The sequence below is a fragment of the Desulfobaculum sp. SPO524 genome, assembly GCF_044987625.1.
Lineage (GTDB): Bacteria > Desulfobacterota > Desulfovibrionia > Desulfovibrionales > Desulfovibrionaceae > Desulfobaculum.
Map to the genome: position 1 here is coordinate 1,081,357 of NZ_JBJDSB010000002.1, position 57,671 is coordinate 1,139,027.

A 57,671-nucleotide genomic window follows, 5' to 3' on the forward strand; every position below is an offset into this window, starting at 1 on the left:
GTCGTCCTCGGCAAGGGCCTGGGCCAGCGCGTCGTAATGCGCGTAGGCCTCGCCAAGCCCGGTGCGGAACGCCTGCGGCGCGGTAAGGTCCTGCTCCGCGGAGCCAACGCCAAAGGCCGCCCGCACAGCGGCATAATGCCCCTGCATCTCCGCAAAGATGTGCACCAAGCGCTCCTCGGTGGCGGCTTCCGCGCCAAGGATGGCGTCGTTGCCAAGGCGCATGGAATACTCGCGCCAAATGCGCGCGGCGTCGCCCTCAAGGTCGCTGCCGTCGATGAGGCGCAGCTCCTTGTTAAAGCGCCCAAAGGCTAGGTGGGTCTGGCTGAGGTCCTTGGACGCAACGGCCTGCTTCAGGTCCGTAAAAGTCTTGTCCAGCAGAAGGAGCTTTGAGGCGAACAACGGCGGAACCTCACCTGCCGCAGTTGCCGGGTTTTCAGGATTCATCATGCTGGGGCGGGCGATAATCTGCACCGCGCTGTCAATTTTGAAATTGCCCTTGGTGACGACCTGCTCACCGGCCTTGAGGCCGCTTTTGACGATGTAATATTCGCCGGCGCGCGGCCCGAGGACCACCTCGCGCCCTTCAAACACGCCCTCGCGCGCGGGGTCGGCCACGTACACCACGGCGCGCTTGCCCGTGATGAGCGGCGCGGATGCCGGGATGACCAGCGGCGCCTTGGCGCCACCCTTGTCCGTGCCGGGTTTCTTCTGCGTGGCGTGCACCAGCATGCCGGGTTTCAGGCTGCCGTCCGGGTTCGGGACGGACAGACGCACGCGCACGGTGCGGGTCTTTTCGTTGACCAAGGGGTCAATGTAGACCACCTCGCCGCGGAAGACCTTGCCGGGGTAGGCCTTGGTCTGAAACTCCACCATGCGGCCGATATCCACCCACGGCAGGTCCGTCTCGTAGGCCTCCAGCACCACCCACACCTGCGAGAGGTCGGCAATGGAGTAGATGCTGGCGCCGGTTTTTACGTACTGGCCCTCGTTTACATCCTTGCCAATGACCACGCCGCCCTGCGGCGCGTACAGGGTGATGTGGTCGCGGGCTTCGCCGCGCTGTGCGACCCTGTCTATCTGCGCCCGCGTCAGTCCCAGCAGGCGGAGCTTTTCCCGCGCGGCCTTTTCCGTGCGCGCGGCGCTCTCCTTCACGAGGTCAAGGGAACTGCCCTGCAATTCCCGCACGGCCTTGATGGCCTGAATCAGCTCGGCCTGCGCCGTCAGCAATTCCGGGCTGTAGATGGACACCATGGGCTGGCCCTTTTTGACAACGCTGCCGGTGTAGTCCACATACATTCTGTCAATGCGGCCCCCGGTCCACGCGGTGATGTTGCCAACGCGCGTTTCGTCGTATTCCACCTTACCGACCATGCGGGTCTGCACGGCAACATCCATGCGCCGCGCCTCGTCCACGGTTATCCCGGCCAGCTTTCGCGCCTCCGGCGAGAGGGCAATCTCGCGCAGGCTGGCGCGGTCGCCGTCTCCGGAGCGCTCCAGCGGGATAAGGTCCATAAAGCAAATGGGGCATTTGCCCGGCTCCGGAAGCTGAATCTGCGGATGCATGGAACAGGTCCAAACGACCTCCCCCTCTTCCGTTACGCTGACGTCCACGCCGTGGCCTTCGTGGCTCTGGGTGGCGTTTTGTGCGTCCTGAGGCCCCGCTTCGGGGCCGGACACGTCTGCGCCGCGCAAGCCGTAGCCAGCGGCAAAAGCCGCCAGCACCAGCGCCACTACGGCGATACGTCGTTTTGAACCCACTACAGACATACTCTCTATCCTTTCTCACCCTCTCCAGCGCTTAAGCCGGAGCACAGTGGTTATCCGTCCTGCGGGAGCAGAGAGCCGTGGAACTCGCACGGCAACTCACTGCCCACCAATGTTTCCATCTCCGCCATGCGCTGGGCTTGGTCCGTCACCGCGCGGTAGTAGGCAAGCTGCAGTTCCAATATGGTCTGCTCCGCATCGATTAGGTCCAGCGCGGAGCCGTTCCCGGTCATGAAGGCCTCCACCACCACACCCAGCGCCTGCTTGGCCTTGGGGATGAGGGTCTTCTTGTACAGGTCAATCTTGCGGCCTGCGTCCTCGTAGTTGTACAGCGCCAATTCCAGGTCCGCCCGAAGCTGACGCTCCAGCCCGGCGCGGCTGCGGCGCGCGGCGCGCAGCTTGGCGCTTTGCTCATCTACGGCGGCCTTTCGCGCATCCAGCCACAGCGGCACATTCACGGACATGGACACCATCACCGGGTTCTGGCCGTCACCAGTCATGCCGGGACTGCGCGAGTCGTCCACCTCCGTGGATTCCAGCCCAAAAGTGAAGTCCGGCAGGTAATTGCGCTCCGCAAGGCGCTTTCCGGCTTCCGTCTTGGCCGTCACCGTGTCCCAGTAGGCAAGCTCGGGATTCTGCGAGGCCAGCTGGGCCACAAGCCCCTCTTTGTCTTCGGTGATGCGCATCACAGGAACCGACGGCGGCAAAGGAATCTCCTCCCCGGCGGGGCGGTCCAGCAACGCGTTCAGGGTTGCGGCCTGCGGCCTGCTCAGGGCGCGCAGCGACCGAAGGCGGTCCTCCAGTTTGCCAAGCTCCACCTGCGTGCGAATAACCTCGCCATGCCCGGCGGCGCCCGCCGTGTAGCGGACCGTGGCAATCTTCTCCATGTACTTGATAAGCTCGATGGCCTCACGCGTGGTTTCAATGGCGCGGGCAAGGTAGGCATACTCGTAGTAGGCCTTTTTCACCTTGGCGAAGGTTGCAAGCTTAAGCGCGTCGAACTTCGCCTTCAGGCCATCGGCCTCACGCAGCGCCACCTGCCCCTTCAGGCTCAGTTTGCCAAAGAATGGCAGCGACTGAGACAGCCCGTACTTGTAGCGGGCGGGGCCACCGCGCGTTTCCAGCGGTGTGGTGTAGTAGGCAAAGCTCAGGCGCGGGTCCGGCAAGCTCTCGGCCTGCGTTACCCGCTCCACCGCCGCACGCCACGACGAAAACGCCGCGCGCAGCTCATTATTGCGCTCCGCGGCTTCCATCAGATACGCGCGCAGCTCGCGCAATTCCCCGCGCGCGGCCATGTTCTGGCCCACCGCAGCGGCGTCAGCCGGGGTGGCATTCTCCCCCTGCGCGGATGCCAGCACAGGAAGCAAAACGGCGCACAGGGCAAGGACAACCCCTCCCCGCGCCGCCGGATTCGACAGTGTTTTCAATACGTTCATAATCTCTCCCTTTGCCGCCCCAAGTCCAATATCCATGCCAGCGGCAGAAAACGTCCGCATTCCCGACTATTATAGTCAGAATTAAAACACAAGCACTCCGCACAAATGTGCACCATGTGCGAACAACTGCACACATTGTGCAAAGGCACTTGTGCACAGGGTACCACATCATGCACGCAGATGAAGGAGAATCGGGACAAAGAAAGGGGCAAGAGGAAGTAGCACGGAGAAGCAGAGCAGACGCGACATTTGCCCATGGGGCGGACACGCACAAAAAAAAGGGGACGCACTGCGCGTCCCCTTTGCTCTCGTCTTCCGGGCGTGGATTATTCAGCCGCTTTGGGCTGCTGCACCGCGCCTTGGTCGATGATTTTGTCGGATTGGTCCTTCATGTGCCGAGCGTGGTACTTGCCAACCGGCAACGCCGAGTAGGCCCGGTAGTTGGCGAGCTTGGCATAGGGAACATAGTCCGCCGCCGCGCAGTTCACGGCCGTCACAACGGCCTTGAACACCAACGAGATGGGGTCCGCGCCGCCGCCACCAGACAGGTCCACCACCACGGTGCCGTTGTACTTCCACAGCACGCGGTTGGTCGTGGTGGAGCGGATTTCACTATCAAAGGACACCGTCAGGTTCCCCGCGATGACCATGTAGACAAGGTCCCACTTCCGGATGGTGGTAAACAGCACGGCGTCCGCGCCGAAGTATTCCTTGAATTTATTCACAGGCAGGTTGTACAGCATCTCGGTGTCGTACACGCCTTCCTGCTTCAAAATCTCATCGGTAATCGGCATGGGGAACGTGTAGTACCCACTCTGGGACAGCGGCTCCTGAATGGTGGTGGAGTAATACTGCTTGGCGTCCGCCGCGGTGCTTTGGTTCATGGGCGGCAGCAGAAGGATGGACGTCGGCTCCTCCTCATACATACCGGGAAAGCGGTCCTGCTTGGTCACCGTCTTGGCGCAGCCGCCAAGGAGCACGGCGCACAGGACCACAGCCATAAGCCGAACAGACATATGCATTTTCATTCTTCCTCACTCCCCTACTTATCGCCGGCAGGTGCTTCTGCCGTGGTTTTCGCGGGAGTGGTCTGCGCAACCGTTCCAGCTTCGCTCTGCTCTTCGCCTGCGGGGGCAGTCGCCTGCTCTTCGGCGTCGCCCTCGTGGATCTGCGTCTTGGCGATAAGGCGCTCCATGAAGATGCGGGACTCCGGATATAGTTCCTTCTCCAGCGTAAAGTACTTCACGGCTTCGTCGGTCTGCCCGGCCTTGAGCTTATAGTAGCCATATTCCGCATAAATGCCCGGCGGAACGGCCTTGTTCAGCCTTTTGGACTGCTCGATAACGGATTCAATGCTCTGCACATGCGTCGCCAGCGTTTCCTCGGTAGGAGACTGCATATACTGATAATATGTTTCCGAATAATCGCCCCAGTAGTAGATTCCGGTCTTTTGGCAGCCTGCCAGCATAAGGATGCCCAGTGCAGCGGCGAGAACAGTAATCGTGGTCGCTTTCATTACGGAACCTCAATCTCCCGGGTGGTGTGATTGCCAAGCAACAGCACACGTTCCAAAATCGTCTGGCCGTCACGGACCAAGCGGATTGTGTGCTTGCCGGGGTCGATTTCGTAATGGACTTCGGAGCTTTTTGCCCGCTTATTGCCCATGGAATCCGTATAGTAATGCGGGCCAAGTTCCACAGGGCCCTGCCCGTCGATGTATGCCTGCACGCCTTCCGTCTCGCCCGTGAACCACAAATACGCCTTCGGATCCGGGGAGACCGTGCCTTCCTTATAGCCGCAGCCGCCAAGGCACAGGGCCGAGAACGCCACCGCGCAAGCGATGAGTACGAGTGTCTTTTTCATAATCAAACGCATCCTTACTTGGATTCCTGAACAAGCAGGGTCGAAAAGTCCACGCCCTTGGCGATGGAGCCGCTGGCAATCTCGCAGAACGACACTTCATTCTTGGGCGTATCGCCCGTCGTCGTCACCACACGAATCGTTGCGATTTCCTTCCCGGGCAGCGTCACCGGCATATTGGTCTGCGGGTTCGTGATGGTCTTGCCCTTGCGCATCACGCGGAACATATCGCCCGCCTTAATGCCCTGCGTCGCGCCGCCGCCGATCACGTAGTATCCATCGGCCTTGGTCAGAATGTAGGTCTGCCACGGCTTGTCCATCAGGTTCTCAATAACGTTGGAGGACAGGTTCACAATGGCGGCCTCAAGGGCCTTATCATTCAGGGTGGAGTCGTACCCGGCACGCGCGCCAACGCCAAAGACCGAGCCAGCCTCGGACGAGGACAGTCCTTCGCCTTCCTCCGCATACAGGACTTCGCCAGTGCGCACGTCCACCAAGCGGATGTGGACCTTGGCGAAGGCGACCTGCTCCTTGGTCCGGCTAAAGATGCCGACCTTGCCGACTTCCTTTCTGCCAAACTCCGTCACAGAGCCAACAATCAGGTAGTCGGCCATGTTCTTCAGGGGCGAAGCGTCGCCCAGCTCAAGCTCCTTGGAAATCTTGGACAGGTCCGCACGCTCCAGAAGGATGAACTTCTCCGTGGAAAGCAGCACAGCGGACAAAATGTCCACGGCTTGCTTACCGATGGGGTCGTTGTCCTTGTCGATAAAGAAGCTCTGGCCGTACTTGGTTTCGTTGGAGAAGCGCCCGATGGCGACCTTGCGCTTCAGTCCCTTGTACGGCGAGGCCTTTTCCGCCTGAATGGTCTTGCTCACCACCGGCTTCGACTTTGGCACCTTCTGGACATCCGGCTTGGACACCGTAGCGCAGCCAGAGGCCAACACAACGGTAACCAGGCAGCACGCCAGCAGAAAATAACGCTGCATACTCACTCCTTACGATTGAAAATTTACGACGCGGCAACCTATATCAACACCCTCAACGCATCAAGCCTGAAATCATTGCGGTATTGATTATTACACCGCAAAATGCCGCCCCAATCCCCCAAATGCTTTCATGAGCACATTTTCATACATATCCGCCCCAAAACGCGGCGCAATCCCCTCACCCTCTGCCCTGTATCACCTGCTTGCGGAGCTGTCGCAAAAGACGCTATATGCCCCTACACAGGCCCCGGACATTCACCCTAACCATCACACGAACACCGCCATGACTCCCGCAATCAAAGCAGCCAAGAAGGCCAAGATTTCCTTCCAGATTCACGAGTATCACCACGATCCCTCGGCCACGTCCTATGGCGCGGAAGCCGCTGAAAAGCTGGGCGTTGCCCCAGAACGTGTCTACAAGACGCTCGTCACCGCGCACGGCACCAAGGACCTCGTCGTCGCCATCGTTCCCGTGCTGCAGCATCTGAACCTCAAGGCGCTGGCGAAGCACCTCGGCGTCAAAAAAATCGCCATGGCGGAGACGCAAGTCGTCCAAAACACCACCGGTTACATCCTCGGCGGCGTCAGCCCCCTCGGGCAGAAAAAACGCCTGCCCACCGTCATTGATGCCTCCGCAGAGCAGCACGACACCATTTTCGTCAGCGCCGGACGCCGAGGCATGGATATCGAACTCGCCCCCAAAGACCTCCTCGCCCTCACCTCCGCCACCTACGCCGACATCGCCAAAGCCTCCCGCTAAGGCCCAGCGCGGAGCGGCGCGGCGTCAGGTGACGCCGGCTGTGGCCTACCGAGTGCTGGTGCCGCGCTTTTGTTACCTCCGGTGGCTTAAGGACGACTGTCCTTAAGAATCCTGCGTGCGCACGGGCCGGGTGCGCGTAGCGGGGACTGCCGTCACCCCTGACAACTCCCGCCCTATGGGAAAGCCTTTTTTTGGGGGCGGCTTCCGCACCCAAAAATCTGGGGATTGTAAAGGGAATCATTCCCTTTACCCGCCGGAGGCATGCCCACCTCGTATGAAGTCTGACATTAAAGACATCACAACTCCATAAACTCGGCATTCTGGATGACAACAGGCGTAGCTGGCACGCTGTGAGGAGTGGCGTGAAATATGTCAATCCGTACTCTATGCCCTACAACGCAACGGGGTGTTTTCTCTGGCTATGTAACGGTATACATAACCAATACACGAAAGGCGAAGGCTCAATTGTTGTGTGTAGATGCGGCGTGATGCGAAGGATCGAGTGCGGGCGGGGAATGGACACGGGGGAATATGGGTCTTTTTATAGGGATAACGTCATACTTTGATGATGGGAATGTATAACGCTACTGCGTCTACGGTGCGTCCCCACTTTTTAAAAAGAACAAAAAATACGGGAACAGGCAGAGCCTGCTCCCGTATTCCCTTCCATATACGAAACTCAAATTACGAGAAATGCACGTCGCGGTACAGATGCTCCTGCGAAGTAAGAGCATTCTTCATGCTGGAGACGTGCACAAACATGCGTTCAAAGGCAAGATGCGGGTCGCGTCGCATCATGGCTTGGAATATTTCCTTATGTGCCTTGTCGTTATGTACATACGGCTCGGTAAATTCCACCATCTCTGAAAACATGCGGGTAAAGTTCATAAAGCTCCTTATGGAGACTTCATAAAACGGATTTCCGCTGAGTTTACCAAGGTAAACATGAAATGCGATGTTGTTGTCTGTCTTTTCCGCGAGGTCGTCGCCTGTTGCCACCTTTTCATTAAGGTCTGACAGATGCTGCAAATCCGTCGTTGTTGCATTCATCGTGGCAAGGCGCGCCACTTCCGGTTCAATAAGCAAGCGCGCGCTGAGCAGATGTTCTATCTTCATGCGCCCCATGAGGATGAGATCCTCAAACACACTGCCCATTTCCTTGGATTCCACGACATTCTGAACGAACGTTCCGCCATTCTTTCCGCGTTTTGAAATCAGATACCCTTTGGTCTTAAGAATACTGAGGGCCTCTCGAACCATCGGGCGACTTACCCCGAAGCTGTGCGCCAGCTCTTCCTCTTTGGGAAGCAAGTCTCCTGGGACATACTTTTGAAGCAGAATATCCTGCTTCAAAGAGGCCACAATATCATCGCAACGTGTCGCGCTGCGCACCTTCACCTCCACCGTGCTTTTCTCTGACATGTCAATCTCCTTCCAGTGTAAACTGATACATCATAGGCATTATGTCAAACAATTAATTTAATGCCGCACTCGCCTTCTCCACCTCCCGCCTTTCTCTTTTAAGTTACCGGCATTAAAGACTTTTTATTAATTCTATACCAAACAAGTTCGAATATTGAATGGAGAAAATAGCATATTAATCACAAAAAATCTGTCAGCCCGTTGACAAAAAGTCATACTTTAAATAGTCCTGAACTCAACACAAGCTGATCACGGGCTCACGCTACGATTTCTTAACGCGCCACTTCTCAAGGAGAATGAGTCATGAATCCCATTAAAGAGTTCTGTACCAGACCAGCTGGCGACGCTGTGGTCATGCAGGGCAACATCGCCTTCGCCGTTGGTTGCGTACGGGCTGGCATCCACTCCGTGGACGGCTACCCCGGAACGCCAAGTACTGAAGTCATCGACAAGGGCCTACGCCATGTTCAGGATATGATTTCCACGCATTGGTCCGTCAGTGAAGCCACGGCAACGTCCGTGGGATTCGGACACAGCCTCGCCGGTGAGGACAGTGTTGTCACCATGAAGATTCCCGGCCTGTATCAAGCAGGCGACACCTTCAGCAGTGCAGCGTTTTTTGACAAGCAGCGCGGCGCGCTCGTGTACTATGTGGCCTCGGACTTTACGCCCAGCTCCACCCAGCACCTTGTGGACCCACGCCCCTTCATCAAAAGCTGTTTCACCCCCATCATCGAACCCAGAGACCATCAGGAAATGCACGAGGTTGCGGAAATTGCGGCGGACATCAGCCGCGAGTTCAAAACCCCCGTGGTGGTCATGCCCAGCGGCACCCTGTGCCACAGCGAAGGTCTTGTCAGACTTAAAGAGCAGCAAACCCGCGAACGTCTCGTACCGGACGTTCCCCTCAAGGCCTTCAACACCCTGCCCGTCACCGCCCGCAGGCATTATGATTCCGTCCTGACGGGGCGCATGCCCGGCCTTATCGAAATGGTGGAAAACAGCCCCCTGAACCGCTGGGAGAAGGGAAACGGCAAGCTCGGCGTCATCACCTACGGCGCAACGGAACTCATGGTCCGCGAGACCAAGCTCGCCCTTGGCGTGGACATGGACATTCTGTCCCTCGGCTTCACCAATCCCCTGCCCATGAACCGTATCGCCGAATTCTGCAAGGCCATCGACGGCCCGGTGTACGTCATTGAAGACGGCTACCGCTACGTGCAGGAAGAGCTGCAGCGCGCGGGACTCTCCGTCCTTGGCAAGGCGCCGACGGACACCCGCACGGAGTGGACGCCAGAAGCCGTGGCCCAGACGCTGGGACTGGAGCTTCCCAAGCAGAAGTCTCTGTCCGTCGCGCCGTTGAACCGGCCGCCCATGATTTGCGCGGGCTGTCCCTACCGCCTGTTTGGCGAAACCGTGAAGAGCCTGCGCAAGAAGGGGAAACTTGAGGCCTGCTTCGGCGACATTGGCTGCAACACGCTGCTGTACTTCATGGATACCGTCGATACTTGCGTCGCCATGGGCGCAAGCGAAAGTAACCGCGCCGGGTATGTTCTCTCCAATCCGGATAAGGCCTCGAAATGCATCAGCCTTCTCGGCGACGGCACGGAGTGCCACAGCGGTCTTGACAGTACCCGAAATTCCCTTTTTCACCAAGTTCCGGGCGTAAAGGTCATACTTGATAATGAGTGGACCGCCATGACCGGTGGTCAGCCCGGCCCCACCTCGCCCGAAAACCTCGCAGGCACGCCCAATACCTTCAATTTGCAGGACACCCTCAAGGCCCACGGCGCACGGGTTGTGGAAGTGAGCGGCTACGACCGCAAGAGCATCCGCAAAGCCCTAACCGCCGCCCTGCAGGACGCTGAAGACGGCCACCTGACCACCCTTGTGGTCAAGGGCACATGCATCCGCAAGGTCCCCAAATCCGCCTACGGCACCAAGATGACCGTGGACGCAGAGCTGTGTAAGCGCTGCGGCATGTGCCAGATTTGCCCCGGCATTCAGGCCGACGACGAGGGTCTGCCCTCCTTCAACAACCTGTGTACAGGCTGCGTCAGCCAGACGGCCGCCTGCTCGCAGATGTGTCCCGTTGGGGCCATTTCGCCCCTCAAGAAGTCTGACAAATCACAATCCGCCAAGCCACAGTTGCCCGCCGCCCCCGAATCGGTAGAGACGCCCGACCTCTCGTCCCTTACCCTTCCGGAAAAAATCGCCGTCGCAATCCGCGGCGTGGGCGGTCAGGGCAATCTGTTCTTTGGCCGCGTTCTCACCCAGCTTGCCTTCCTTGCCGGATACGACGACACCAACGTCGTCAAGGGCGAGACCCACGGCATGGCCCAGATGGGCGGCCCGGTCATCTCCACATTCAGTTGCGGCAAGGTCTGCTCGCCCATCCTTCTGCCGGGCACGGCGGATTGTCTGGTGAGCATGGAGCAAAGCGAAGTGCTCCGCCCCGGTTTCCTCGACATGCTGCGCCCGGACGGCACCATCCTGCTGGCAGGCACGCAGGTGCTCCCCTACGGTGCGGGGCGCGAGGACTACCCCTCTGCCGAGGCACTCAGCGCCGCCCTTGACGGCTACAACGTTGTGCATCTGGATGTGCTGGGCAAGGCCATGGACCTTGGCGACACCGCAGGCCGCAGCGCCAACGTGGTGATGATAGGCGCCATGAGCACCCTTGGACCGTGGAAGGAATTCCCGGCCGACTTGTGGCTTGCCGCCTTGCAGAAGGTCAGCCCCACGCCCGCCATCTGGGCCGCCAACTACGCGGCCTTCAACGCCGGAAGAGACATGCTCTAGAGGCCGCCGGGCAGGGGGGCTTGATCCTCCGGCCACCTGCCCGCACCTCCCACGCAGAATCAGGAGAACCGACATGAAGATGAATATGGGCACCTCCATCGACTTCGACGCCATCACGGACCTGCTCACAGGCGTGCACCGTGAAGGGCGCTCCACCCTCTTCGAGTACGAGGTGTATAACCTGCTCGGCAATTCCGGAGCGGAAACCCCGCCCAAGTGCGTGCTGCTTCCCACCGGCGCGCGCACCTCGGACGACGAACTGCTCGCCCTGCCCGGTGACAAGGTCGTCCTCAAAATCGTCTCGGAGCACATCGTCCACAAGACCGAAGTCGGCGGCGTCCGCGTTGTGGACAAGGACGCCAACGCCATCCGTTCCGCCGTGCGCCGCATGCTCTACGACGTGCCGCGCAAGTTCGCGCAGGACATCACGGCCAATCCCGCCCACGCCCCAAAAGCCTACGAGGGCCTCTCCGGCGAGGAGCTGGAAAGCGCCATCCATAGCGACATCAAGGGCGTGCTGATGGTCCAATTCATGCCCCCGGACTCCAGCGCCTTTGGCAACGAGCTTATCGTCGGCCTGCGCAACACGCGCGAATTCGGCATGGTTATCAGCGCCGGACTGGGTGGCACGGATACCGAACTCTACGCCAAGCGCTTCCGCAAGGGCCAAGCCATTGTCGCGGCCTCGTGCGAGCTTATGACCGGCGAGGAATTCTTTGAGCAGTTCAAGCGCACCATCTCGTACCGCAAGCTGGCGGGCCTTACCCGCGGCCAGCGCCGGGTGGTCACGGACGAACAGCTTATGGAATGCTTCTCGTCCATGATTGAAATGGGGCGTCACTACTCCGCCGCCAACCAGGACGCGCCCTTCATCATTGAAGAAATGGAGATCAATCCCTACGCCTTTACGGATTTCCTCATGGTGCCGCTGGACGGAATGTGCCGCTTCTCGCACCCCGATACGCCGGAAAACTCCCGCCCCGTGGCGAAAATCCACAACCTCCTGCATCCCGAGAGCATCGGCATTGTCGGCGTCTCGACCAAGCGGCGCAACTTTGGGCGCATCATCCTCGACAACATCCTTGCCGAGGGCTTCCCAAAGGACAAGGTCTGCGTCCTCAAGGACGGCGCGGACGAAGTGGGGGGCGTCCCCTGCTACCCGGACATCGCCTCCTTGCCGCACAAGCTGGACCTGCTGGTGGTGGCCATTGCCGCCGCCCATGTGCCGGACCTTGTGGATGAAGTGATCCAGCGCGACGCCGCCAACAGCGTCATGCTTATCCCCGGCGGCATTGGCGAAACCGAAGAAAGCCGCGAGCGCGCGGAAAAAATCATCGAGGCCATCAACGACGCCCACGCCACCGAAGGCGGCGGCCCGGTCTTCATCGGCGCCAACTGCATGGGCGTGGTCTCGCACCCCGGCAAGTACGACACATGGTTCATCCCCGACGAAAAGCTCCCCAAGGACCGCGAGCGCTCCTACCACCGCTCCGCCTTCATCAGCCAAAGCGGCGCTTTTATGCTCCACCGCATCAGCCAGTGCCCGGAGCTGAACCCCGCCTACATGCTGTCCATCGGCAACCAGACGGACCTGACCCTTGGCGATCTGATGAAATACTTCATGGATTCCGACGAGGTGGACGTCATCGCCGTGTACGCCGAGGGCTTCAACGACCTTGACGGGCTGGAATTCTGCGCCGCCGTGCGCGAGGCCGTGCTCGCGGGCAAGGAAGTCATCTTCTACAAGGCCGGACGCACTCCGGAAGGAAAAAACGCCACCAGCGGACACACGGCCTCCCTCGCCGGGGATTACATGGTCTGCGAATCCTGCGTGCGCGCCGCCGGCGCTACTGTAGCCCGCACCTTCTCGGAATTTCAGGACATATTCCTGCTGGCCGAGAACCTCTCCGGCAAAGCCGTCACCGGCAACCGCCTTGCCGCCGTCAGTAGCGCGGGCTTTGAGGTGGTCGGCATGGCCGACTCCATCCACTCCGACGACTACGCCATGCGCCTTGCCTCCTACGCCCCGGAGACGAAGGAGAAAATCAGCGCAATTCTGGAATCCAAGCGCCTCCAGAGCCTTGTTTCCATTGCCAACCCTCTGGACATCACCCCTTCCAGCGACGACGAGGCCCACGCCACCTTGGCCGAAGCCCTTGTGGAAGACCCCAACGTGGACGCCTTGGTCATTGGCCTTGGCCCCATGGGTCCGTCCATGCACACGCTGAAAGATACAGACAACCCCATGTTCGACATGGCCGACCCCGGGAGCATTGTCTCCATCATCGGCGAAAAGGCCCGCACATGGACGAAACCGGTCATCGGCATCATTGACGGCGGCCGCCTGTTCGACCCCATGCGCGATGCCATCAAATCGTACGGCATCCCCGTCTTTTCCACCTGCGACCACGGCGTAGCCGCGCTGGCCCTGTATCTGGAGGCCCGCCTTGCCGCAGAGCGCATGAGAAAAGCGGAGACTGACGACTGACCCCAGGGAGAGGCTTCAGGACGAACGTCTCGGACGCCCGCCCGGAATTATCAAGTTCCCTGCTGTCACTGCTGTTAAGTTTGCCTCTTGGTGAAAGATCTCAAACACTTCTAATTCTACGGAGAAGCCAGATGAGCAACGTAAAAGAACTCCTGACCCAGTTTGAACAGCACACTCCTAACATCGTCTTTGAATGGAACGATTCCGAAACCGACGCCCAAGGTTGGGTGGTCATCAACTCCCTGCGCGGCAACGCCGCTGGCGGTGGTACCCGCATGAGAAAGGGACTGGACAAGCATGAGGTTGTCTCCCTTGCCAAGACCATGGAAATCAAGTTCGCCGTGTCCGGCCCGCAGATTGGCGGCGCCAAGTCCGGCATCAACTTCGACCCCACAGACCCCAGGAAGGAAGACGTCCTGAGGCGCTGGTACAAGGCTGTTTCGCCCCTGCTGAAATCCTACTACGGCACCGGCGGCGACCTGAACGTGGACGAGCTGAAGGAAGTCAGCCCTCTCACTGAAATGTGCGGCCTGTGGCATCCGCTGGAAGGCGTGGTTAACGGCCACTTTGCCGACGACCACGACCTGCGCATCCAGAAAATCGGCCAGCTGCGCGGCGGCGTGTCCCTGCCCGTGTACTCTCCGCAGTACTCCCCGGACACCTCGCGCCGCTACTGCGTGGCCGACCTCATTACCGGATGGGGCGTGGCCGAGTCCGCCCGCATCTTCTACGAGCTGTACGGCTCGTCCATAAAGGGCAAGCGCGTCATCGTGCAGGGCTTTGGCAACGTGGGCGCCACCGCCGCCTACTACGCCGCCCAAAACGGCGCAAAGATCGTGGGCATTATCGACCGCGGCTGCGGCCTTGTGGAAAAGGACGGCCTCACCTTCGAGCAGGTGCGCGAGCTGTTCCTGAACCGCGACGGCAACACCCTGAACGCCGAGCACCCCCTCTCCTGCGAGGAGACCCAGAAGCTCGTATGGAACGTGGGCGCGGACGTCTTCATGCCTTGCGCCGCCTCCCGTCTGGTGACCATGGATAACCTGAAGGCCCTGAAGGCCAGTGGACTGGAGCTCATCACCTGTGGCGCGAACGTGCCCTTTGATGACAATGAAATCTTCTACGGTCCCACCGCCGAGTTTGCGGACCAGAACTTCAGTGTGATTCCGGACTTCATCGCCAACAGCGGCATGGCCAGAGCCTTCAACTACTTCATGAGCGCCAAGGTGGACCTCAACACCGAAGCCATCTTTGAAGACACCACCAACACCATCTACAACGCCCTCAAGGCCGTCCATGAGCACGCTACCGGCAAGACCGGCCGCACCGCCACCGCCCTTGAGCTCTTTATCAAGAAGATCATGAACTAACATTCAGCCACGGGACCTGCGCCGCCACGTTGCGGCGCAGGTCCCGCTCCACAGACCCAGACCGGAAACGTATCGCTTGCGCGCAAAGCACCATTGAGCAGCTCAGACCCCACTGGCCCATCGGCCTGTTGCCTCGGGCCACGATAAGGCACCGTCAGCTTTCCAACCCACTACTACCACCCCAAGAGCTGTACAAAAGAGGACATCATGAAATCCCAATACCTCGGCGCCACGTGCATCGTGGCGGGGACCTCCATTGGCGCGGGCATGCTCGGACTCCCCATGAGCATTGGCTGTCTCGGCTTTACCATGGGCAGTTTGGCGCTCTTTCTGGTCTGGATTATTGCCACGTATGCCGGACTGCTCCTGCTGGAGATCAACCTCGACTTTGGCAAAGGCGTGCACCTGAATTACATGTCCTACGCCGTGCTCGGCAGGCCCGGTCAGATTATCACCACCATCAGCGTGCTGTTTTTGCTCTACTGTCTGCTGGTGGCGTACATCACCGGCATGGGCAGCCTTATCTCCGGCAATACCAGCCTCAGTCAGCCTGTGGCGTCCATCCTCTTCACGGTCATAAGCGCCATTGTCTTTTACGCCGGAACAAAGGCTATCCTTTCCATCAACAACGTGCTGTTCATTTCCATGATTATTTCCATGCTGCTCAGCTTCACCTGCCTGGGCACCACGCTTGATTTTTCCAACCTCAGGCTTGGCAATGCGGACCAACGGATCTTTCTCCTTGCCATTCCTGTGCTGTTCACCTCCTTTGGATTCCAGACGTCCATCCCCAGCGTGGTGAACATTGTGGGAGCCAAGAAGAAGCCCCTTGTCATCATCATTACCCTTGGCAGCACCCTGCCGCTGGTGTGCTACTTGGCGTGGCTTATGGTCTCCCTCGGCGGCGTCACCCCGGATGCGCTGGCCGGCCTGAGCAACGTGGACCAACTTATCGGCATTCTCGGTCAAGGTACGCCGTGGATACAGAATGTCCTCTCCCTCTTCGCCCTTGTTGCCCTGCTGACCTCGTTCATCGGTGTATCCCTCAGCCTCTTTGACTTTGTGGCCGAGACCTTCCACCGCAAGAACGACCGCGTCGGCCGCGCCGGAACCAGCGCGATGATTTTCATCCCCACGCTCTGCGCGTCCCTGCTCGCTCCGGATGGATTCATCGGCGCGCTGGCACACGCAGGAACCGCACTCAGCGTCATCGCCATTCTTCTTCCCTGTGTCATGGCTTGGAAGATGCGCGTCAACGCCGAAGACAAAGTCTTCCAAGTCGCCGGCGGCCGCCCCGCTCTCGTCCTGAGCTTCCTGTGTGGCATCCTGATCATTACTGCCAACTACCTGTAGCACACAGACCATAGCGGCCACCGGCAAAAGGGCCCCCTCCCACCGTGACGGGAGGGGGCCCTTTTCATTGCGGGGCGCATGGGGTGCTGGCGCGGGCCTTTGTGGCGTCAGCATGTGACGCAACACATCTGAAAGGTGTTCAAAAGCAGCCCCCGCACCCTGCTTAAGGCGTGCTCTTCCCTTCCTCGGCCTTACGGCTCAAAGGACCGCACACGGCCCACAAAGCGCCCAAGAAAGGCGTCATGGTCAGCACTGGTGACAGCGTGCACAGCCGGGCCGTTGTCCAAGTCTGTAAGGAAGGTTGCGTCAGGGCGCAGAAGGCGGGCTTCGTCGATATGCATGGTGCGCGTGGTGAACAGGTCGGGCCAGAGGACAACGGCGAGGGCGAGGGGGTCGTGCATGTGCATACCGCTCAGGCCGCGCACATCGTGGCTCCAGCGCATCCACGGCTCGGCGGCGCGTCGCAAAAAGCGCACAAGGGGGTCCACGCCGTCCCGCCATGGCTCCAAAGCGCTGGGGGGCATGACGCACTGCATGGTGACATTGCCGGGCACAATGGTCACAGGAATGCCGGAGGCAAAGACCAACTGCGACGCCTCGGGATCGTACAGCGGATTAAAGCGCAACACATCGCGCCAGACCCCGGCGGGGATGTCGGGTGTGGAGTCTTCCCAGCCCGCCTCGCCTTCCGGGCTAGGCCACGCACCACCCATATGCACAACTCCCGCCACCTGCGAAACGAGTTCCGGCTCCTGCTCAATGGCAAGGGCAAGATTCGTCAGCGATCCGGTGGCGACGATAACGAGCGTTCCGGGGTGCCGCCGCGCGGCTTCAATAATGCAGGCGGTGGCGGAATCCTCGGGCGGAACAACTGACGGGGCGGGAATGGGCGGCACGTTTTCCCACAGGAGCGAGGCCGCCGCATCGCGCTTGCTGTCCAGATACTGAAAATGCCGCGTCCTGTCGCGGCGAAGCGGCGCATCCGTGCCAAGGCCCTGCGGTACGGCCTCGCGCCGGGCTAGATGCAGCATGTAGCGCGTTGCGGCGTAGGACTCGGCTGCGCGGCAGTTTCCGGCGCACGCCGTACAGGCCACAAGCTCAAGCTCCGGCGAAGCAAGCGCCAGCCCAAGGGCCAGCGCATCATCCACATCCGCGGCTGGGATGCCGCACGCATTGTCCATATCGAGCAGTAGAGGGATAGGCATGGGTCCTTGTACCATGGACCCCGCCCGCTGAAAACATTGAACAACCCCAGCAAAGCGCGCGGCAAGCGAACAGCGCGGAAAAAGACGCCGCCCTCACAATAGCGCGCCCAAGACACCCCCCGGGAAGGACACGCAGGTTTCGTGGGACTCTGGCCCCGCGCCGGGGGAAAGCCGCCATACACGGGAAAAACAGAGGAAGGAAGCAGGGAAAGGCACGCTCGCGGCGGATTACACGTCGCTCGTCTCCTGCATGAGGTACATTTCGATGGATGACAGGACGGTCTGGAGCGCCTGCCGGAAGGCTTCCACTTTCTCGGTCATCTCTGCCGTGCGCTGCTCGCGGAAGCACATCTCGGTCTGGTAGGACGCATCCTGCAAGCCATGCGCGCCAATGTTTCCGGCCACACTTTTAAGGCTGTGGGCAAGGGCGGCTGCGCCCTCATAGTCGCCCTCGGCATGCTTGGCGGCAATGTCGTCCGCCATACCTGCGTACTGCTCACAGAAGGACCCGAGCATGTCTTGGTACAGCGTATTATTCCCCATGAAATGGATAAGCCCGCTCGGGACATCAAGGTCCGGAAGCGTCTCCATGGCGGGGGTGGAGAGGATGGCTTCCTCCTGGTCGCCTTCGCCAAGGGTGGAGTCGATAGTCATGGCTTGGCGAAGCTCTTGGTCTTCAAACGTATTGCTGCCATTACTCATTTCCGTAGGCATTTCGCGGCTCCCCCACCCTGCCCAATAGGCAATGAGGTCATACAACTCCTGCGGAATAACCGGCTTGGAGATATGCGCCACCATCCCGGCGGCAAGGCTCTTTTCCCTGTCGCCACGCATGGCGTGCGCCGTCATGGCTATGATGGGCACGTCTCCCCGCTTGTCCGGCAAGGCAGAAATGCGCCGTGTGGCCTCGTAGCCATCCATCTCCGGCATCTGAATATCCATAAGGATGATGTCGAATTCCCGCGTTGAGGCGTACTCCACGGCCTGTACGCCGTTGCCCGCCTCCTCCACGACAATGCCGACGGATGTCAGCAATTCACGCGCGAGGTCGCGGTTGAACTCGTTGTCCTCCACCAGCAGAACCCGCACGCCCTTGAGGGTCTCCACTTCGCTCGGTGCATGCGTCTGATGCGCTTGTGGCTCCTCTCCTTCGCGGAGTTCCTTGCCAAAAGCCTGCAGGGTTACGTCATACAACAGTGAAGGCGTCGCGGGTTTGAGCAACAATCCGCCAAGGTCCATGTCCTCAATCTGTCGGGCAACCTCTTCCCGGCCATACGCGGTCATAATGATGATGACCGGGATTTTGGGCAATTTTAAATCGTTCCGGATATGCACCGCGACTTCCAATCCATCCATCTCCGGCATTTGCCAATCGACAATGGCAAGGTCAAAGGGATGGTCTACCGATGCACGCAGAAGCTCCAGCGCCTCCGGGCCGGACGTCGCGGTCTTTACCTGAAACGACAGGGACTCAAGGCAATTTTTGATGTAGGCGCAGCTGGTGAGGCTGTCGTCCACCACAAGCACATGCAGGTTGCGCAGGTCCTTGGGCATTGCAAGGTCATCAACGATGCTCCTCTTGCCGCTATGGAATGCCGCACTAAAGGCAAAAGTACTCCCATGGCCGGGTGTGCTGTTGACGGTGATTTCGCCGCCCATCATATCAACGAGCGCCCGCGAGATGGACAGCCCCAGGCCGCTGCCGCCATAGCGGCGCGTGGTGGAGATATCCGACTGCAAAAACGGTTCAAACACTTGCTGAATCTGCGCCTTATCCATGCCGATGCCCGTATCGCGCACGGTAAAACGAATCCATACCCGGTCGCCCTCGCGCCTTTCCGTGTCCACCTGAATGCAAATCTCGCCACGCTTGGTGAACTTCACCGCGTTGCCGACAAGATTTTGGAGCACCTGCCCAAGGCGGAGCGGGTCGCCCTGCAAGTTATCCGGCACATCCGGCGAGATGGCCATGACGAACTCCAGCCCCTTGCGCTGGGCGGAAAAAGCCGTCACGTCCGCAAGCTGGTCCATAACGCTTTGCAGGCTGAACGGGATGTCCTCCAATTCCAGACTGCCGGACTCAATACGCGAAAAGTCCAAAATGTCGCCAATGACGCCAAGCAGCGTGCGTGAGGCCGACTCGGCTTTTTCCAGATACTGCTTTTGACGCGGGGTGAGCTTGGTTTTGCGGCACAGATGAATCATGCCGACAATGGCGTTCATGGGCGTGCGGATTTCGTGACTCATGTTAGCGAGGAAGGCACTCTTGGCCTGGTTTGCGCTTTCGGCCGCGTCGCAGGTTTCCTGCAGGGAGAGTTCGGTATTCTTGCGGTCCGTGATGTCTATGGCCATGCCGAGCATCCGGTCCGGTTCGCCGTCATCATCGCGATACACAGTCCCGGTCACGGCTATCCACCGCACGTCGCCATCGGGACGCACGATGCGGTAATCGAGGTTATACTTGCTTTCACCCCGCAGGGCGGCGTCCAAAGCCTCCCGCACCCGCTCCTTATCCGCGGGGTGGATGGCGTCCAGAAAAACCTGAAACGGCAGCGACTCGCCCTCTGGCCCCATACCAAAAATCTTATAGACAACATCGCACCATTCCAGCCGCTCTTCTTTGATGTGCCACTCCCAGCCGCCAACGCCCGCAAGCATCTGCACCTTGCTCAGGCGCGATGTCAGGCCCTGCTCTTCGCACTGCTCGACCTCTGCATGCGCTTCGGCCTGTTCGTTGACGACAACGGTCATCCCGGCGAACTTCCCGGAAACATCGGCCATGGCACTCATGGAGAGGAGCAGCGTCCGAGGGGAATCATGAACGACAGCCTCGCGGCGCGAGACGGAATACTGCTTCCCCTCTTTCAGGAACTCTTGCACATCGGGCGCTATCCACGGCAGCACATCGGCGCAGGGTTGCCCCAGCACCTCCGCACCGGGCCCAACACTCTGCCCATTGCCGTTCGCGGCGTCCGACAGCAGGTAATACAAACCTCCGCTTGCAGCGGGAAATCCCAAAAAACTCAGCCCCGCCCTGTTCACGTTGCGAACGCAGCATGCATCGTCCAACACGAACACCGGCAGGGCGACGCTTTCAAACAAGGTAAGGTACAGGTTCTTTTCGTTGGTCATCTGCCGCATGCGCTCCTGCAGGGCGCGCATGCGTTCCTCGTCGCCCGTTTTGGCCCATTCAACGGCAAGGGCCAGCTCAAACCGGTCGAACGTGCGCAGGATGTAGCTGGACCATGGCTGGACCTTGTTCTCATCCCCCTTTTCCATCACCAAATCGAGGTAACTTTGGCGGTAATACTTAAGAAGCCCCAAGAACATGCCAAGGTCTATCCCGCGTTCACGATGACGGCGGGCCTCCAGAATACCGAAAGCCGCAACGGGGTCCTCCTCGTAATTTTCGGACGAATCAAATTCAAACAGTGAAGGATCCTTGGCGTAGGCTTCGGTTATAGACGACGTCAGCCCCGAAATAGAAAGCCGCCATGCCTCCGGCAGTGTGGAGGTATAGCGGGTATAGTCGTGTTCTTTGGCGTAATGGAGTATCCGGTCCATCAGCCAGTCTTCGTTGGATACGAGGAGGGTGTCGAGTCCCGTCATCCTGTGCGTCCCTTAGGGCAATCGAACTTGCCCGTGCGTGTTGCGAGCAATTGCAAACGGGGCGGAGACCAGTATCTGCCGCGCCAAGAATTGCGTCACCCCGAAATGCAAACATTACAGGGAGGGCAATGTTGCGAGTGTAATATAAATGAAACGATTATGCCAATGCGATATCCACAGAACGAAGCAGTGGATAAAATGCGAAAATGACAACAAATTTATACTGTTGCAGCGAAATGAAAGACAGGAAGAAAAGGGAAAGGAAGAAATATATAAAACGCTCCGACCCGGGGAATGCGTTGCAGTATCGCACAGAGGGGTTAAGGGGATCGGGCCGGAGCGGTTTTATCGAGAAAAGATTGCGTCGGGACAGGTGTTAGCCGATGGCGACTCCCATGCCTTCAGCGACCAAAAGCGTCAGCGCAAAGGCCGGAACATACAGGAGCATGGACACCAAAACCGTGGCGGAAGTCTCCATCTCGCACGTCTCATACACCTGAGACAAAATGCAGGCCACAGCCGCCGTCGGCATGCCTGCCAGCAGGACGCCCATGACGAGCAACTCGCCGCTCACGTCGAAGAGGAGCAAAAAGCCAAGGGCCAGCAATGGCTGGACAATGATTTTCACCACATTCACGGACAGCACGCTGCCAAGGCGCAGGTTGCGCTCCAGCCGCGCCATCAGCATGCCCACGGCAAACAGCGCGCACGGCACGGACGCCATGCCGAAGCTCTTCAGCCCCTGCGCGGCATAGTCCGGCATGCCAAGGTCAAAGTATGACGCCGCCACACCGCAAAACGATGCGAGAATGATAGGCGTTTTGACCATGGTACACACCACCTGCCCTGCAATGGACAGTGTGTTCCTGCGGCCACCAGCACGGTGGAACTCAAACTCCGCCACAACAATCATGACAATGAGCGTTGGCAGCAAAACACCAAGCGTGCTGGTAACAAACGCCGTCCTGCTGCCATGAAAGAGCGACAGCATGATGGGAAAGCCAAGGTACCCGCAGTTGGGGAAGCTGGCAGACGTGGAGCGCAGGCAACTGATGGTGCGGTGCGTTTTGAAAAAGAGCGACGAAACAAAAAACATCAGCACATAGGAGGCAAACATCGCCAGCGTGAATCCGGCAATAAACCGGAACTGGAATATTTCCTCAATGGGCGTGGTGGCCAATGAAACAAACATCAGCGCAGGCAAGGAAAAATAATAGACAAAATCGTTCAGCGCCGTGGCGCTGCCCTCGCCCAGAATGCCCCTACGCTGTGCGTACCACCCGGCAATAATCATTGCGAACAGCGGCAACAGTGAAGCGACAACAATATGAAACATGCTAAAATACCTCTCGGAGGCGCTCTGCGCCCCATCTCATGAAACGTTATTCTTCCCGGCTTGGACAAACCAAACACCGGGGGTGTGGCGATACTCTCGCGCGTCGTGCTTCATGGTGGCTCGGAGGCATGCCTGCGAGTCGTCTCCCGGACTCTCCCGCCCGCGCCTGTGCAGGCGCTGTGGAGGGCGTATTCCGGGCAACTTCACGTGTGGGGGCGGTGGATGCTGTCACATTCTTGCCCTCATCGCGCTCTGTGTCCTGCGGACGCGCTTTGAGGTCCACGCGGACTGTTTGGTCAACCAAACAGTCCGCGTGACGGAGAGCGTTAATAGACCTCTCACAAGTGAGAGTCCAGCACTTTCTCCACATTTTTTTACATTTGCCGCATCGTGAATTTTTCCACGAATCCCTTGCGGGAAACACCACAGGAAACGGCGCAACCATGCGCCTTCAGGCGTCATTCATGTGCAAAGTGGCACATGGAGATGAGGCCGCTCTTCCCGGCTTTTCTCAGCCCTATTTTCGCCCTCGCCCATGGGATTTAGTCTTCCTTCTCCGCCACTTCACGAAGCGCAGTGAGGACAAGGCCATAAAAGCCACCACCGCCGCTGCCTGTATACGCCCACCCGAGGTGGCTCCCACAACTGGCGCAGCCGACATTCTGCCACGTATAACCGGGAAACCATGTAAACTCCGCACTTGCCATTCCGCCGGTAACCAGCCCCTGCGCAAAGGAAAAGCACCCTACCTCGAACACCTGTCCAAACGGATTAAAGAACACATGCTCGTGCTTGCCCTGCACCTGAATGCGCGCGCCTGCAGAGGTAATCCGCTGCCCGCACGCGCGGCACACAATCTTGTTGCCGCCACCACCCAAGGACTCCTCCGGCCGCTCCAAAACAGCCGCGTCGTCGCCCTGCACAGGCTCATCCTCATGCAGCACCCGCCACGCACCAGCGCCGCACCCTTTTCCACATCCACGCTGTGTCATACCCGCTTCCAAACCTCCTGAACTTTCTCCACCTATACCACAAGATGGCGCCCCACGCTGGGCTTTTTCTCCCGTCGGGCTTCAAGTGCGCCAACCGTGTGCTGGTGCCACACTGTTGTTACCTCCGGTGGCTTAAGGACTTCGTCCTTAAGAATCCTATGTGCGCACAGGCCGGGTGCATGCGCAATGGGCTGTCGTCACCCCTGACAACTCCCGCCCGAGCCTCGGGAGTTAACCGTGCGCCGGTGCCGCACTGTTGTTACCTCCGGTGGCTTAAGGACTTCGTCCTTAAGAATCCTGTGTGCGCACAGGCCGGGTGCTCACGGAATGGACTGTCGTCACCCCTGACAACTCCCGCCCGAGTTCGCCATGCACAATAGAAAACGCCGCAAGCGTCGCGGTTGCGCGCTTGCGGCGTTGAGGGGCTGTTGAAGGGGCGTTGCTATGGAGTCAGCTTTTTGAGCATCTTCTCTTCCACGAAGACGACAAGCTCCGCGCCTTTGGTGAGCACAGTGTCGGCGCGGGGCAGGAATTCAAAGGCGGCGTCGTCCTCTGAGCGGACGGCCACCACCTGCACGCGGTAGCGGTTGGTGAGGTCCAGTTCACGCAGGGTCTTGCCTGCCCACTTGTCCACAATAAGGCGCTGAATAAGCACGCCCATGCCAAAGGGCAAATAGTCGATGAGACCAGGATGCGTCATGCGCAGCGCAAGCTGCTGCGCGCCGTAGCGCTCGGGGAAGAACACTTCGTCCGCGCCGATTTTGGTGAGCACCTTTTCGTGCTCCCAGCTAATGGCCTTCACCCACACATGCTCCACCTCAAGCTCCTTGAGATGCAGGCAGATGAGAATGCTGGCCTCCATGGCGGAACCAACACTGACCACCACGTGCGATAAATCCTGAAAACCGAGCTGTTCCAGAACCGTCCTGTCCGTGCCGTCGGCCTGAAAGACCCGTGTCAGTTCATCCTGCGCGCGGCGGACAAAGTCCGGATTGGAGTCCACACCGATAACGTCGTGCCCAAGCTCCATAAGGCGCTGGGCCAGAAAAAAGCCGAATTTGCCAAGGCCGATGACGCCGACTTCCAGCTTATCCATTCTTCACTCCATATCCACGGCGCAACACAAGGGGTGCACCTGCGCTAACCGATGGGCAAACGTTTTTCCGCCCAGCGGAATTTCTCCTGAGTATACAGTTCCTGCAGCACCTGCAAAAACACGATGGGCCCAAGGCGGCCCACAAACATCAAAGCCGTAAGCGTCAGCTTGCCCGTTGTGGACAGCTCGGGCGTGATGCCCGTGGACAGCCCAACGGTACCAAATGCCGAGACCACTTCGAAAAGGATTTCCAAAAACTGCCCACGCGTGGCCGCATGCGGCACCGCGCCCGTCTCGCTGACGCAAAGGATAAGCGTAGCCAGCGCGATAACGCCCGTGGCCAGCATCATCAGTGTCAGTGCGCCGTTCATGGTGGATTCGTCAAGGGCGAAGTTGCCGACCACAGCCTGATGCCGCCCCTTCAGGCGCGCCACGCAAAACGCCGTCATGGCCCGCAGGGTGGTGACTTTCACACCGCCCGCGCAGGACCCCGGCGCGCCGCCCACAAACATCAAAAACATCATAACCAGCAGCGAAACATTGCTCAGCGTGCCGATGTCCATGGTGTTGAACCCCGCCGTGCGGCAGGTCACGGACTGAAACAGCGAGCCTAGAAGCTCCTCGCCGGGAGCGTACTGGCCCGAGTGAAGCAAAAACTCCACCACGAGTATCGCCAGCGCGCCGCCGATGATGAGCCATACACTCATGCTCAACACCACCCGCGCATGCCAAGACAAACGCCCCACAGGCTGAAAACTGCTCCCGCCCGCGCGGATGTGCTTGCCGGTGGCGTGCTCGGCAAGCTCCAGCAGCACCACAAAGCCCAACCCGCCAAGAACGATAAGTCCCATGAACACGGCGTTGACGCCGATGTTGCCGCGCCAGTGCATCAAACTGTCCGACTGCAGGGCAAACCCGGCGTTACAGAAGGCGGACACAGCGTGAAACAGCGCAGAAAACGGCGCAAAGCCCTGCGGGTCCAGCAGAAAGAGCGCCAGCGCGCCAAAGGCTTCGATAAGCAGGCACCCCAGCACAACGTGCTTGAGAAAGTGCCCCAGGCTGAATTTGGGGTCGTGCAGGAGGGTCTGGCTTACCGCCTCGCGGTCGGTGAGGGAAATGCGGTTGCGCCAGAGGTAAAAGATAAGGCTGGTGTAGGTCATAATGCCCAGCCCGCCAAGCTGAATAAGCGCCAGCAGAACACTCTGCCCTGCGGTGGAAAAGGCGGTGCCGGTGTCCACCACGGCAAGGCCGGTCACACACGTGGCGGACGTAGCCGTAAACAGCGCGTCAACCCAGCCCAGCGGCTCGCCCGTCAGGCTAAACCGCTGGTGCAGGAGTATGGTCCCCGCAAGGATGGTCAACGCAAAACCCGCAATGGGGAACAGAAACGTTGGTGTCTTTTTTCGGAGCATGAGTTCTCCTCCACGAAAGCGCCGCAGCTACTTTCGCCAGAACTCCGGGACGAAGAGGATAATGACGGTGTAGATTTCAAGACGCCCGAGCAGCATGCAGAAGACGAGCAGCCATTTGCCCAGCTGCGGAATCTCCGCATAGTTGTCCGTGGGGCCCACGCCGCCAAGACCGGGGCCAATGTTGCCAATACAGGCGACCACGGACGAAAACGCCGTCACAATGTCCACGCCCATGGCCGCCAGATAAAACGACGACAGGATGAACAGGCCAAGGAACAGCAAAAAGAATCCGGTGATGGAGTTCATCACTTCCGGGGGCACGTTCTTGCCGCCCAGCTTCACGCGCGTCACCGCGCGGGGATGGATAAGGCGGTACAGTTCGTTATAGGCGTGCTTGAACAGCAGCAGGACGCGCATGCACTTGATGCCGCCGCCCGTAGAACCGGCGCAGCCGCCAAGAAACATCAGCGTAAACAACAGGGCCTGTGGGAGCGGCGTCCAGATTTCATAGTCCGCCGTGGCGTAGCCCGTGGTGGTGACGATGGACGCCACCTGAAAGGACGTATACCGCAGGGACTCCCAAAACGATTCATAATTCACGCCCCACACGGAGAACGTGGACACCAGCGTAAAAATGCCAAAGATGCCCATGAAGAAACGGAATTCCGGGTCGCGCCACATAAGCAGCGGACGCCCACGCAGCAGCTGGTAATGCAGGGAAAAATTGACGCCGGCCAGCAGCATGAACACCGTGATGACCACATCAAAGTACACGCTGTCGTATGCGGCAATGGACGTGTTGCGCGTGGAGAAACCACCCGTCGCCATGGTGCCGAAGGTATGGCACAGCGACTCGAACATATCCATGCCGCCCAGCAGCAGGAGCACGGCTTCCACCACGGTGAACAGCACGTACACCTTCCACAGCAGCGATGCGGTATCCTTAATGCGCGGCTTCAGCTTGTCCGGGACGGGTCCCGGCACTTCGGCCTTGTATAGCTGCATGCCGCCAACGCCGAGGAACGGCAAAATGGCAAGCGACAGCACAATAATGCCCATGCCGCCCAGCCAATGCGTCAGGCTGCGCCACATGAGCAGGCCGCGCGGGACGGCCTCGATGTTCGACAGCACCGACGCGCCCGTCGTCGTAAAGCCCGAAATGGACTCGAACAGGCAATCCGTGAAGGTCGGCAGCATATCGCCAAACCAAAACGGCAACGCGCCGACAAATCCTGCCGCCAGCCAGCCCAATGCCACGATGGCCATGCCCTCGCGGTGGTTCATGGGTGCGGCCTCGGTATCGCGGAACAGATAGAACAGCCCCGCACCACAGGTTGCCGCCACGCTGATGGCCTTCATCAGCGGCAGAGTCCCCGCATCGTCGTAGTAGAGGGAAAAGCCCAGTGCAAAGAGCATGGAAACGCCCACACTGAGCAAAATGGCCCCCACGATGTGCAGGGTGTAGCGCCAGCGCATTTAGAACGTCTCCAGCTTCACCGTCAGGCGTTTTTCAACACGGGAAATATTCTTGGCCGTACTCAGCAGGATGATTCTGTCGCCCGGATGGATAACGGTATCGCCCGTGGGGAAGATAACCTTCTCGCCACGCACCAGCGCCAGAATCAGCGCGCCCTTGGGCAGGTGCAGGTCCTTCACGGACTTGCCGACAATGTCGGAGTGCTCCTGCGCAACGGCCTCCAGCGCTTCGGCGGCTTCGCCCTTGATGGACGCCGCAGACAGCACCTTGCCCTGCCGCATATACTGGAGGATGGAATTCACGGCGGACAGCCGCGGACTCACGGTATTCTCAATGCCGATGGCGCGCACCAGCGGAAAGTACGCAAACTTGTCAATACGCGTCACCGCGCGCGCCGCGCCAAGGTTCTTCGCCAACAGCGACGTCAGGATATTCGTTTCCTCATCGCCGGTCAGCGAGATAACCATATCCATGTCCGGCACGTTTTCTTCCAGCAGCAATTCCTGGTCCGTTCCATCGCCGCGCAGGACAAGCGTCCGGTCCAGAATCTGCGCCAGCTCCTGACAGGAATCCGCGCCCTGATCCACCAGCTTCACATGCATATTCTTCATGCGCTCCAGCCGCTGGGCCAGCCGCAGACCAATGTCGCCGCCGCCGATGATAAGCACATCGCGCACCGGGCGGAAAAGGCTGCCAAAATGCTTCATAATGGCCGGCAGGTCTTCATCGCGGCACACAAAATAGACAAGGTCGCCCTTGTGGATGAAATCCTCACCCGACGGGATAATCAGCTTCTCGCCGCGCACAATGGCCGCGATGATGATATCCACCCCGCCCATCTCGTCGCGGATGCCAGCCAGCCCACTGCCCACCACGGGGCTGTTCTCGGAGACGTTCAGGCCAATGAGCTTCACGTGGCCATCAGCAAACTCGTTCACCTCCTCGGCGTCCGGCAGGCTGATGATGCGCTCAATGGTCTTCACCACCTCAACATCAGGATTGATGATTTTATCAATGGGCAGCACCACCGTGCCGCGCGTCTCCTGAAAGTCGATGTACTCGTCCTTACGGATGCGAGCCAGCTTCACGATGTCCGGAGCCAGCGCCTTGGCAAAGGTGCACGCTATGATGTTGATTTCGTCGCTGTCCGTGACGGCAAGCAGTACATCCGCCTCCGCAACGCCAGCAGCGTCAAGGATGGCCGGATCACTGCCAGAACCCGCAACGGTCTGGACGTCCAAGTATTCCGTAATGCGCTTGAGCGCATTCGCGTCCTTGTCGATAACGACAACTTCCTTGGACTCTGTGGAAAGCCGCCGGGCAATGTGAAATCCCACTTCGCCCGCGCCGATGATGATGACTTTCAAGGGTTCGCTCGCTTTTTTCCAAAAGATAAGAGGAAACTGTGTCGTGGCACCCTTACTGGAAAACCCTACTCAAATCCAGTGCCGACTGCACCCCCAAAAATCATACCCAAGGGCACCACTAGGCCCGCCGGGCATAACGCCACAGGGGCGCTGTGGCGGGCCGGGTCGTTGCGCCACATGCAAGCCCCAGCCTCCGGCGGCTTAAGGGCGTTGCCCTTAAGAATCCCAACATTGGGGTGGGTACGGGGCATAGGGCAACAACATGGGCAAACCCAGCCCTCTGCCCTAACCAGCCACCCGCCGCGCCCCAACATACCTTCCCCCAATATCGGATTCTTAAGGATGGAATCCTTAAGTCCCCGAAGGGAATACATGTATGGCGTCAGGCCAACGTCTGCCACGGGCGCACGCTATGCGTCACGGCGCTGGCGGCGCTGTAGCGGGCCGGGTCGTTGCGCCGCATGCAAGCCCCAGCCTCCGGCGGCTTAAGGGCGTTGCCCTTAAGAATCCCAACATTGGGGTGGGTACGGGGCCTAGAGGCAACAACATGGGCAACCCCAGCCCTCTGCCCTAACCAACCACCCGCCGCGCCCCAACACTCCTTCCCCCAATATCGGATTCTTAAGGATGGAATCCTTAAGTCCCCGAAGGGAATACATGTATGGCGTCAGACCAACGTCTGCCACGGGCGCACGCTATGCGTCACGCCACAGGGGCGCTGTAGCGGGCCGGGTCGCTGCGCCGCATGCAAGACCCAGCCTCCGGCGGCTTAAGGGCGTTGCCCTTAAGAATCCCAACATTGGGGTGGGTACGGGGCCTAGAGTCAACAACATGGGCAACCCCAGCCCTCTGCCCTAACCAGCCACCCGCCGCGCCCCAACATACCTTCCCCCAATATCGGATTCTTAAGGATGGAATCCTTAAGTCCCCGAAGGGAATACATGTATAGCGTCAGACCAACGTCTGCCACGGGCGCACGCTATGCGTCACCACAAAAAAGCACTGCGCCACGGCACACCAATCGCCCTAACAGGCTAGTCCGCCTGACGAAACATGTTTTGTCAAGAGCGGGGAGATGAATTTGGGGGGGAAGGATAGAAGGAAGGAGCTAGGGAAACGACAAAAACCCGCCGCGCAGGGCGCGGCGGGTATCGGGTCGTATTTCTGACTCGTCAGTAGGCTCTAGGCGAGCTTGTTGACGGCCAGGGAGAGGCGGGAGATCTTGCGGGCGGCGGTGCGCGCGTGCAGGACCTTCTTGGAAGCGGCCTTGTCCAGCAGGACGACGGCGGACTTCAGAGCGGACTGAGCCTGCTCTTTGTCGTTGGCTTCCACAGCCTGGCGAACGGACTTGACCACGTTCTTGATACGGGTCTTGACGGTGCGGTTGCGAGCGTTGCGCTTCAGGCTCTGACGGTGCCTCTTAATGGCGGATTTGTGATTAGCCAAGGTTCTTCCTCCTGAGAAAACTTATATTTCTACATTATCTTGCGGTTCTTGCGTTCAAGGAGATTGGTGCAATAAACGGTAGCGTACCCTTTGTCAAGGGATTTCGCAACGCCTACATCCAATCCCGTCTCCTCTGCGGAGCGAAAATCCGGTGCTTGTGTCGCCTTTGCCCTGCCCCTAGCCTGCCGTCTTTGCTCATAACGGCGGGGAAATTGGGAGAACTCAGGCGCGCCAGCCCGGGGCGCTCCGGCATTCCAACTGTCAACTAGACTTGCAGTGCGGAAAAGTCCGCCAGCAGTCCAAGGCGCGAAACGAGCGCGGTCAGCAGGTTGAGCCTGTTCGTGCGCAGGTCGTCTTCCTTGCACATGACCATGACGTTGTCGAAGAAGGCGTCCACGTCGGGGCGCAGGTCGCGCAGCAGACCCATGAGGCTGGCAAAGTCGTCCTTGCCCCACAGCTCTTCCCACTTGGGCGCAATTTCCTTGAGGCGTGCTGCCAGTGCCTTTTCGGCGTCCTCGATAAGCAGGTCTTCGGTGTAGTCACCGGTGAGGGCGATGTCGCCCTTGCTGCCCTGCTTGACGATGATGTTGGCGGCACGCTTAAAGGTCAGCACGGCCTGTTCGAAGTCGTCGGCCTTGCTGAAGGTGGACAGGGCGTCCACACGGGCAGCAGCAGCCCACAGGTCCGAGAAGCCAGCGCCAAGCGCGGATTCCACAACGAGGGTCTCATAGCCCTTGCCCTGGAAGTATGCCTTCAGTCGATTGGCGAAAAACGCCTTCATCTTGTCGAAAGCCTCGTCGTGCGAGAGCTTCCAATTGATGTCGCCATAGCCTTCCTGCGCCTGACGCAGGAACGCGTCGAGGTCAATGCGCAGGTTGTGCTCCAGCGCGATTCGGCAGATGCCGAGGGCCGCGCGACGGAGAGCGTACGTATCGTTCGCACCGGTGGGCACCTTGTTCAGGCCAAAACAGCCTGCCAGGGTGTCCGCCTTGTCAGCCATGGACAGGAGCGCACCGCTCAGTGAGGATGGGACGGGGCTGTCGGGACCGGCAGGAAGGTACTGTTCGTACAGGGCCTTGGCCACGGCTTCCGATTCGCCGTGCTTTGCGGCATAAATGCCGCCCATAATGCCCTGCAGTTCGTCGAACTCACCAACCATGTCGGAAACGAGGTCCGCCTTTGACAGACGTCCTGCGCGTGCAATGTCCTTTTCCATGGAGGGATCGGTCTGTTTCGCCAGCCATCCACACAGACGCTCCAAACGGCGCGTCTTGTCGCCCATGCTCCCAAGGGGACCGAGGAAGATGACATTGTCGAGCTTGCCAAGCCAGGTGTCGGCTTCGGTCTCGAGGTCAGCCTTCCAGAAGAAGCGTGCGTCTTCAAGGCGGGCACGCAGAACGCGCTCCCAGCCCTTTTTGACCAGCGCAGGGTCCTTGGGTTCAATGTTCAGTACGGGGATGAAGTGCGGCAGCAGCGAGCCGTCCGAGGCCTCCACGCCAAAGCTTTTCTGATGACCTTCCATGCTGGAGAGCAAAACCTCGCGGGGAACGTCGAGGAACGAGGCATCGAAATCACCCAGTATGACAACCGGATGTTCGACAAGGCCGCAGACCTCGTCCAGCAGATCATCATTCCAAACCACAGAGCCACCAACACTGGTAGCAAGGCGGTCGCCTTCGGCGCGAATGAGAGCCTTCCGTTCATCCGCGTCCAGCACCACTTGGCACTTGTCGCGGATGACGTCGAAATATTGTGATGCGTCGGCAATCTCGAAGGGGCCGTGACCCATAACGCGGTGACCGCGGGTGGACCGGCCGGAGGTGACGTCCGCGATGGTGAAGGGAATCACCTGATCGTCAAGGAGCGCCACAAACCAGTGGATGGGGCGGCCAAAGCCGAACTCACGGGCGCCCCAGCGCATCTTCTTCGGGAACTGCAAGGACGCGACGGCCTTTTCGCAGATGGCGGGCAGCAGGTCCGCAGTGCGGTTGCCACCGGTCATTTTACGAACGGCCAGATATTCGCCCTTCTCGGTTTCGAGGATGTAGCAATCCTCAATGCTCACGCCCTGCGTCTTGGCAAAGCCGAGTCCGGCCTTGGTGGGCTCTCCGTCCTCGCCGTAGGCAATGCGCTTCGGCGGTCCGGTAACAAGCTCCTCTTCCCTGCGCTGCTGGGCGCAGACGTCCTCGATGCAGAGGACGATACGGCGGGGCGTGGCGAAGGTCTTCACTTCCCCATGGTCCACTTTGGCTTCGGCAAGGGCGGTGTGCACCAGCTCGCCGAGCTCTTCGTGAAGCCGGGGGAAAAAACGTGCGGGAATTTCTTCCGTTCCTATCTCAAGGACAAATCGGGACATGGGAACCTTCCTCTTTCCGACTTACTTGGCGAGCATGGGATAACCCAGCTCTTCACGCTGGGCGGCATACAGATGGGCAACCCGGGAGGCAACGTTGCGCACGCGGCCGATGTAGGACGTCCGCTCCGTGATGGAGATGGCGCCCCGCGCGTCCAGCATGTTGAACGTATGCGAGCACTTCATGCAGTAGTCGTAGGCGGGCCAAGGCTGACCGGCCTCGCACAGGCGCAGACACTCGGCCTCGTACATGCCGAACAGTTTCAGCAGCATATCGGGGTCGGAAAGGTCGAAGTTGTAGCGGGAGTGCTCCACTTCGCCCTGATGGTGAACATCGCCGTAGGTGATATGGTCATTCCAGGAGAGTTCGTACACGGACTCTTTTTCCTGCAGGTACATGCAGATGCGCTCAAGGCCGTAGGTCAGCTCCACGCTGACGGGGTCCATGTCGATGCCGCCAACCTGCTGGAAGTAGGTAAACTGGGAAATTTCCATGCCGTTCAGCCAGACTTCCCAGCCAAGGCCCCACGCGCCAAGCGTCGGGGACTCCCAGTTATCCTCCACAAAGCGGATGTCATGCTCTGCCGGGTCGATGCCAAGGGCGCGCAGACTGTCGAGATACATCTCCTGCACGTCGTCGGGGGACGGCTTCAGCAGCACCTGAAACTGGTAGAACAGCTGAAGGCGGTTGGGGTTCTCGCCGTAGCGGCCGTCCGTGGGTCGACGCGATGGCTCTACATAGGCAACGCGCCAAGGCTCGGGACCAATGGCCCGCAGAAAGGTCGCCGGGTTAAACGTTCCGGCGCCGGTCTCAACGTCGCACGGCTGCTGGATGGCGCAGCCACGTTCGGACCAGAATTGCTGCAGGGTCAAGATAACATCCTGGAAATGCATATCTTCTCCTTCTTTACATAAACCGGACATAAGGCCCGGAGAAATCGTCTGTTCTCATATTCTGAGGAAACGGCCGTCTTCCCACTTCAGCCCCAGGTGCCAGCGGACAAAGCTGTCCGCCGCATCATACAGGCTTCTGCGGTCCGCGCCCTGCGGCGACAGGGAGCCCCACGTCAGCGGCGCTTCGGTGCGGACCTGTTCCAGAACGGCCACAGCCCCCCGGCTCATGGCAATGCGGCGGCCCGATCCGGGAGAGCAGTCCTCGCAGATCATGCAGCCAGCTTCCACCAAAAGCGAAGGGGCAACCGAAGTCTTTAAGTCTTTTCCGCACTGAGAGCAAGTGCCGAGACAGGGACCGTACCCCTGCTCAAAGGCCACGCGCAACCGGAAAAGTATGGGAAAGATGGGGGAAAGCGTTTCGCAGTGCTCAATGGCGTCGAGCGTATCGCGAAGCAGAGAAAAGCCTGCGGCGGACGTTTCCGGTTCCACATGCACGGCCTCGAAGAACTTCATGCAGTTGGCTGCGGGGCCAAGGCGGGCCGGAGCATTGCGCAACCCGCGGTGGCCGTCAAGCAATGTGCCTTCCGTCAGGGAAAGATACGTCCCACTGCGGCTGCGGGAAAATCCAAAATGAACCAGATTAAACGGATCGAGGCAGCCAAGAAACCGTTTCCGGCTCCGGCTGCCTCCAAATGCGAACGCGGTCAGCAGACCATGCTGGGGGGTAAACATCCGCAGCCACAGGTCCGCCTCGCGAAAGCGCCCTACCCGCAGGATGATGGCTTTGTCCGAAAAATCCTGCATTGGCAGGGAGACCCGCTGTTATTCCGCCGTAAAGCGAAGGGTGCGAACCTGTCCGGGTTCGCCCTTAAAGTCGTAGGGAGCGCCGTTGAGCGTCACGGTAACGCCACCGGCGTTGCCCAGCTTCACGGTCATGTTCTCGGCAAAACGGAGCAGCTTCTGCTGGCCGGGGCGCAGGGTCACGTCCACGGTCACGCCGCCGTTTTCCTCGCCGCCGTCCACTTTGGCCAGCAGCCAGCACACGTCCTTCGCCACAATCTCCACACGCTGGCGCGCCTCGGCGACCTGCGCGGGCTGTTCGGAAGCAACGGGAGCGGCCTCAGTCTGCTCGGGGGCGGACTGCGCCGGAGCGGCAGGCGCGGCCGGAGTCGCTGCGGCGTCCTGCGCCGGGGCTTCTTCGGCCTGCGCGGGGGCGGCGTCTTCAGCCTCGGGCTCGGCCGTGGCGGCCTCCTCTGCTGCAGGCTCGGCGACAGCTTCGGGCTGGGCTTCCTTGACGGACTCCTCAGCCAACTGGTCCAGCGGCGTGGGTTGCTCCACCTCGGCGGGGGCGGCCTCTTCCTGCTGTACAGGCTCGGCCGGAGCCTTTTTGGCGACAAGTTTGTCGTAGGCCATGTAGCCGCCAAAACCGGCAAGGATGACCACGATGGCGGCGATAAAGACCATCAGGTTCGTCTTGCGGCGGTTTTCGTTGTCGAGGGCTTCGGACGCGGCGCGCATAGCGGGTTCGGAGTCAAGCTCCTCGCCGGGGGCGTCGCTCTCCACGGGGTACTCAACAGCCATAACCCCGGCCAGCCGCTCGACATCAAGGCCAAGCAGACGGGCATAGTTGCGCACAAAGCCCTTGGCATAGACCGGATGCGGCAACAGGTCCGGATTGGCCGTTTCAATGGCTTCGATGTTGATTTTGCTGATTTTGGTCTTTTCCACCACTTCGTCGATGGTCAGACCCTGACGTTCCCGCTCCTGTCTAAACAGGTCGCCCAGTTCCTGCAGATTCATTCAGATACTCCGTATTCGATTCCGGGAAGTCGGTCGCTTTGCCCCGTGCGGGGAGCCGCACAGGGATACGCAGTCCGCCCGGATTCCCCGGTGCGGACTGCGGTAGTGGCTTCAATCGGTACTGGTTACAGCTTAATGTCGATAAGCGCGTTTTCCTTCAGCTTGGACATGTACTCTGCAAAGCGCTCTTCCAAGCGCTGCTGGTAGATGGCGTCATAGATGGCGTCGTGGACTTCTTCAATGGGCTGGGTACCTTCGGACTCCACCTGGTTCACGTAAAGCAACGCTTCGTGCCCCTGAATGAAGAACGGCTGCGACATTTCATCTTTGCCCAGACCATCCAGAGCGGACTGCCATTCCGGAGCAAGGTCGCCCCAGCTCATTTCACCAATGCGCCCGCCCTGCCCCATTCCGGGACCCTGCGAATACAGGTCGGCGGCGTCGGCAAAGCTGATTTCTTTCTTTGCGATGCGGTCGCGGAGATTGTCCACATCCACACCCTCGGCGCAGACGATGAGGCTCAGGTCCACGGTGCGGTCGCCGCGGAACTGGTAGCTGTGCTCGTCGTAGTAGCGCTGGATGTCCTCATCGGTGACGGCCACCTTGCGCTTGACCATGTAGCCCAGCAGTTTGTGGCGCAGGATGTCGTCCCGCAGCTTCTGCTTGAACTCATCCACAGTCATGCCTTCCAGCGTCAGTTGCTTCTCAAAGGACGTGCCGTTCAGGTTGGCGCGGGTCTTATAGGACTCCATCTCGTTGTCGACTTCCACGTCGGAGATGTTGATGCCCAGACGCTGCACTTCCTGACGGATGAGGATGTTGTTGACCATGCCGTCCAGCAGCTTGTGCTTGAGCTTCATGATAGACGCCTTGTCGGCCTCGGTCAGCTGGCGGCCCTTGTACCGCTCAAGGTAGGGCTTCACACGCTGATTCAACTCAAAAAGCGTCACGATCTCGCCGTTGACATCGGCAACGACCCTGTCCACAACCTGTCCCGCGAAGGCAGCGGGTGCGGTGGCCAGAACCAATACAGCGGCAAGAATATATCTGGAAAGTCGGTGCAAGGATTTCCTCCGAAAATGATGGTCCGGCCCCGCCGGACAAGGGTTGAGAACTGCCCTGCGCTCACTTGGCGCAGTTGCCTTTCGATAATAGCTTTCACGCCATAATGCAACGCCACTGTGCCACGGCTTACCCCAAAAAATGCCCAAAGGGCGCATTCCCCCGAAAGCAAAACAGGGAGGCATGCGCGCGGCACTCCTCCCTGTGTGGTTTAATCTTCCGGCGTGTGGCTATTTTTCGGCCTTTTTGCCGCCCTCTTCCGCCGTCGCCGCAGCGTCTGCGGACGTGGCGTTTTCTGTGGCATTTTCTGCGGCGCTTTCATCCTTGGCCGGGGCGGCGTTCTGGGGCGCTGTGGACGGCTGCGGCTCTGCGGCGGCATCGTCCTGCACGGGCATACCGTGGTCGTCCAGCAGATGGGTGCTGACCTCAATACTGGCATGTGCCAGCGCATCACTCAGCCACGCGTCAAAGGCCTCGCGCAGTTTGCGCTCCACCAGCACCTTTTCCACCACAGGGTACGCCCGAGACGGGTCCAGCACCTTGGCCGGGCTCTTTTCCAGATAGATAAGGCTCTGGAAGTCCGACTCGCTGGTCATCACCGGGGTGGCGTCTCCGGGGGACAGCGGCTTGAGGGCATTTTTCCAGGCAATGGTCATCCGGTCCTCACGCACGCGAAGCTCGCGGACCTCCACCTGCTCAAATTTTCCTTCGATGGCGTCCACACTGCTGTTTTTGCGGTACAGGTCCACGGCGGACTGCACCGCGTCGCGGCTGGGACCGCTGACGAGATAAATGCGCAGACGGGGCGGCAGGTAGAATTCATTGATATGCTGGCGGTAGTAGGCTTCGGCCTCCTCGTAGCCCAGCGAAATGCCGGGACGCAAAACCTCGCTGAAAAACTTCTCCAGAGCGAGACGGGCGCGCAGCTCCTGCCGCCAGTAGTCGATATCAATATATTCCTCGACGAGGACCTGCTCGAAGGTATCCTCAGGGTAGTCCGCGCGGACTTCGTCCTCCGCGGCCTGCACTTCCTCCTGCGTCACGCCGAGGTCGCGGCGCTCCAACTCCTCGTCCACAAGCTCCTGCACGATAAGGTCGCCAAGCAGGTGCCCATAGTCTTCCTTCAACTGCGCCACACTGGGCGCGGCGTCGAAGGAGGAATCCAGATGCATAAAGTCATATTTCAGTTCCAGACGGTCCAAGGTGATGGGGCGGCCATTCACACGCGCCACAACGCCTTGCTGCTCCCCTTCCCCGGAGCATCCGCCAAGGGCGAAAACGAGCGCCATAAGGACGCAGACGACGCCTATCCTGCTGTTTTTCATCATGTCCTTTCCGTTTCAGTGCGTTCGGTATGGTCTTGTGCTGTGGTATCGGCGGGAAGCAAGGCGGCCAACTCCCGTTCCACTGCGGCGAGGCTTTCGCACACGCCCGTGGCGGCAACGCGAAGCTCCAGCCTGTCCGGCGGCAACATACGCACAGAGCCTTCCTTCTCCTGCACCCACTGCACCAAGCGCTCGGGCGGCACCACGGCGGCGTCTTCGGCAAAGGTCATCACCACGCGGCCCTCGTACACATCGGCCTTGGTCACCTGCAGGCGGCCAAGCAGACGCTTGAGCCGGAGCAGCGCAAAGAACTGCTCCATCTGCTGGGGCGGCACGCCGAAGCGGTCGCGAATCTCGCCGATGAGTTCCTCCAGCGCGCTGGCGGAGTCCGCCGACGACAGCGCCTTGTAGTAGCGCAGACGCTCGCGGGCTTCGGGCATGTATTCTTCGGGGATATGCGCCTCAAAGACGATATTCAGCTCGGGGCTGGTGTCGCGCCGCAGGTCCTCGCCGCGCACGCGGCGGACCTCCTCCTCCAGCATCTCAAGGAACATATCAAGGCCCACCTTGGCCATACTGCCGGACTGCACCTCGCCAAGAATATTGCCCGCGCCGCGAAGCCGCAGGTCCTCCATGGCAATCTGAAAGCCCGCGCCAAGATAGTCCATATCAAGGATAACCTGCAGGCGCTTACGGGTTTTCTCCGGTAATTTATCCAGCGAGGGCACCACAAAGTAGGCGTAGGCCTGTGTGGCACTTCGACCCACACGGCCGCGCAGCTGATACAGTTGCCCAAGGCCAAACAACTGGGCTTGGTCCACAATAAGGGTGTTCGCCTGCGGGAAATCAAGGCCGGATTCCACAATGGCCGTGCACACGAGTATGTCTATCTCGCCGTGCCAGAACTTGTGGATGGTCTCCTCAAGCTCGCGCTCGCGCATCTGACCGTGTGCCATGCCCACACGCGCGCCGGGCACAAGCTCCTGCACGTACTCAACCACGCGGGGCAGACTGCGCACACGGTTGTGTACCCAGAATATCTGGCCCTCGCGGTCCAACTCGCGCTGAACAATGGCGCACAGCGGCTCCTTGTCGCGTTCCAGGATGGAGGTCTGCACGGGCTTACGGTCCACGGGCGGCGTTTCCATAACGCTCAGGCTGCGGATGCCGGAAATGGACAGTTGCAAGGTGCGCGGGATGGGCGTTGCCGTCAGGGCAAGGACGTCGATATCCTTACGCATCTGCTTCAGGCGCTCCTTATCCTTGACGCCGAAGCGCTGTTCTTCGTCGAGGATGAGCAGGCCGATGTTGGGCAGGTGCACGTCCTGCGACAGCAGGCGATGGGTGCCGATAAGGATATCCACCTCACCACGCGCGGCAGCGGCCAGCACGGCCTTTTGCCGCTTGCGCGGAACAAAGCGGCTGAGCAGCCCCACCGTGAGGGGGAAGCTCTCCATCCGGCGCTTAAAGTTCTGGTAATGCTGCTCCGCCAGCACGGTTGTGGGGCATAAAATGGCAACCTGACGGCCATCAAGCGCGGCGCGGAAGGCGGCGCGCATGGCGATTTCCGTCTTGCCGAAGCCCACGTCGCCGCAGATGAGGCGGTCCATAGGTTCGGGCTTTTCCATGTCCGCCAGCACGGCGCGGATGGCCTTTTCCTGATCCGGCGTTTCCTCGAAGCCAAAGGACGCCTCGAACTCGTTGAACATGTCGTCTACGGGCGAATAGGAGTAGCCCTTGGCTACCTTGCGCCACGCATACATTTCCACCAGTTCGCGGGCAATCTTCTCAATGGCCTTGCGGGCGCGCGCCTTGGCGCGGTTCCATCCGGCCCCGCCCAGCTTGTCCAGCGCGGGGGATGCGCCTTCCGGCCCCTTGTAGCGCTGGATGACATCCAGTCGGTCCACAGGCAGATACAGCTTATCGTCGCCGGAGTAGTACAGGAGCAGATAGTCGTTGCTCACACTGCCAAGGTTCAGGCGGTGCAGCCCGCCAAACCGGGATAGCCCCCACTCGCGGTGCACAAGCAGGTCGCCCTCGGACAGGTCCTCATAGGTCTTGAGACCCTTGAAGTCCGCCGCACCGGGCAGCGCCGCGCGGGTGCGCGACGGCTGGATAACGTCTTCACCAAGGATGATGGAGCCGTTCCAGCCGAATTCGATGCCCTGCTTAAAGGACGAGACAAGGGCAAAAATGCCGCGCTGGTCCGGGACATAGGACGTGGCGGGCGTCACGCCGTCCTGCTCCGCCAGCGCCAAAAACTTTTTACGGGACTGCGCGGTGCGAAAGGACAAAATGACCTGCGCGCGCTCCTGCGACCACTTCTTGATGGCCGCCATCAGCGCCTGCCATGGACGGTTGCGGTCGTCCGGCTTCCAGAACAACTCCTCAAAGGCGGCGTAGTTCTTTTCCGGCAATTCGATGCCGTCGCGCTTTTCGCCTATGGTGAGGTCCTCGAAGTGGATTTGCGCGTTGTCCTGCCACATTTTGCGCGCGCCTTCGGCCTGCTGGATGATGACGTTGCGCGGCCTGCGCCAACCAAGGCGCTCGGCCTCCTCATCCAGCGATTCGGTCCAGTCCCATTCCACCTCTTCCATGCGCGTACGTAGACGCCCCGCGCCGCACAGCACCCACGCGGCATCGCGCGGGAGCCATTCGTCCAGGGTGACGGCATCATCATAAAACAGCCCCGGACGGATGGAGCCGGTGCCCTCGTCCAGCATCCGGTTCAGATGCTGCTGCGCTCCGGGGTCCAGCTCGCCAATGCCGCGCAGTTTCTCCCACCGCGCGCGGGCGGCGTCGCACTCCTCGGGCGTAAAGACCGAGGGGGACGCAGGCAGGAGCACCGCCTCGTCCAGCGCCTCACTGGAGCGCTGGGACATGGGGTCGAACAGACGGATGTCGTCCAGCGTGTCGCCGAAGAATTCCAGACGCAAGGGCTTCGGGTAGCCGGGCGCAAAAATATCCAAAATATCGCCACGCATGGCCATTTCGCCGGGGCGCGTCACCATGCCCGTACGCTCGTAGCCCCAGCTGGCGCACTGCTCCAGAATGCTCTCGGACAGAATCTCCTCGCCCCGCGGCAGGACAAGGTGATGGGTGTCGAGAATGCGGCGCGGCGGCCACTTGGGCAGCAGATTGTCCGGCGTCAGCAAAATACCGCGTGCGCCGGAGCCTGTGGCGAGGGAATACAGCGCAGCCCAGCGCGCGGCCCAGCGGCCCGGGTCCGTGGACTTGGCGGGATAGGCGGGAAAGGTCACCCACTTGGAACCGCCAAAGGGGCCGTCGCCCGGAGTCAGCAGGCCAAGCAGCGCCTGCATCTGCACCAGTTCCTTGGTGCCGGGAACAACCATCACCACACTGCGGGAGCGGGCAAGAAGGCCTGCGGCAATTGCCGCCTGTGTACCGGGGCCGGACTTGTAGACGCGACGGGACAGCGCCGCCCCTTCCGGCGACAGCATGCGGCCGGATTGAGCGAACTCCCGCAACTCAGGAGGGAAAAGCAACTGGTTTGTTTCCTTGTTTTTTCGTTTCCACGAATACGCACAACGAAAGACCGCCGCGCGCAACAGCGCAGCGGCGGTCATCATGCCTTGTCAGGCGGCGAGCCGCAACAACTGAAAGGCTGTTTTTACACCTGAGCCAGAACGTCCTTCTCTTCGTTAGAGAGCAGACGGTTCAGATCAAGCAGGATGAGCAGGCGGTCTTCCAGCTTGCCCACACCGCTGATGTACTCCGATTCCAGGCCGGAAACGACGGGCGGCGGCGGCTCGACCGTGTTTGCCGGAATGCGGAGCACCTCAGAAACGGAATCGACAATAAAGCCCACGATCATGTTATTGATCTCAATGACGATGATCCTCGTGTGCTTATCATGATCCCGTGTTGCAAGGCCGAAGCGCCTGCGCAAATCAATAATGGGGATGACGTTGCCGCGAAGGTTGATGACGCCCTCGACAAACGCAGGAGCCTTCGGGACCTTCGTAATCTCCATGGTGCGGATGATTTCCTGCACCTTGAGGATATCGACGCCGAATTCCTCTTCCCCGATGCTGAATGTGACAAGCTGTATCAGCTCAGCATCCTGTCTCTTTTGGGTCTCGTCCATCAGTGTTCTCCTGTGGTGTGAATGAGAATGGCCGACGGCATGGAAGTCATCGCCAATCATTCCGCCAATAACACATAAATAATCCGAAACCGCGCATAAGGCAACACAAACGCGCGGACGGCCCTTTTTCATCGGACTCTGGGCACTTACACAGGCCTTATCGGCAACAGCTCCGAATACTTGACCTTTTTTGTCGTGAAAATCTGTTGCGCTTGCGCCCCTCGTTCATTATCGTACCGCGAGCGCGTCAGGGAAGGTTCCGGGCGCGTGCAGATCACAAGGAGGACGACCCCTGCATGGCACAATTCGCACCACATAAAACGAATTACGCGTTGGAGGATCAGATAAAGACCCTGCGCGACGAAGAGCTTCTCGACTTTTGGGAAGAGGCGCAATATCTGGAAAAATTCCTTCAAGATGAATTTAGTGCAGGAGCCGGAGCACACATCGAATACGAACGCATCATCCTCAAGGAACTCCAATACCGCACCTGCAAACGTTGCGTCAGCACCAGCTAGCCAACCGGCTCAAAATTTCTGCATCTCCACATTTCTCTCACTCTGCATTGACGGAAAGGCCCCCGCTCCACATGGACCGGGGGCTTTTTTGCGCGCGGGCTACGAAAGTCCGCCGAAAGCGGCGCTCCGGTCCCCGGCGCGCCGCCCTGCCCGCTCCTTCCTGCTCACAAAAAAAGAGCCGCCAGACGCAACGTCCAGCGGCTCCTCTGAATGCGAAAAAGCGCCACGCACAAGGCGGGGCTGCGCTACTTCTTGGCTTTCGCCGCAGGGCGGCCAATGCTGAAGTAGGCAAAGCCGTCAGCGGCAAGCTCGGACGGGGAATAGAGGTTGCGGCCATCAAAAATGATGGGGGCGCTCAGCTTTTCCTTAATCTGCGGGAAATCGGGCTTGCGGAACTGGTTCCACTCGGTCACCACGGCCAGCGCGTCCGCATCTTCCAACGCGGCGTACTGCTCGTCCACAATTTCCACAAGGTCGTTGCCTTCCAGCGCCTTGCGGGAGTTCGGCCCGGCAACCGGGTCAAACGCCTTCACGCGCATGCCGCGCTCCGTCAGGTAGCGCACGGTGACAAGCGAGGGAGCCTCGCGGATGTCGTCGGTATTGGCCTTAAACGCCAAGCCCCACAGGGCGAGGGTCTTGCCTTCCACGCCGCCCTGATTGGCGAAGTAGTCCTCAATCTTGCGGGCCACGGAGAACTTCTGGGCGTCGTTCACGGAATCCACGGACTGGAGCAGGCTCGGGGTGTGGCCGTTTTCCAGAGCGGTGGTGATGAGCGCCTTCACGTCCTTGGGGAAGCAGGAGCCGCCATAGCCAACGCCGGGGTAAATGAAGTGGTAGCCAATACGGTGGTCGGAGCCGATGCCAAGGCGCACGTCGCCCACGTCCGCGCCAACGCGCTCGCAGATGTTGGAGATTTCGTTGATGAAGGAGATCTTGGTCGCCAGCATGCAGTTGGCGGCATACTTGGTCATCTCCGCGCTGCGCACGTTCATGACGATGAGCTTTTCGCGGCTGCGGGCAAAGGGCGAGTACAGGGAGCGCATGACTTCCGCCGTCTCGGGATCGTTGGTGCCCAGAATGACGCGGTCGGGCTTCATGAAGTCGCTGACGGCGTCGCCTTCCTTGAGGAACTCGGGGTTGGAGACCACGTCGAACGCAATGGACTCGCCGCGCTTTTCCAGCTCCTCGCTGATGAGGGCGCGCACCTGATCGGCGGTGCCGACGGGCACGGTGGACTTGTCCACGACAATCTTCTTGTCCTTCATATACTGGCCAATCTCGCGGGCCACCTGATGCACGTACTTCAGGTCGCAACTGCCGTCCTCGCGGCAGGGGGTGCCCACGGTGATGAAGACGACCTGTGCATCCTCAAGGCCTTCGGCAAGGCTGGTGGTGAAGCGCAGGCGGCCTTCGGCGTTGTTGCGCTTGACCATTTCCTCAAGACCCGGCTCGTAGATGTGGACCTTGCCGCTTTCAAGGGTTTTGACCACGGCGGGGTTCACGTCCACGCAGGAGACGGCGTTGCCCATCTCGGCAAAGCAGGCCGCACTGACCAGCCCGACATATCCAGTACCAACTATGCAAACATTCATGTATCCAAACCTCGTTTGGTGCTTCGTCTCTGGGGATTTCTTTTGATATAGCGAGAAAAGACGGAATAATAGCGCGCAGGGGCGGCCAAGTCAATGCACGGGCCCACGCCCCGCAGCGCCGCAAAACGCCCCCGCGAGTCCCGGTTTGGCGCGGAAACACAAGCTTTCCCTTGACTTTCGGCCAGTGTTGGCGACAATTTCCTGCGGGCGCCAATACCGCCCCACCTCATTCTCAACTCTGAATCACCTCGCAGAAAGGATCGAAATATGCCTTCACTTGCAGTCAATATCGATCATATCGCCACGCTTCGTCAGGCCCGCCTCGGTAAAGAGCCGGACCCGGTCACCGCCGCCCACCTTTCGGAGCTGGCCGGTGCGCAGTGCATTATCTGCCACCTGCGCGAAGACCGCCGCCACATTCAGGACCGGGACGTGGACCTGCTGCGCGCCACCGTCAAAACCCGCCTGAACCTTGAAATGGCCGCCACTGATGAAATGCAGGGCATCTGCCTGCGCACGCGCCCGGACATCATCTGCCTCGTCCCCGAAAAGCGCGAGGAGCTCACCACCGAGGGCGGCCTTGACGTGGCCTCCCGCGTGGAGGAACTGTCCAACTACTTGGAGCCAATCCACGCGCAGGGCATTGAATCCAGCCTGTTCATCGACGCGGACCCGAAGCAGATTGAAGCCGCCGCCAAAATCGGCAACCAGTATATTGAGATACACACCGGCCACTACGCCGACGCAGAAACCCCGGCGCAGGCCAAGGCCGAGCTGGAAAAAATTCTGGCAGGCATCCGCCTTGCGCAGGACCTTGGCCTGAAGGTGAACCTTGGGCACGGGCTGAACTATGTGAACATTCTGCCCTTTGCCAAGGTTCCCGGCATCAACGAATATTCCATCGGGCACAGCATCATCGCCCGCGCCGCCTACGTGGGCATCACGCAGGCCGTGCGCGAAATGAACGACATCGTCCGCGGATTCGTGGACTAGGAACGCCGATGATAGTTGGGCTTGGTCTGGATGTGGTGGAACTCTCGCGCATTGAGCGCATGCTGGAGAAGCACCCCGAGCGCTTTCTCGCCCGCATCCTGACCCCGGCAGAGCGAGACGCCATGCCGGCACACACACCCGTCCCCTACGTGGCCGCGCGCTTTGCGGCCAAGGAGGCCGCCGCCAAGGCACTTGGCACCGGCATCGCCGAGGGGGTAGGATTTCAGACAATGGAAGTGCAGCGCGAGGCCAGCGGACAGCCGCGCCTCGTCCTGCATGGACCGGCCAAAGACCGCGCAAGAACCCTTGGCGCGGACAACGCACATATCACCCTGACGCATGGCCGCGACATCGCCGCCGCCGTCGTCGTTTTGGAGAAGATGTAGAATGGAGATGTACCACGCAGTCCCCCTGCCCACGCCGGAAGAAATGGCCGCCTGGGACCACGCAACCATTGAGGACTTCGGCCTGAGGCAGGAAGTGCTGATGGAAAATGCCGGCCTTGGCGCCTATGGCGTGCTGGAAGAGGCCATCGGCCCCGTGGAGGGGCTTTTGGCACTGGTGGTCGCCGGTTCCGGCAACAACGGCGGCGACGCGTTCTGCCTCGCCCGCCATCTGGCCAACTCCGGCGCGCAAGTCGTGGTGCTGCACACCGGCAAAAAAAAGGCCTACCGCGGCGCAGCCGCCGTCAATATGCGCCTTGCGCAGAAGATGGGCATCCAGCTTGAATTCCTCGCGCCCGGGCACAGCCTGATTGAAATCTCGCAGGAATACGGCATGCCGGACATCATTGTCGACGGCCTGCTGGGCACCGGGTTCACCGGCGCACTGCGCGAGGACGCCCTGCGCATCGTCGAGGACGTCAACCTGCTTGGCGAGGACTCCTACGTTATGGCGCTGGATACGCCCTCCGGCCTTTCCGGCCTCACGGGCGAGCCGTGTCCCGTCGCCGTCCGCGCCGATGTCACCGTCACTTTTGAGGCCGCAAAACTTGGCCTCGCCCTGCCCGTTGCCACGGAATACACCGGCGACGTGCACGTCTGCGGCATCGGCATCCCCGAATTTATCAAGAACTCCTCCCCGGCCACCTTCGGCATGCTCACCGACGGCGTGCTGGACCTGCTGCCCACCCCGCATCCCGAGATGCACAAGGGCACCGCAGGGCACGTGCTGGTCATTGGCGGCAGCACCGGACTCACCGGCGCGCCGCATCTGGCTGCCCTTGGCGCGCTGCGCGCCGGAGCGGGCATGGTCACCGTAGCCTGCCCCGCCGCCCTCGCGCTGGAGGTCAAGGCCGGTTCCCCGGACATCATGACCCTGCCGCTGGGTTCCGGTTCCAACTGGAACGAAAGCATGGCCCACGACCTGCGCGAGCATCTGCCGCGCTTTACCACCATTCTCATTGGTCCCGGCATGGGCCGCGATGAACGCGCCCTCGGCTTCCTGCGCGCCCTTGCGGAACTGGACCTGCCAAACGTGGTGCTGGACGCCGACGCGCTGTTCTGGCTTGCCGAGGCTCCCGGCCTCATCAAGCACATGGACGCCCCGGCCGTCATCACACCCCACCCCGGCGAAGCGGCCCGCCTGCTCGGCTGCACCACCGACGAAGTGCAGGCCGACCGTCTTGGCCACGCCCTGACGCTGGCCCACAACACGGACAGCGTCACCGTGCTCAAGGGTGCGGGTAGCATCATCGCACTGCCCGATGGCCGCGCCTTTGTTTCGCCCTTTGCCGTATCCAATCTGGCGGTTGCCGGTTCTGGAGACGTGCTTGCCGGACTGGTTGCCAGCCTCATGGCCCGTGCGGCGGACCCCGAGGATGCCGCCTGTCTTGGCGTGTACTGGCACGGCCTTGCCGGAGACCTGCTCGGCGCGGACTACCCCGCCCGTGGCAACACCGCCAGCGAAATCGCCCACGCCCTGCCGCGTGCGCTGAAGGAGACCGTCGATGCTTAAAGCCAAAGACATCATGACCAAGGACCCCATAACGCTCTACCCCGACGACGAAATCACCGTCGCCGCCCAGACCATGCTGGAAAAAGGCATCAACGGCCTGCCCGTACTGGACGAAGGGGGCAGCGTGGTGGGCATCCTGTGCCAGAGCGACCTTGTGGCCCAGCAGAAAAAGCTGAATCTGCCCTCGGTCTTCACCCTGCTGGACGGCATCATTCCCTTTTCCTCCACCCGCGACCTTGAGCGCGAGATGGAAAAGATGACGGCCATGACCGTTGCTCAGGCCATGACGGAATCGCCCGTCACGGTCAGCCCCGAGACCTCCCTTGACGAGGTCGCCTCCATCATCGTGGAAAAGCGCTTCCATACGCTGCCCGTGGTGGATGGCACCCATCTTGTGGGCGTTATCGGCAAGGAAGACATCCTGCGCACCCTCATCCCCCAGCCGTCCGAGGACGATGAATAGCGCGTCATGACCATCACCGTGCATCTTGAAGACGAAGCCGCCACCCTCGCGCTGGGCCAACGCCTGGCGCGGGCGGTGGCGGATGACGCCACAGGGCTGAACGTTTTACTCTGCGGCGAGCTTGGCGCAGGCAAGACCACACTGGTGCGCGGCCTTGTCGCCGCCTTGCCCGGGGGCGAAGACGCCCGCGTCTCCAGCCCCAGCTTCAACATTATGAACCTGTATCCCACCACTCCCGAGACGGCGCACTTTGACCTCTACCGTCTTGAATTTCAGGAACCGGACGAGTCCCTTCTGGAATTCCTCGCCGACGATGAGACCCTTGTGCTTGTGGAGTGGTCGCAGTACCTCGACCGCGAGTTTTGGCCGGGGGATTATCTGCTTCTAACGTGGCAGCCCGCCCAAACGGGCCGCACGCTGGAACTGACGGCTCAGGGCGCAACCGCCACCGCGATTCTCCGCGCCGCCACGCACGAGGGCTAGCCGCCCCGCGTGCCCCAAGGCGCCGCGCAACACACCCCAACACTTAGTGAGGAGCTTAGCTTCAATGGCCATCATCGTTCAGAAGTTCGGCGGCACCTCGGTCGCCAACCTCGACTGCATGCGCAAGGTGCAGACCAAGGTGGAAAAGGCCCTCGCCGACGGGTACAAGGTCGTCGTCGTGCTGTCCGCCATGGCAGGCGAGACAAACCGGCTTATCGACCTTGCCAAGGAATGGTCCACAGCCCCGGACCCAGCCGAGATGGATTCCCTCGTCTCCACGGGCGAACAGGTTTCCGTTGCCCTCTTCTCCATGCTGCTGAAAGACGCAGGGATCAAAGCCCGCTCCATTCTGGGCTTTCAGGCCGAGATCACCACAGACAAAAAATATGGCCGCGCCCGTATTCTGGACATCAACGCCGACAACATGAAACGCCAGCTTGAGGACCACGATGTGTTGGTCGTGGCTGGTTTTCAGGGCTGTGACGACCAGCGCCGCATCACCACGCTGGGCCGTGGCGGCTCGGATACGTCCGCCGTTGCACTTGCCGTTGCAGTTGGGGCCGATCTTTGCGAAATTTTCACTGATGTGGACGGCGTGTACACCACGGACCCCAACATCGTCTCCCGCGCCAAAAAGATCCCCAAAATCTCGTACGACGAGATGCTCGAAATGTCCTCCATGGGCGCCAAGGTCCTGCAGATTCGCTCCGTGGAGTTCGCCAAAAAATACAACATGACCGTTCACGTCCGGTCGACTTTTTCCGACTGTCCCGGAACGTACGTAACCCAGGAGGATGAAAGCATGGAAGCCGTTCTGGTTTCAGGCATCGCATATGACAAGGACCAGGCCCGCGTAACACTTCTGGACGTTGATGACCGTCCCGGTGTGGCGTCGTCGCTGTTCTCGCCCCTTGCCGACGCCGGAATCATCGTCGACATGATCATCCAGAATACCAGCCGCGACGGTGAAAAAACCGACATGACCTTCACCGTGCCCCGCGCCGACCTTGACCAGACCATCAAAATTATTGATGAAATAAAGGAAACCCTCGGTACGCGGCAGACCCTGTACGACGAGCGCGTCTCCAAGGTGTCCGTCATTGGCGTTGGCATGCGCAGCCACTCCGGCGTTGCATCACGCATGTTCCAGGCCCTCAAGGCGGAAGGCATCAATATTTTGATGATCTCCACCTCCGAGATTAAGGTCACCTGCCTCATCGAGGAAAAATACACCGAGTTGGCCGTGCGCACCCTGCACGAATCATTTGAACTGGAGAAAGAAGGAATGAAGTGTTGACGCCATGAAGAAGATCTCCATCTACGATACCACGCTGCGTGACGGAACCCAGGCCGAAGAAATCAGCCTCTCCACTGGCGACAAGATTCGCATTGCCAGAAAGCTTAACGCGCTGGGCGTAGACTATATTGAGGGCGGTTGGCCCGGCTCCAATGAGACCGACCGCGCCTTCTTTACGGAGATTCGTCAATACGATCTATCGCATTCCAAGGTCGCCGCGTTTGGCAGTACATGCAGCCCCCGGTGCTCCGCGCACGAGGACCCAAACCTCGCCGCCCTCATCGCGGCTGCGCCCGACGCGGCGACCCTTTTCGGAAAGACGTGGGACCTGCACGTCACCGAAGCCCTTCGTGTTTCGCACGAGGAGAATCTGGAGCTTATCCGCTCCTCCATCGCCCATATGGGCGCCAACGTGCCCGAGGTCTTCTTTGACGCGGAGCACTTCTTTGACGGCTACAAAGCCAACCCGGACTACGCCGTTGCCTGCCTGAAAGCCGCCCACGAAGCAGGCGCGCAGGTGCTGGTGCTGTGCGACACCAACGGCGGCTGCCTGCCGTACGAGGTGCGCGGCATAGTCGCCGCGGTGCGCGACGCCCTGCCCGGCGACGCCAGCCTTGGCATCCATACGCACAACGATTCCGAAACCGCCGTCGCCAACACCGTCGAGGCCGTCCACGGCGGCGCGGTGCAGGTGCAGGGCACCATCAACGGCTACGGCGAGCGCTGCGGCAACGCCAACCTCTGCTCCATCATTCCCAATCTGGAGCTGAAAAGTAACGGCGCATACCGCTGCCTGCCGGACGGCGGCCTGCGCAAGCTGACCGCCACCAGCCAGTTCGTTTCGGAAATCTGCAACCTGCGCCCCTTTACGCGCCAGCCCTTCGTGGGCAAGTCCGCCTTTGCGCACAAGGGCGGCATCCACGTCAGCGCGGTACTCAAGAATCCCCAAACCTACGAGCATATCCCCCCGGAAACCGTGGGCAACGAGCAGCGCGTGCTGCTCTCGGACCTCTCCGGCCGCAGCAATATTCTGTTCATGGCCAAGAAATACGGCTACGAGCTGGACAAGAACGATTCCGCCGTCCTCGACCTGCTGGCCGAGGTCAAAAACCGCGAGAACATGGGGTACGAGTACTCCACGGCGGAAGCCTCCTTCGAGCTGATGTTCTTTCAGGCCATGGGCTGGTCCAAGCGCTACTTCCAGCTTGTGCGTTTTAACGTGGTCGGCTCCATGCGCCCGGAATACTCCGCGCCCTACGCCGAAGCCACAGTCATGCTCAAGGTGGGCGGCACGGTGGAGCACACCGCCGCCACGGGGCAGGGTCAGGTCAACGCGCTGGACTCCGCACTGCGCAAGGCGCTGGTGCCCTTCTACCCCAATCTCAACGAGATGCGCCTTGTGGACTTTAAGGTCCGCGTGCTGCCCGGCTCGCAAAACGACTCCGACGGCACGGCCTCCGTGGTCCGCGTTCTCATCGAATCCGCAGACACCACGGACCGCTGGACCACCGTTGGCGTGCATTATGACCTCATCCACGCCAGTTGGCAGGCGCTTGTGGATTCCATCAATTACAAGCTGTTCAAAGACGATCCGAAAAAGTTCCCCGTGGGCGGCAAGCACTTTCCCGCCGCGCCCGCCAGCGGGGAGTAGTCATTCTCTCCACCGGGCGCGGCCACCCCGCGCCCGGTGCTGACAGCACAGCAGACGACCTGCGCTCCAAGGAGCCTCGACTATGAGCGTTACCATCACACTCCTCATCGACAACACGGCCCATCTTCCGCACCTCGCTCATGAGCATGGATTTTCCTGCGCCGTTACACCGGCTGACGGCAGCCTGTGGCTATGGGATACCGGCGCCAGCGCGGCCTTTTTGAAAAACGCCGATGCCCTCGGCATTCCGGCGCACGAAGCGCGGGGGATTATCCTTTCGCACGGGCACTGGGACCATGCGGGCGGACTCGCTCCCCTTCTGGAACGCGGCTTTACCGGCGCCGTGTACGCGCACCCCGCCTACCAGCGCGAGCGCTACTCCTGCCACCCCGGCGAGGAGTCCCGATATATCGGCGTCCCCAAGCTCTCCGACCATCTGCCGCGCCCGGACGTGCGCGGCGTAGCAGATGGCTTCAGAATCGGCGACGATATCACCGTGGTGACGGATATCCACCGCGAACCGGGCCAATACGAGGCCACCAAGGACTTCTATACGGATACGGACTGCACGCAGCCCGACTCCGTACCCGACGACGCGTGCCTGCTTATCCCCACCGCCAAGGGCATGGTCCTGCTCCTTGGCTGTTGCCACAGCGGCATGGCTAACACCCTCGGTCATATCCGCGAGCGCTTCGGGCTGGACCAAATCTACGCCGTTATCGGCGGCACGCACCTTATGGACGCGCCGGACTCCGCCATCCGTGAAAGCGTGGACGCCCTCAAGGCGGCGCGCGTTCAGCATATCTATCCCGCGCACTGCACCGGCAAACGCGGCTTTGAAGCGCTGGAAAAACTACTGCCCGGCAAGGTCCACCCCACTGGCGGCGGGCATTCGCTGACGTTCTAAGTGCGCATGCTGTGGCGGCCACGCGCAGGCATACGCCGCCACAGCGCTCCGCGTACGGGGCGGCGTTGCCGTCCTGTTATAACGCCTGGCACGCCCCACTTTGCACAACATTCCCTGCCAGAAGCTCGACACGCGCCCCAAGCAGGTGCAACATCATATGAACCAGCTTCGCCTGCTCCGGGCGCGCCTCGCGCGCCTTGGATTCCGACTCGACGTCTACGGCAGGAGTTTTGCAAAGACAGCCATGAACACACAACTTTCTGGCACTTTTGACGATACAACATACATGAACCGGTCCCGAACTCCGTTGCCGAACCTCTCCGCACGCCTTGCTGCGTCCGCCCCCTCCCTTGCCGCCACACTGCGGCGGGTCTGGCCCCGCGCCCTGCGCAGGCTAAGCCCACAGGAGAGCGCGGCGCTCATCGCCTTTGCGCGCAGCACGCCGCCTACGCGGCTTCCTGGCGTGCTGCTGCTCCCGTGCGCCAGCGCCATACGCCGCGCCGCACGGGGCTTTTGCCACGCCATGCGCCGCGGCGAGATTTGGCAACGCGGCGGCCTGTACCCAGCCGTCATTTCCTTGGCGGTGTTTAGCCTTTTCTGCGCCGAATACGCTCTTATTCAGTTCAGCGCGCCTGCGGCCCCCATAGCGCAGGTGGCGCGCTTCCATCAGATGTCGCAGGACCAGCAGGCCATGCTGAAGCGGTATCTGCCGCTCTATCCCGCCACGCAGGACGTACGCTTCTCCGTAGGCTCGTTTACGCGGGCGCAGACGCTAGGCGCGCCGTGGCGCACCAACGCCGCCCTTGCGGAGGTGGTCCACACCGCACGCGCGCCGCACCCGCTGCTGGCCGTGTCCCCGGCCATGCTCCCCACAGCGCCGCTCATGGCGTCCGTCCGCGGCAAGGTGCGTCATCATATTGTCCGCATGCCCGTGGACAAGCAGGCCTTCCACCCGCTGGACAAGGAACGCTTCCTCGCCTTTGCCAGCACCTCGTCCAACCTGCGGCGCATGTTCGCCGCCGTGCCCACCACCATGCCGGACCTCGCCAGCCTTGAGCCGCGTCCGGCCTCGGCCATAGCGCCGCCCACAACGCGCCTTGACGCCATCCGCGCCAAGCTGGCCAAACGGCGGGAACTGGGCAAGCTCTGCGCGCTGTTTGAATCCGGCATCCACGGCTCGCGCGCCATTGGCTACGACCCCGACGGCGGCACATCCTACGGCAAGTATCAGATGTCCTCGCGCAAGGGCACGGTTCGGCGCTTTATCCGCTATCTGGACCACAGGGCCCCCAGCCTCGCGCGGCGCCTTAAAGGCGGCGCGGCCAATACCGGCAGTACGCGCGGCACACTGCCCACTAAATGGCGGCGCGTGGCGGACAATTACCCCGGCCTGTTCGAGCGCCTGCAGGACGACTTTATCCACAACAACTACTACACCCCCACCCTGCGCGACATCCGCATGCGCACGGGCATCGACCCTTCCCGCCACCCGGCCATTCTGCGCGAAGTGCTGTGGAGCACCGCGGTGCAGCACGGACCACGTGGCGGCGCATATATCTTTGAGCGAGCGGAGCTTAAGGCCCGCCTGCGCCCCGCACGCGACTACCACCGCGCCCTGATTATGGAAATTTTCCGCGAGCGCGAGCGCCGCATCCGTCGCCACAGCCACCCCCGCCAGCTCAAGGGCCTCATCCGCCGCCTGCGGGAAGAACGTAAAATAGCCCTGACAGCTCTACAAAAACCCGTGGACTACGCAAAACTCTCGCGTTCCATCCGCGCTAAGGGCATCCTGTAGACGCACAATGCACGCGTCTTGTCGCAATGGGCACGCAGCGCGGCCATGCCTCACTTTCCCTCTCTACCGATCCATATTCCCGCCCCATCAGCACGCTTGCTAAGGGGAGTCATTGCATGATAGAGCGCATCATAAGTCCCTGATTCACAAGGATTGTGCTCATTCAATGCGCGGCCTTAGCCCGCTTGCACCATACTGCCGCAATGCAGAGGTTCATAATGACAGAGAGAAAGGATGTCCTCGTTCTGGCTGTTGACGCCAACCCGTCACTGCAAAAGATCATTTCCCGCCACTTGCATGACGGAGGGTACAACGCCGTGCTCCTTGCCGGAAGCATCCCAGAGGCGTGGAATATCCTCACACAAAAGGACATCGGTCTCGTCATTTGCGACCTTGTGGTGGGGCAGCACAGCGGGGTCGCCTTGCTCCAGCGCATCCGTCAGTCGCCCAAAATCGGCAAACTCCCCGTCGTGGTCATGTCCGCAAAAAAGGACAAGCGCATCGTCACCGCCGCCGCCCGCGCCGGTGCTTCCGCCTTTTTGGTCAAACCCTTCTCGCAGGACACGCTGCTGGCCACAGTAGAGAAAGCCATTTCGCACTCCGCCAAAAAGGCGCAGGCCCCCGCCCCCACCAGTCAGGACGCCCAAAAGGTGCTGGATGCCGGGTTCAAGGCGTTGGACGAACGCGACCCGGACAAGGCCATTGCCTATTTTTCCAAAGCCGTGAAGGCCAGCCCCAAAAGCGCGGACGCCTTCCGCGGCCTCGCCTACGCCTGCAAAGCCAAAAAGCAGGACGATAAATTTGCCCAGTTCCTCCTGACAGCGGGCAAGGTGCACGTGGAGAACGGAGAATTTTCCGAGGCGGAAAAGCTTTTTCTGGAGCACCGCCGCCACGACGCGGGCGCCCCCAGCCCCTTTGCCGAATGCGCCCGCGCCCTCGCGGAAAAGGAAGACTACGAGCCAGCGGCCCGGCTGTACGAACGCGCTCTCATTCTGGACCCGGACAATACCGAGCTTCTCATTGGCAGTGCGGAAGCGCTCTCGCATGTGGGCAAAGGGGATACCGCCAAGGAACGTCTGGAACTCGCCCTTGCCGCCAATGACGACGCGCCGCAGGCCCGCAAACTGTGGAAGAACCTCACCGGTAAAAGCTGGAGTCAAACCACGAAGGATCGCGCCAAGGCCGAGGCGGACGGCGCGGACCGGCGCGAGGCCGTCCGTTTTTGGGTGCCGGACCTGCTGCTGGAGCTTTCCGGCTACGAGGACCACTTTGCCATTACGGAACTGAGTATGGGGTCTGTGGCTTTTAGCCCGCAGGAGCAAACCTTCACCATGGATGCGTCCATCCCCGCCAAAATTTTGCACCTCACCGAAAACGGCGTGACGCCGGAGCTGAAACACCTCACCCTCACCGTTGCCCGTGTGGAGGAGGAAAAAATCGGCTGTCTGCTCGGGGAACTTACCCCGGAGCAGGAAACCCGCCTTGGCGAAATTCTGGAGGCCGCGCAAGAGCGGCAGATTGAAAACAAGCAGAAGGAAAAGACCGACATCGGCTTTGATATCGACATGCTGTTTATGTAGCAAAGCAAGCCCCCGCTCCATGCCGAATCATTCGGCCTGAACGCGGGGGCTCATGTGTAGGGTATGGCTTGAGGTGGCGATGTTCCGGGCGGATCGCGCCCTGCTTCATGCTTGAACCGCATAATGATTGTCTCCGGTAAAATTTCGCGCGTCTGGCGGAAGGATTTCCCCAAGGCGCATGGTTCCCGAATCTGCCACCCCTTTGGGCGGCCCACTCTTCCCCCTACCCCCGGAACGGAAATTCGCATGTGCTTCCAGCTCCCCGTCACCAAAAGTAGAGGTTTTCCCAGTTCACCTCACACTACAGCATTCTGGTTTCCATGGCGATAGAATTTCGCATTTTTGCCCGCCAGAATTGAATTTTCGCCAGATTAACAAGTATCTCCATCCTTTGGAGGGCGCTTCGTTTACACAATGTGGCAACCACCTGTCTTTCCAGCGGATTCTTTGCCCCTTTCCCCCTGCGCAGAGCGCAAAAAAAGCGCTGGAATTCCAGCGCTTTTCATCATGACCTCTTCGTCTTGGCGCTGTGCGCCGCTTGAGAAGGCTCCCCCCGGTATAATTCCGCAAAAAATCAACACCCACGGGGGCGCAGACGCATGAGGCTATGGACGCCGCCAGCGCCCAGAAGTGTCCTGAAAGTGGGCCCAAAATGCAGCCGTGCAGCGCCCATCAAGAAGAATGGCTACGACGTCTGCGCCACACACGGCTCAAGACAGGTTGGGGGAGCAAGGAGACAAACGAGAACACAGGGGGAACGCACGCCCCCACACACAAACGCAAGAGGCAGACGTCCCTTGCATGGGTGCGCCAGCCCGGCGTCTCTGCACAAACGCAGCAGCCCGCCGTCTCCCCTCCTGCTAGGGATAGAGGCACGTCAAACGCAGGGTATCCGTCAATTCAAGGGGCGCGCGCTCATCACGCGGGCCAAGAAAGTCGCGGATTTTGGCGATGTTTTCAGCGGTTTCCGGGACGCCGTAGTACCCCAGCACATAGTCATCCACCGAGGCGACATCGTCAAAACGCCAGCGGGTGGTGAATTCGCGCCGCACTCTGCGGGTCACAGGGGCCGCGTGCAGGGCGGCGTCTGCCTGCGCCAAAGCGTCGCCCTCGTCGCCAAAGATACTGCACAACTGCTGGATTTCGCCTTCCTGCACCGGTTCCAGCGCAAGAATGCGTCCGTTCTCGCCCACCATATGGAAGGCCTCGGCCAAAGCGTCTTCCGGGTCCGGGTGGTGGTGCAGGGACATGGTAAAGACCACCGCGTCAAACGTGCCATCGCGAAACGGCAGGGCCATCCCGGATGCCCGGACAAACTGACAGCCCGGTACCGTGGCCGCCGCAACGCACAGCGCATCGTGCTCCACTTCAACGGCGCACAAGCGGCGTGCACACCCGGCAACATCCGCCGTCACCCGGCCCGGCCCGCATCCAATCTCCAAAACATCCGCTCCGCAGAGCTCGCCATGCTGAACCAGCATGTTCCGTGTCATTTTTTCCTTGTCCTGTGTATGCATCGGAGTACCCTACACAGACAGACACGAAGCCTCAACCCACCGATGTTGCACCACATCGCCACCGATGCAGCAATACAGAATGTTGCATAATGTCTTGACATAACCGGGACCGAGGTGTATGTGATTTTTATAACTATTCGGCATAGCAAACATGCCATTCATATTCTGGATGCAGAAAAGCATCGATATGTGACAAGGGAGGTGCTGTGCGCCTCCCTTTGTCTTTTTTATTTATGAGGTATTTTATATGCATAGACTTGGAGTTTTTGTCGACGCCGGCTACTTCTGGTGTCAAACTATTACGGTTATTCATGGCCGCATGACGGAACGCGGCCGCGTGGCGCTGAATTACAAAGAACTGCGCCGCCAACTGCTCAACACCGCCGCCGAAGAATTCCCCCACGCCAGCCTGCTGCGTGCCTACTGGTACGACGGCCCCGGCAACCACGGCAAAGCCGAAGAACACGCCCGCATTGAAGAGCTGGACGACTTTAAGCTGCGCCTTGGCACCCGCAACAGCACAGGGCGCCAAAAGGGCGTGGACGGCCTCATTATTGCGGACATCATCAGCCTGACGCAGAACGGCGCCATCTCCGACGCCCTTCTCATCACCGGCGACGCCGACCTTGCCCCGGGCATTGACGCGGCGCAGAACCTTGGTCTGCGGGTGCACTTGCTCACCCTTGGTCCCTCCAACGCAACGTCCCCGCACCTTGCGGCAGAGGTCGACCGCAAGCGGAGCTGGTCCGATGACATTGTGCGCTCCTTTGCCAGCCCGCAGCACTTTCCGTTGGCGCGCGAAATTTCCCCCGCACCGCACAATGGCGCCAGAAACGGCGCGCCGGCCGGCCCCAGCACGCCCAGCGTCCCCAGCACGCCTAGGCCCGAGGCCGCGCCACGGCCGGACCTGCCGGAGGATGAAGACGCCAAGATTGAGCTTATCGCCAAAACCTTTGTGGACCAGTGCTCACCGCGCGACGTCTACCAAATTCAGTCCGGTAGCGGCTGGGAAATCCCCCACGAGATTGACCGGGAGCTCCTGCGCCACAGCCGAACCGTCCTTGGCGACTATCTCGACCATTACCAAAAGTACGAGCTGCGCAATCGCGTCAAGAAAATAGCCAACGACCGCCCCACCATCACGGCGGACAATATCGGCAACGTCGCCCCGCCCGAGGAGTTTGCCTTCTCCGACG

The 57,671-nt window shown here is 60.4% G+C and carries 43 protein-coding genes (2 of these 43 only partly in view); 17 read left to right on the forward strand and 26 right to left on the reverse strand.

Annotation, left to right across the window (positions count from 1 at the left end; genetic code table 11):
* From ACI3L3_RS10415 to ACI3L3_RS10440, 6 genes are all read right to left on the reverse strand, one after another.
* A protein-coding gene (locus ACI3L3_RS10415; RefSeq protein WP_404845043.1) for an efflux RND transporter periplasmic adaptor subunit crosses the window boundary here: on the reverse strand, window positions 1-1,767 show its 5' portion. 375 nt of this gene lie to the left of the window's left edge; 1,767 of the gene's 2,142 nt are visible here — the first part of the coding sequence; its start codon is at window positions 1,765-1,767; the stop codon falls past the left edge of the window.
* A 50-nt stretch (window positions 1,768-1,817) separates the two neighbouring features.
* Window positions 1,818-3,200 carry a TolC family protein gene (locus tag ACI3L3_RS10420; RefSeq protein ID WP_404845044.1) on the reverse strand — a complete coding sequence of 461 codons (1,383 nt, stop codon included), beginning with the start codon at window positions 3,198-3,200 and terminating at the stop codon, window positions 1,818-1,820.
* Between the two features lie 326 nt (window positions 3,201-3,526).
* Window positions 3,527-4,222, reverse strand: coding sequence for a GNA1162 family protein (locus tag ACI3L3_RS10425; RefSeq protein ID WP_404845045.1), 696 nt, complete (start codon window positions 4,220-4,222; stop codon window positions 3,527-3,529).
* Window positions 4,223-4,242: 20 nt separating this feature from the next.
* Window positions 4,243-4,716, reverse strand: coding sequence for a DUF4810 domain-containing protein (locus ACI3L3_RS10430; protein ID WP_404845046.1), 474 nt, complete (start codon window positions 4,714-4,716; stop codon window positions 4,243-4,245).
* Window positions 4,716-5,063, reverse strand: coding sequence for a hypothetical protein (locus ACI3L3_RS10435; RefSeq protein ID WP_404845047.1), 348 nt, complete (start codon window positions 5,061-5,063; stop codon window positions 4,716-4,718). The genes ACI3L3_RS10430 and ACI3L3_RS10435 overlap by 1 nt, the downstream gene beginning before the upstream one ends.
* Before the next feature lie 14 nt (window positions 5,064-5,077).
* On the reverse strand, window positions 5,078-6,046 hold the full coding sequence (locus ACI3L3_RS10440; protein ID WP_404845048.1) for a CsgG/HfaB family protein: 969 nt from the start codon (window positions 6,044-6,046) through the stop codon (window positions 5,078-5,080).
* Window positions 6,047-6,329: 283 nt separating this feature from the next.
* Here ACI3L3_RS10440 and ybaK point away from each other — a divergent pair, with 283 nt between their 5' ends.
* Window positions 6,330-6,806, forward strand: a complete 477-nt coding sequence (gene ybaK, locus ACI3L3_RS10445; protein WP_404845049.1) for a Cys-tRNA(Pro) deacylase — start codon at window positions 6,330-6,332, stop codon at window positions 6,804-6,806.
* Between the two features lie 684 nt (window positions 6,807-7,490).
* Here ybaK and ACI3L3_RS10450 read toward each other — a convergent pair.
* Window positions 7,491-8,228 (reverse strand): FadR/GntR family transcriptional regulator, encoded by a 738-nt coding sequence (locus ACI3L3_RS10450; RefSeq protein WP_404845050.1) that lies wholly within the window; start codon window positions 8,226-8,228, stop codon window positions 7,491-7,493.
* A 303-nt stretch (window positions 8,229-8,531) separates the two neighbouring features.
* Here ACI3L3_RS10450 and ACI3L3_RS10455 point away from each other — a divergent pair, with 303 nt between their 5' ends.
* The 4 genes from ACI3L3_RS10455 to ACI3L3_RS10470 all read left to right on the forward strand — a co-directional run bounded on the left by ACI3L3_RS10455 (window position 8,532) and on the right by ACI3L3_RS10470 (window position 16,241).
* Window positions 8,532-11,030: a 2-oxoacid:acceptor oxidoreductase family protein gene (locus ACI3L3_RS10455; RefSeq protein WP_404845051.1), complete on the forward strand. Its 2,499-nt coding sequence runs from the start codon at window positions 8,532-8,534 to the stop codon at window positions 11,028-11,030.
* Window positions 11,031-11,109: 79 nt separating this feature from the next.
* Window positions 11,110-13,518: an acetate--CoA ligase family protein gene (locus ACI3L3_RS10460; protein ID WP_404845225.1), complete on the forward strand. Its 2,409-nt coding sequence runs from the start codon at window positions 11,110-11,112 to the stop codon at window positions 13,516-13,518.
* A 131-nt stretch (window positions 13,519-13,649) separates the two neighbouring features.
* Window positions 13,650-14,888, forward strand: coding sequence for a Glu/Leu/Phe/Val dehydrogenase dimerization domain-containing protein (locus ACI3L3_RS10465; RefSeq protein WP_404845052.1), 1,239 nt, complete (start codon window positions 13,650-13,652; stop codon window positions 14,886-14,888).
* A gap of 207 nt (window positions 14,889-15,095) precedes the next feature.
* Complete coding sequence (locus tag ACI3L3_RS10470) at window positions 15,096-16,241, forward strand: amino acid permease (RefSeq protein WP_404845053.1); 1,146 nt, start codon at window positions 15,096-15,098, stop codon at window positions 16,239-16,241.
* A 191-nt stretch (window positions 16,242-16,432) separates the two neighbouring features.
* Here the strand turns inward: ACI3L3_RS10470 and ACI3L3_RS10475 are convergent, their stop codons facing one another.
* From ACI3L3_RS10475 to ACI3L3_RS10555, 17 genes are all read right to left on the reverse strand, one after another.
* Window positions 16,433-17,446: a nucleoside hydrolase gene (locus ACI3L3_RS10475; protein WP_404845054.1), complete on the reverse strand. Its 1,014-nt coding sequence runs from the start codon at window positions 17,444-17,446 to the stop codon at window positions 16,433-16,435.
* Window positions 17,447-17,674: 228 nt separating this feature from the next.
* Window positions 17,675-21,055, reverse strand: a complete 3,381-nt coding sequence (locus ACI3L3_RS10480; RefSeq protein ID WP_404845055.1) for a response regulator — start codon at window positions 21,053-21,055, stop codon at window positions 17,675-17,677.
* Window positions 21,056-21,431: 376 nt separating this feature from the next.
* Window positions 21,432-22,391 (reverse strand): AEC family transporter, encoded by a 960-nt coding sequence (locus tag ACI3L3_RS10485; protein WP_404845056.1) that lies wholly within the window; start codon window positions 22,389-22,391, stop codon window positions 21,432-21,434.
* A 542-nt stretch (window positions 22,392-22,933) separates the two neighbouring features.
* Window positions 22,934-23,383, reverse strand: coding sequence for a cereblon family protein (locus ACI3L3_RS10490; protein WP_404845057.1), 450 nt, complete (start codon window positions 23,381-23,383; stop codon window positions 22,934-22,936).
* 442 nt (window positions 23,384-23,825) lie between these two features.
* Window positions 23,826-24,479, reverse strand: a complete 654-nt coding sequence (locus ACI3L3_RS10495) for a potassium channel family protein (RefSeq protein WP_404845058.1) — start codon at window positions 24,477-24,479, stop codon at window positions 23,826-23,828.
* A 44-nt stretch (window positions 24,480-24,523) separates the two neighbouring features.
* Window positions 24,524-25,891 (reverse strand): TrkH family potassium uptake protein, encoded by a 1,368-nt coding sequence (locus ACI3L3_RS10500; protein ID WP_404845059.1) that lies wholly within the window; start codon window positions 25,889-25,891, stop codon window positions 24,524-24,526.
* Between the two features lie 27 nt (window positions 25,892-25,918).
* On the reverse strand, window positions 25,919-27,367 hold the full coding sequence (locus ACI3L3_RS10505; RefSeq protein WP_404845060.1) for a TrkH family potassium uptake protein: 1,449 nt from the start codon (window positions 27,365-27,367) through the stop codon (window positions 25,919-25,921).
* Window positions 27,368-28,735, reverse strand: coding sequence for a Trk system potassium transporter TrkA (gene trkA, locus ACI3L3_RS10510; protein ID WP_404845061.1), 1,368 nt, complete (start codon window positions 28,733-28,735; stop codon window positions 27,368-27,370). It abuts the gene before it with no gap.
* 1,182 nt (window positions 28,736-29,917) lie between these two features.
* Complete coding sequence (rpsT, locus tag ACI3L3_RS10515) at window positions 29,918-30,181, reverse strand: 30S ribosomal protein S20 (protein ID WP_404845062.1); 264 nt, start codon at window positions 30,179-30,181, stop codon at window positions 29,918-29,920.
* Window positions 30,182-30,446: 265 nt separating this feature from the next.
* Window positions 30,447-32,537, reverse strand: coding sequence for a glycine--tRNA ligase subunit beta (gene glyS, locus ACI3L3_RS10520; RefSeq protein WP_404845063.1), 2,091 nt, complete (start codon window positions 32,535-32,537; stop codon window positions 30,447-30,449).
* A 21-nt stretch (window positions 32,538-32,558) separates the two neighbouring features.
* Window positions 32,559-33,428 (reverse strand): glycine--tRNA ligase subunit alpha, encoded by an 870-nt coding sequence (gene glyQ / locus ACI3L3_RS10525; RefSeq protein WP_404845064.1) that lies wholly within the window; start codon window positions 33,426-33,428, stop codon window positions 32,559-32,561.
* A gap of 54 nt (window positions 33,429-33,482) precedes the next feature.
* Window positions 33,483-34,232, reverse strand: a complete 750-nt coding sequence (gene recO / locus ACI3L3_RS10530; protein WP_404845065.1) for a DNA repair protein RecO — start codon at window positions 34,230-34,232, stop codon at window positions 33,483-33,485.
* A gap of 18 nt (window positions 34,233-34,250) precedes the next feature.
* Window positions 34,251-35,228, reverse strand: a complete 978-nt coding sequence (locus ACI3L3_RS10535; protein WP_404845066.1) for a helix-turn-helix domain-containing protein — start codon at window positions 35,226-35,228, stop codon at window positions 34,251-34,253.
* Window positions 35,229-35,353: 125 nt separating this feature from the next.
* A complete protein-coding gene (locus tag ACI3L3_RS10540) occupies window positions 35,354-36,292 on the reverse strand; it encodes a SurA N-terminal domain-containing protein (RefSeq protein ID WP_404845067.1) in 939 nt (312 codons plus the stop codon).
* A gap of 228 nt (window positions 36,293-36,520) precedes the next feature.
* A complete protein-coding gene (locus tag ACI3L3_RS10545) occupies window positions 36,521-37,618 on the reverse strand; it encodes a peptidylprolyl isomerase (RefSeq protein WP_404845068.1) in 1,098 nt (365 codons plus the stop codon).
* On the reverse strand, window positions 37,615-41,076 hold the full coding sequence (mfd, locus tag ACI3L3_RS10550) for a transcription-repair coupling factor (RefSeq protein ID WP_404845226.1): 3,462 nt from the start codon (window positions 41,074-41,076) through the stop codon (window positions 37,615-37,617). Before mfd ends, ACI3L3_RS10545 begins: the two co-directional genes overlap by 4 nt.
* 170 nt (window positions 41,077-41,246) lie before the next feature.
* Complete coding sequence (locus ACI3L3_RS10555; protein ID WP_404845069.1) at window positions 41,247-41,723, reverse strand: chemotaxis protein CheW; 477 nt, start codon at window positions 41,721-41,723, stop codon at window positions 41,247-41,249.
* 296 nt (window positions 41,724-42,019) lie between these two features.
* Here ACI3L3_RS10555 and ACI3L3_RS10560 point away from each other — a divergent pair, with 296 nt between their 5' ends.
* Entirely contained in the window at window positions 42,020-42,241 is a 222-nt protein-coding gene (locus ACI3L3_RS10560; RefSeq protein WP_404845070.1) for a hypothetical protein, read from the forward strand.
* A 245-nt stretch (window positions 42,242-42,486) separates the two neighbouring features.
* On the opposite strand, the gene ACI3L3_RS10565 is transcribed toward ACI3L3_RS10560, so the two are convergent.
* Window positions 42,487-43,833 carry a UDP-glucose dehydrogenase family protein gene (locus ACI3L3_RS10565; RefSeq protein WP_404845071.1) on the reverse strand — a complete coding sequence of 449 codons (1,347 nt, stop codon included), beginning with the start codon at window positions 43,831-43,833 and terminating at the stop codon, window positions 42,487-42,489.
* Window positions 43,834-44,100: 267 nt separating this feature from the next.
* Between ACI3L3_RS10565 and ACI3L3_RS10570 the strand changes: the two genes are divergently transcribed.
* From ACI3L3_RS10570 to ACI3L3_RS10615, 10 genes are all read left to right on the forward strand, one after another.
* Window positions 44,101-44,826, forward strand: coding sequence for a pyridoxine 5'-phosphate synthase (locus ACI3L3_RS10570; protein ID WP_404845072.1), 726 nt, complete (start codon window positions 44,101-44,103; stop codon window positions 44,824-44,826).
* A gap of 8 nt (window positions 44,827-44,834) precedes the next feature.
* On the forward strand, window positions 44,835-45,212 hold the full coding sequence (locus tag ACI3L3_RS10575; protein WP_404845073.1) for a holo-[acyl-carrier-protein] synthase: 378 nt from the start codon (window positions 44,835-44,837) through the stop codon (window positions 45,210-45,212).
* 1 nt (window position 45,213) lies between these two features.
* Window positions 45,214-46,782, forward strand: a complete 1,569-nt coding sequence (locus tag ACI3L3_RS10580; RefSeq protein WP_404845074.1) for an NAD(P)H-hydrate dehydratase — start codon at window positions 45,214-45,216, stop codon at window positions 46,780-46,782.
* Window positions 46,775-47,245: a CBS domain-containing protein gene (locus ACI3L3_RS10585; protein ID WP_404845075.1), complete on the forward strand. Its 471-nt coding sequence runs from the start codon at window positions 46,775-46,777 to the stop codon at window positions 47,243-47,245. The genes ACI3L3_RS10580 and ACI3L3_RS10585 overlap by 8 nt, the downstream gene beginning before the upstream one ends.
* A 6-nt stretch (window positions 47,246-47,251) precedes the next feature.
* On the forward strand, window positions 47,252-47,728 hold the full coding sequence (gene tsaE, locus ACI3L3_RS10590) for a tRNA (adenosine(37)-N6)-threonylcarbamoyltransferase complex ATPase subunit type 1 TsaE (protein WP_404845076.1): 477 nt from the start codon (window positions 47,252-47,254) through the stop codon (window positions 47,726-47,728).
* A 64-nt stretch (window positions 47,729-47,792) separates the two neighbouring features.
* Window positions 47,793-49,025, forward strand: a complete 1,233-nt coding sequence (locus ACI3L3_RS10595) for an aspartate kinase (protein WP_404845077.1) — start codon at window positions 47,793-47,795, stop codon at window positions 49,023-49,025.
* A gap of 4 nt (window positions 49,026-49,029) precedes the next feature.
* Window positions 49,030-50,676, forward strand: a complete 1,647-nt coding sequence (gene cimA, locus ACI3L3_RS10600; protein WP_404845078.1) for a citramalate synthase — start codon at window positions 49,030-49,032, stop codon at window positions 50,674-50,676.
* Window positions 50,677-50,758: 82 nt separating this feature from the next.
* A complete protein-coding gene (locus tag ACI3L3_RS10605) occupies window positions 50,759-51,583 on the forward strand; it encodes an MBL fold metallo-hydrolase (protein WP_404845079.1) in 825 nt (274 codons plus the stop codon).
* Between the two features lie 286 nt (window positions 51,584-51,869).
* Window positions 51,870-53,378 (forward strand): hypothetical protein, encoded by a 1,509-nt coding sequence (locus ACI3L3_RS10610; RefSeq protein WP_404845080.1) that lies wholly within the window; start codon window positions 51,870-51,872, stop codon window positions 53,376-53,378.
* A gap of 218 nt (window positions 53,379-53,596) precedes the next feature.
* The gene (locus tag ACI3L3_RS10615; RefSeq protein ID WP_404845081.1) at window positions 53,597-54,958 is read left to right on the forward strand and encodes a response regulator; all 1,362 of its coding nucleotides are present in this window, start codon (window positions 53,597-53,599) and stop codon (window positions 54,956-54,958) included.
* Window positions 54,959-55,818: 860 nt separating this feature from the next.
* Here ACI3L3_RS10615 and ACI3L3_RS10620 read toward each other — a convergent pair.
* The gene (locus ACI3L3_RS10620) at window positions 55,819-56,475 is read right to left on the reverse strand and encodes a class I SAM-dependent methyltransferase (RefSeq protein WP_404845082.1); all 657 of its coding nucleotides are present in this window, start codon (window positions 56,473-56,475) and stop codon (window positions 55,819-55,821) included.
* Window positions 56,476-56,722: 247 nt separating this feature from the next.
* Here ACI3L3_RS10620 and ACI3L3_RS10625 point away from each other — a divergent pair, with 247 nt between their 5' ends.
* Window positions 56,723-57,671, forward strand: the 5' portion of a protein-coding gene (locus tag ACI3L3_RS10625) for an NYN domain-containing protein (protein WP_404845083.1). It continues 47 nt past the right edge of the window; the window shows 949 of its 996 coding nt (coding positions 1-949); the start codon lies at window positions 56,723-56,725; the stop codon falls past the right edge of the window.

Coding starts and splice junctions, on each gene's coding strand:
- ACI3L3_RS10420 (WP_404845044.1), bottom strand. CDS start 3,200: ATGAACGTATTGAAAACACTGTCGAATCCGGCGGCGCGGGGAGGGGTT.
- ACI3L3_RS10425 (WP_404845045.1), bottom strand. CDS start 4,222: ATGCATATGTCTGTTCGGCTTATGGCTGTGGTCCTGTGCGCCGTGCTC.
- ACI3L3_RS10430 (WP_404845046.1), bottom strand. CDS start 4,716: ATGAAAGCGACCACGATTACTGTTCTCGCCGCTGCACTGGGCATCCTT.
- ACI3L3_RS10435 (WP_404845047.1), bottom strand. CDS start 5,063: ATGAAAAAGACACTCGTACTCATCGCTTGCGCGGTGGCGTTCTCGGCC.
- ACI3L3_RS10440 (WP_404845048.1), bottom strand. CDS start 6,046: ATGCAGCGTTATTTTCTGCTGGCGTGCTGCCTGGTTACCGTTGTGTTG.
- ybaK (WP_404845049.1), top strand. CDS start 6,330: ATGACTCCCGCAATCAAAGCAGCCAAGAAGGCCAAGATTTCCTTCCAG.
- ACI3L3_RS10450 (WP_404845050.1), bottom strand. CDS start 8,228: ATGTCAGAGAAAAGCACGGTGGAGGTGAAGGTGCGCAGCGCGACACGT.
- ACI3L3_RS10455 (WP_404845051.1), top strand. CDS start 8,532: ATGAATCCCATTAAAGAGTTCTGTACCAGACCAGCTGGCGACGCTGTG.
- ACI3L3_RS10460 (WP_404845225.1), top strand. CDS start 11,110: ATGAATATGGGCACCTCCATCGACTTCGACGCCATCACGGACCTGCTC.
- ACI3L3_RS10465 (WP_404845052.1), top strand. CDS start 13,650: ATGAGCAACGTAAAAGAACTCCTGACCCAGTTTGAACAGCACACTCCT.
- ACI3L3_RS10470 (WP_404845053.1), top strand. CDS start 15,096: ATGAAATCCCAATACCTCGGCGCCACGTGCATCGTGGCGGGGACCTCC.
- ACI3L3_RS10475 (WP_404845054.1), bottom strand. CDS start 17,446: ATGCCTATCCCTCTACTGCTCGATATGGACAATGCGTGCGGCATCCCA.
- ACI3L3_RS10480 (WP_404845055.1), bottom strand. CDS start 21,055: ATGACGGGACTCGACACCCTCCTCGTATCCAACGAAGACTGGCTGATG.
- ACI3L3_RS10485 (WP_404845056.1), bottom strand. CDS start 22,391: ATGTTTCATATTGTTGTCGCTTCACTGTTGCCGCTGTTCGCAATGATT.
- ACI3L3_RS10490 (WP_404845057.1), bottom strand. CDS start 23,383: ATGACACAGCGTGGATGTGGAAAAGGGTGCGGCGCTGGTGCGTGGCGG.
- ACI3L3_RS10495 (WP_404845058.1), bottom strand. CDS start 24,479: ATGGATAAGCTGGAAGTCGGCGTCATCGGCCTTGGCAAATTCGGCTTT.
- ACI3L3_RS10500 (WP_404845059.1), bottom strand. CDS start 25,891: ATGCTCCGAAAAAAGACACCAACGTTTCTGTTCCCCATTGCGGGTTTT.
- ACI3L3_RS10505 (WP_404845060.1), bottom strand. CDS start 27,367: ATGCGCTGGCGCTACACCCTGCACATCGTGGGGGCCATTTTGCTCAGT.
- glyS (WP_404845063.1), bottom strand. CDS start 32,537: ATGTCCCGATTTGTCCTTGAGATAGGAACGGAAGAAATTCCCGCACGT.
- glyQ (WP_404845064.1), bottom strand. CDS start 33,428: ATGCATTTCCAGGATGTTATCTTGACCCTGCAGCAATTCTGGTCCGAA.
- recO (WP_404845065.1), bottom strand. CDS start 34,232: ATGCAGGATTTTTCGGACAAAGCCATCATCCTGCGGGTAGGGCGCTTT.
- ACI3L3_RS10535 (WP_404845066.1), bottom strand. CDS start 35,228: ATGAATCTGCAGGAACTGGGCGACCTGTTTAGACAGGAGCGGGAACGT.
- ACI3L3_RS10545 (WP_404845068.1), bottom strand. CDS start 37,618: ATGATGAAAAACAGCAGGATAGGCGTCGTCTGCGTCCTTATGGCGCTC.
- mfd (WP_404845226.1), bottom strand. CDS start 41,076: ATGCTGTCGCCGGAAGGGGCGGCGCTGTCCCGTCGCGTCTACAAGTCC.
- ACI3L3_RS10555 (WP_404845069.1), bottom strand. CDS start 41,723: ATGGACGAGACCCAAAAGAGACAGGATGCTGAGCTGATACAGCTTGTC.
- ACI3L3_RS10560 (WP_404845070.1), top strand. CDS start 42,020: ATGGCACAATTCGCACCACATAAAACGAATTACGCGTTGGAGGATCAG.
- ACI3L3_RS10565 (WP_404845071.1), bottom strand. CDS start 43,833: ATGAATGTTTGCATAGTTGGTACTGGATATGTCGGGCTGGTCAGTGCG.
- ACI3L3_RS10570 (WP_404845072.1), top strand. CDS start 44,101: ATGCCTTCACTTGCAGTCAATATCGATCATATCGCCACGCTTCGTCAG.
- ACI3L3_RS10575 (WP_404845073.1), top strand. CDS start 44,835: ATGATAGTTGGGCTTGGTCTGGATGTGGTGGAACTCTCGCGCATTGAG.
- ACI3L3_RS10580 (WP_404845074.1), top strand. CDS start 45,214: ATGGAGATGTACCACGCAGTCCCCCTGCCCACGCCGGAAGAAATGGCC.
- ACI3L3_RS10585 (WP_404845075.1), top strand. CDS start 46,775: ATGCTTAAAGCCAAAGACATCATGACCAAGGACCCCATAACGCTCTAC.
- tsaE (WP_404845076.1), top strand. CDS start 47,252: ATGACCATCACCGTGCATCTTGAAGACGAAGCCGCCACCCTCGCGCTG.
- ACI3L3_RS10595 (WP_404845077.1), top strand. CDS start 47,793: ATGGCCATCATCGTTCAGAAGTTCGGCGGCACCTCGGTCGCCAACCTC.
- cimA (WP_404845078.1), top strand. CDS start 49,030: ATGAAGAAGATCTCCATCTACGATACCACGCTGCGTGACGGAACCCAG.
- ACI3L3_RS10605 (WP_404845079.1), top strand. CDS start 50,759: ATGAGCGTTACCATCACACTCCTCATCGACAACACGGCCCATCTTCCG.
- ACI3L3_RS10610 (WP_404845080.1), top strand. CDS start 51,870: ATGAACCGGTCCCGAACTCCGTTGCCGAACCTCTCCGCACGCCTTGCT.
- ACI3L3_RS10615 (WP_404845081.1), top strand. CDS start 53,597: ATGACAGAGAGAAAGGATGTCCTCGTTCTGGCTGTTGACGCCAACCCG.
- ACI3L3_RS10620 (WP_404845082.1), bottom strand. CDS start 56,475: ATGCATACACAGGACAAGGAAAAAATGACACGGAACATGCTGGTTCAG.